Source organism: Psychrobacillus sp. OK028, from assembly GCF_900103605.1.
In the GTDB taxonomy this organism is placed as follows: Bacteria; Bacillota; Bacilli; order Bacillales_A; family Planococcaceae; genus Psychrobacillus.
In genome coordinates this window covers 1-57,671 of sequence record NZ_FNHY01000013.1, presented here as the reverse complement: position 1 = coordinate 57,671, position 57,671 = coordinate 1, and the positions used below count along the sequence as shown (strand labels likewise).

58 protein-coding genes and 1 tRNA gene are annotated in these 57,671 nt (G+C 35.7%); 45 read left to right on the top strand and 14 right to left on the bottom strand.

Annotation, left to right across the window (positions count from 1 at the left end):
- Positions 1–305 precede the first annotated feature (305 nt).
- The 5 genes from BLR36_RS18900 to BLR36_RS17685 all read left to right on the top strand — a co-directional run bounded on the left by BLR36_RS18900 (position 306) and on the right by BLR36_RS17685 (position 3,949).
- Positions 306–470 carry a hypothetical protein gene (locus BLR36_RS18900; protein WP_175454118.1) on the top strand — a complete coding sequence of 55 codons (165 nt, stop codon included), beginning with the start codon at positions 306–308 and terminating at the stop codon, positions 468–470.
- Positions 471–754: 284 nt separating this feature from the next.
- A complete protein-coding gene (locus tag BLR36_RS17705) occupies positions 755–1,180 on the top strand; it encodes a hypothetical protein (RefSeq protein ID WP_093063063.1) in 426 nt (141 codons plus the stop codon).
- Between the two features lie 271 nt (positions 1,181–1,451).
- Positions 1,452–1,763 carry a hypothetical protein gene (locus tag BLR36_RS17700; RefSeq protein ID WP_139185121.1) on the top strand — a complete coding sequence of 104 codons (312 nt, stop codon included), beginning with the start codon at positions 1,452–1,454 and terminating at the stop codon, positions 1,761–1,763.
- A gap of 600 nt (positions 1,764–2,363) precedes the next feature.
- Positions 2,364–2,918, top strand: coding sequence for an RNA polymerase sigma factor (locus BLR36_RS17690; protein WP_093063061.1), 555 nt, complete (start codon positions 2,364–2,366; stop codon positions 2,916–2,918).
- Positions 2,915–3,949, top strand: coding sequence for a DUF4179 domain-containing protein (locus tag BLR36_RS17685; protein WP_093063060.1), 1,035 nt, complete (start codon positions 2,915–2,917; stop codon positions 3,947–3,949). The genes BLR36_RS17690 and BLR36_RS17685 overlap by 4 nt, the downstream gene beginning before the upstream one ends.
- A 479-nt stretch (positions 3,950–4,428) precedes the next feature.
- Here the strand turns inward: BLR36_RS17685 and BLR36_RS17680 are convergent, their stop codons facing one another.
- From BLR36_RS17680 to BLR36_RS17670, 3 genes are all read right to left on the bottom strand, one after another.
- On the bottom strand, positions 4,429–4,641 hold the full coding sequence (locus tag BLR36_RS17680; protein ID WP_093063059.1) for a hypothetical protein: 213 nt from the start codon (positions 4,639–4,641) through the stop codon (positions 4,429–4,431).
- A 12-nt stretch (positions 4,642–4,653) separates the two neighbouring features.
- The gene (locus BLR36_RS17675) at positions 4,654–6,033 is read right to left on the bottom strand and encodes an NAD(P)-binding domain-containing protein (protein WP_093063058.1); all 1,380 of its coding nucleotides are present in this window, start codon (positions 6,031–6,033) and stop codon (positions 4,654–4,656) included.
- An 85-nt stretch (positions 6,034–6,118) separates the two neighbouring features.
- Entirely contained in the window at positions 6,119–6,565 is a 447-nt protein-coding gene (locus BLR36_RS17670) for a MarR family winged helix-turn-helix transcriptional regulator (protein WP_093063057.1), read from the bottom strand.
- 103 nt (positions 6,566–6,668) lie between these two features.
- Here BLR36_RS17670 and BLR36_RS17665 point away from each other — a divergent pair, with 103 nt between their 5' ends.
- The 5 genes from BLR36_RS17665 to BLR36_RS18640 all read left to right on the top strand — a co-directional run bounded on the left by BLR36_RS17665 (position 6,669) and on the right by BLR36_RS18640 (position 11,573).
- Positions 6,669–7,175 (top strand): GNAT family N-acetyltransferase, encoded by a 507-nt coding sequence (locus BLR36_RS17665; RefSeq protein WP_093063056.1) that lies wholly within the window; start codon positions 6,669–6,671, stop codon positions 7,173–7,175.
- A gap of 677 nt (positions 7,176–7,852) precedes the next feature.
- Positions 7,853–8,170, top strand: a complete 318-nt coding sequence (locus BLR36_RS17660; RefSeq protein WP_093063055.1) for a hypothetical protein — start codon at positions 7,853–7,855, stop codon at positions 8,168–8,170.
- A gap of 420 nt (positions 8,171–8,590) precedes the next feature.
- A complete protein-coding gene (locus tag BLR36_RS17655; protein WP_093063054.1) occupies positions 8,591–10,321 on the top strand; it encodes an ATP-dependent nuclease in 1,731 nt (576 codons plus the stop codon).
- Positions 10,322–10,559: 238 nt separating this feature from the next.
- Entirely contained in the window at positions 10,560–10,898 is a 339-nt protein-coding gene (locus tag BLR36_RS17650) for a hypothetical protein (protein WP_254771447.1), read from the top strand.
- Positions 10,899–10,985: 87 nt separating this feature from the next.
- Entirely contained in the window at positions 10,986–11,573 is a 588-nt protein-coding gene (locus BLR36_RS18640; RefSeq protein WP_139185120.1) for a hypothetical protein, read from the top strand.
- 135 nt (positions 11,574–11,708) lie between these two features.
- Here the strand turns inward: BLR36_RS18640 and BLR36_RS17640 are convergent, their stop codons facing one another.
- Positions 11,709–12,128, bottom strand: a complete 420-nt coding sequence (locus BLR36_RS17640; RefSeq protein ID WP_093063053.1) for a hypothetical protein — start codon at positions 12,126–12,128, stop codon at positions 11,709–11,711.
- A 378-nt stretch (positions 12,129–12,506) separates the two neighbouring features.
- On the opposite strand from BLR36_RS17640, the gene BLR36_RS17635 reads away from it, so the two are divergent.
- Both BLR36_RS17635 and BLR36_RS17630 read left to right on the top strand, forming a co-directional pair.
- Entirely contained in the window at positions 12,507–13,019 is a 513-nt protein-coding gene (locus tag BLR36_RS17635; RefSeq protein WP_093063052.1) for an RNA polymerase sigma factor, read from the top strand.
- Positions 13,000–14,016, top strand: coding sequence for an anti sigma factor C-terminal domain-containing protein (locus BLR36_RS17630; RefSeq protein ID WP_093063051.1), 1,017 nt, complete (start codon positions 13,000–13,002; stop codon positions 14,014–14,016). Before BLR36_RS17635 ends, BLR36_RS17630 begins: the two co-directional genes overlap by 20 nt.
- A gap of 643 nt (positions 14,017–14,659) precedes the next feature.
- Here BLR36_RS17630 and BLR36_RS17625 read toward each other — a convergent pair.
- Complete coding sequence (locus BLR36_RS17625) at positions 14,660–15,664, bottom strand: helix-turn-helix domain-containing protein (protein WP_093063050.1); 1,005 nt, start codon at positions 15,662–15,664, stop codon at positions 14,660–14,662.
- Between the two features lie 535 nt (positions 15,665–16,199).
- On the opposite strand from BLR36_RS17625, the gene BLR36_RS17620 reads away from it, so the two are divergent.
- Positions 16,200–17,312 carry a site-specific integrase gene (locus tag BLR36_RS17620; RefSeq protein WP_093063049.1) on the top strand — a complete coding sequence of 371 codons (1,113 nt, stop codon included), beginning with the start codon at positions 16,200–16,202 and terminating at the stop codon, positions 17,310–17,312.
- A gap of 121 nt (positions 17,313–17,433) precedes the next feature.
- Here BLR36_RS17620 and BLR36_RS17615 read toward each other — a convergent pair.
- A tRNA-Val gene (locus tag BLR36_RS17615) sits at positions 17,434–17,506 on the bottom strand.
- Positions 17,507–17,775: 269 nt separating this feature from the next.
- On the bottom strand, positions 17,776–18,039 hold the full coding sequence (locus BLR36_RS17610; RefSeq protein WP_093063048.1) for an excalibur calcium-binding domain-containing protein: 264 nt from the start codon (positions 18,037–18,039) through the stop codon (positions 17,776–17,778).
- A gap of 260 nt (positions 18,040–18,299) precedes the next feature.
- Here BLR36_RS17610 and BLR36_RS17605 point away from each other — a divergent pair, with 260 nt between their 5' ends.
- Positions 18,300–19,355: a nitric oxide synthase oxygenase gene (locus tag BLR36_RS17605; protein ID WP_093063047.1), complete on the top strand. Its 1,056-nt coding sequence runs from the start codon at positions 18,300–18,302 to the stop codon at positions 19,353–19,355.
- 28 nt (positions 19,356–19,383) lie between these two features.
- Here the strand turns inward: BLR36_RS17605 and BLR36_RS17600 are convergent, their stop codons facing one another.
- Complete coding sequence (locus tag BLR36_RS17600; protein ID WP_093063046.1) at positions 19,384–20,598, bottom strand: CynX/NimT family MFS transporter; 1,215 nt, start codon at positions 20,596–20,598, stop codon at positions 19,384–19,386.
- Between the two features lie 196 nt (positions 20,599–20,794).
- Between BLR36_RS17600 and BLR36_RS17595 the strand changes: the two genes are divergently transcribed.
- The 18 genes from BLR36_RS17595 (at position 20,795) to BLR36_RS17515 (ending at position 41,692) form a co-directional block, all read left to right on the top strand.
- Complete coding sequence (locus tag BLR36_RS17595; RefSeq protein WP_093063045.1) at positions 20,795–21,589, top strand: ABC transporter ATP-binding protein; 795 nt, start codon at positions 20,795–20,797, stop codon at positions 21,587–21,589.
- Complete coding sequence (locus BLR36_RS17590; protein WP_093063044.1) at positions 21,582–23,204, top strand: hypothetical protein; 1,623 nt, start codon at positions 21,582–21,584, stop codon at positions 23,202–23,204. Before BLR36_RS17595 ends, BLR36_RS17590 begins: the two co-directional genes overlap by 8 nt.
- Positions 23,205–23,219: 15 nt before the next feature.
- The gene (locus tag BLR36_RS17585; RefSeq protein WP_093063043.1) at positions 23,220–23,795 is read left to right on the top strand and encodes a nucleotidyltransferase family protein; all 576 of its coding nucleotides are present in this window, start codon (positions 23,220–23,222) and stop codon (positions 23,793–23,795) included.
- A 118-nt stretch (positions 23,796–23,913) separates the two neighbouring features.
- Complete coding sequence (cotE, locus tag BLR36_RS17580) at positions 23,914–24,477, top strand: outer spore coat protein CotE (protein ID WP_093063042.1); 564 nt, start codon at positions 23,914–23,916, stop codon at positions 24,475–24,477.
- A gap of 310 nt (positions 24,478–24,787) precedes the next feature.
- A complete protein-coding gene (locus BLR36_RS18635; RefSeq protein ID WP_139185119.1) occupies positions 24,788–24,925 on the top strand; it encodes a YfhE family protein in 138 nt (45 codons plus the stop codon).
- Between the two features lie 156 nt (positions 24,926–25,081).
- Positions 25,082–27,649 (top strand): DNA mismatch repair protein MutS, encoded by a 2,568-nt coding sequence (gene mutS / locus BLR36_RS17575; protein WP_093063041.1) that lies wholly within the window; start codon positions 25,082–25,084, stop codon positions 27,647–27,649.
- Between the two features lie 20 nt (positions 27,650–27,669).
- Complete coding sequence (gene mutL / locus BLR36_RS17570) at positions 27,670–29,478, top strand: DNA mismatch repair endonuclease MutL (RefSeq protein ID WP_093063040.1); 1,809 nt, start codon at positions 27,670–27,672, stop codon at positions 29,476–29,478.
- A 12-nt stretch (positions 29,479–29,490) separates the two neighbouring features.
- A complete protein-coding gene (glpK, locus tag BLR36_RS17565; protein WP_093063039.1) occupies positions 29,491–31,002 on the top strand; it encodes a glycerol kinase GlpK in 1,512 nt (503 codons plus the stop codon).
- A complete protein-coding gene (locus BLR36_RS17560) occupies positions 31,003–32,649 on the top strand; it encodes a glycerol-3-phosphate dehydrogenase/oxidase (RefSeq protein WP_093063038.1) in 1,647 nt (548 codons plus the stop codon). It abuts the gene before it with no gap.
- A gap of 25 nt (positions 32,650–32,674) precedes the next feature.
- A complete protein-coding gene (locus BLR36_RS17555; RefSeq protein WP_093063037.1) occupies positions 32,675–33,571 on the top strand; it encodes an alpha/beta fold hydrolase in 897 nt (298 codons plus the stop codon).
- Positions 33,564–34,484 carry a tRNA (adenosine(37)-N6)-dimethylallyltransferase MiaA gene (gene miaA / locus BLR36_RS17550; RefSeq protein ID WP_093063036.1) on the top strand — a complete coding sequence of 307 codons (921 nt, stop codon included), beginning with the start codon at positions 33,564–33,566 and terminating at the stop codon, positions 34,482–34,484. The genes BLR36_RS17555 and miaA overlap by 8 nt, the downstream gene beginning before the upstream one ends.
- Positions 34,485–34,548: 64 nt before the next feature.
- Positions 34,549–34,770: an RNA chaperone Hfq gene (gene hfq, locus BLR36_RS17545; protein WP_090561914.1), complete on the top strand. Its 222-nt coding sequence runs from the start codon at positions 34,549–34,551 to the stop codon at positions 34,768–34,770.
- A 74-nt stretch (positions 34,771–34,844) separates the two neighbouring features.
- Positions 34,845–35,144, top strand: a complete 300-nt coding sequence (locus BLR36_RS17540) for a rhodanese-like domain-containing protein (RefSeq protein WP_093063035.1) — start codon at positions 34,845–34,847, stop codon at positions 35,142–35,144.
- A gap of 83 nt (positions 35,145–35,227) precedes the next feature.
- A complete protein-coding gene (locus BLR36_RS17535; protein ID WP_093063034.1) occupies positions 35,228–36,478 on the top strand; it encodes a methionine gamma-lyase family protein in 1,251 nt (416 codons plus the stop codon).
- A 137-nt stretch (positions 36,479–36,615) separates the two neighbouring features.
- Entirely contained in the window at positions 36,616–36,999 is a 384-nt protein-coding gene (locus BLR36_RS17530; RefSeq protein ID WP_093063033.1) for a MerR family transcriptional regulator, read from the top strand.
- A 38-nt stretch (positions 37,000–37,037) separates the two neighbouring features.
- The gene (gene glnA / locus BLR36_RS17525) at positions 37,038–38,372 is read left to right on the top strand and encodes a type I glutamate--ammonia ligase (protein ID WP_093063032.1); all 1,335 of its coding nucleotides are present in this window, start codon (positions 37,038–37,040) and stop codon (positions 38,370–38,372) included.
- A gap of 483 nt (positions 38,373–38,855) precedes the next feature.
- On the top strand, positions 38,856–40,064 hold the full coding sequence (locus BLR36_RS17520; RefSeq protein ID WP_093063031.1) for a CaiB/BaiF CoA transferase family protein: 1,209 nt from the start codon (positions 38,856–38,858) through the stop codon (positions 40,062–40,064).
- Positions 40,065–40,096: 32 nt separating this feature from the next.
- Positions 40,097–41,692 carry a long-chain-fatty-acid--CoA ligase gene (locus BLR36_RS17515; protein WP_093063030.1) on the top strand — a complete coding sequence of 532 codons (1,596 nt, stop codon included), beginning with the start codon at positions 40,097–40,099 and terminating at the stop codon, positions 41,690–41,692.
- 125 nt (positions 41,693–41,817) lie between these two features.
- On the opposite strand, the gene BLR36_RS18895 is transcribed toward BLR36_RS17515, so the two are convergent.
- From BLR36_RS18895 to lexA, 3 genes are all read right to left on the bottom strand, one after another.
- Positions 41,818–41,988 (bottom strand): hypothetical protein, encoded by a 171-nt coding sequence (locus BLR36_RS18895; RefSeq protein WP_175454117.1) that lies wholly within the window; start codon positions 41,986–41,988, stop codon positions 41,818–41,820.
- Between the two features lie 176 nt (positions 41,989–42,164).
- The gene (locus tag BLR36_RS18890) at positions 42,165–42,302 is read right to left on the bottom strand and encodes a hypothetical protein (RefSeq protein WP_175454116.1); all 138 of its coding nucleotides are present in this window, start codon (positions 42,300–42,302) and stop codon (positions 42,165–42,167) included.
- A gap of 272 nt (positions 42,303–42,574) precedes the next feature.
- Complete coding sequence (gene lexA / locus BLR36_RS17510) at positions 42,575–43,195, bottom strand: transcriptional repressor LexA (RefSeq protein ID WP_093063029.1); 621 nt, start codon at positions 43,193–43,195, stop codon at positions 42,575–42,577.
- 170 nt (positions 43,196–43,365) lie between these two features.
- Here lexA and BLR36_RS17505 point away from each other — a divergent pair, with 170 nt between their 5' ends.
- The 5 genes from BLR36_RS17505 (at position 43,366) to BLR36_RS17485 (ending at position 47,083) form a co-directional block, all read left to right on the top strand.
- Positions 43,366–43,683 carry a cell division suppressor protein YneA gene (locus BLR36_RS17505; RefSeq protein WP_093063028.1) on the top strand — a complete coding sequence of 106 codons (318 nt, stop codon included), beginning with the start codon at positions 43,366–43,368 and terminating at the stop codon, positions 43,681–43,683.
- Positions 43,680–44,330: a YneB family resolvase-like protein gene (locus BLR36_RS17500; protein ID WP_093063027.1), complete on the top strand. Its 651-nt coding sequence runs from the start codon at positions 43,680–43,682 to the stop codon at positions 44,328–44,330. The genes BLR36_RS17505 and BLR36_RS17500 overlap by 4 nt, the downstream gene beginning before the upstream one ends.
- Positions 44,331–44,392: 62 nt before the next feature.
- Positions 44,393–44,626: a DUF896 domain-containing protein gene (locus BLR36_RS17495; protein ID WP_093063026.1), complete on the top strand. Its 234-nt coding sequence runs from the start codon at positions 44,393–44,395 to the stop codon at positions 44,624–44,626.
- An 86-nt stretch (positions 44,627–44,712) separates the two neighbouring features.
- The gene (gene tkt / locus BLR36_RS17490) at positions 44,713–46,713 is read left to right on the top strand and encodes a transketolase (protein WP_093063025.1); all 2,001 of its coding nucleotides are present in this window, start codon (positions 44,713–44,715) and stop codon (positions 46,711–46,713) included.
- Positions 46,714–46,864: 151 nt separating this feature from the next.
- Positions 46,865–47,083: a YneF family protein gene (locus BLR36_RS17485; RefSeq protein ID WP_093063024.1), complete on the top strand. Its 219-nt coding sequence runs from the start codon at positions 46,865–46,867 to the stop codon at positions 47,081–47,083.
- Positions 47,084–47,107: 24 nt separating this feature from the next.
- Here the strand turns inward: BLR36_RS17485 and BLR36_RS17480 are convergent, their stop codons facing one another.
- Both BLR36_RS17480 and BLR36_RS17475 read right to left on the bottom strand, forming a co-directional pair.
- Positions 47,108–48,037, bottom strand: coding sequence for an alpha/beta hydrolase (locus BLR36_RS17480; RefSeq protein WP_093063023.1), 930 nt, complete (start codon positions 48,035–48,037; stop codon positions 47,108–47,110).
- An 11-nt stretch (positions 48,038–48,048) separates the two neighbouring features.
- Positions 48,049–48,945: a hydroxymethylglutaryl-CoA lyase gene (locus BLR36_RS17475; RefSeq protein WP_175454115.1), complete on the bottom strand. Its 897-nt coding sequence runs from the start codon at positions 48,943–48,945 to the stop codon at positions 48,049–48,051.
- A 106-nt stretch (positions 48,946–49,051) separates the two neighbouring features.
- Here BLR36_RS17475 and BLR36_RS17470 point away from each other — a divergent pair, with 106 nt between their 5' ends.
- Positions 49,052–50,233, top strand: a complete 1,182-nt coding sequence (locus tag BLR36_RS17470) for an acetyl-CoA C-acetyltransferase (RefSeq protein WP_093063022.1) — start codon at positions 49,052–49,054, stop codon at positions 50,231–50,233.
- 16 nt (positions 50,234–50,249) lie between these two features.
- Positions 50,250–50,504 carry a DUF3886 domain-containing protein gene (locus tag BLR36_RS17465; protein ID WP_093063021.1) on the top strand — a complete coding sequence of 85 codons (255 nt, stop codon included), beginning with the start codon at positions 50,250–50,252 and terminating at the stop codon, positions 50,502–50,504.
- A 252-nt stretch (positions 50,505–50,756) separates the two neighbouring features.
- Here BLR36_RS17465 and BLR36_RS17455 read toward each other — a convergent pair whose 3' ends face one another.
- Positions 50,757–51,659, bottom strand: coding sequence for an aldo/keto reductase (locus BLR36_RS17455; RefSeq protein WP_093063019.1), 903 nt, complete (start codon positions 51,657–51,659; stop codon positions 50,757–50,759).
- 88 nt (positions 51,660–51,747) lie between these two features.
- On the opposite strand from BLR36_RS17455, the gene BLR36_RS17450 reads away from it, so the two are divergent.
- From BLR36_RS17450 to BLR36_RS17425, 6 genes are all read left to right on the top strand, one after another.
- Positions 51,748–52,296 carry an NUDIX hydrolase gene (locus BLR36_RS17450; protein WP_093063018.1) on the top strand — a complete coding sequence of 183 codons (549 nt, stop codon included), beginning with the start codon at positions 51,748–51,750 and terminating at the stop codon, positions 52,294–52,296.
- A 50-nt stretch (positions 52,297–52,346) separates the two neighbouring features.
- Positions 52,347–52,814 (top strand): hypothetical protein, encoded by a 468-nt coding sequence (locus tag BLR36_RS17445; protein WP_093063017.1) that lies wholly within the window; start codon positions 52,347–52,349, stop codon positions 52,812–52,814.
- A gap of 85 nt (positions 52,815–52,899) precedes the next feature.
- A complete protein-coding gene (locus BLR36_RS17440) occupies positions 52,900–53,343 on the top strand; it encodes a ferric iron uptake transcriptional regulator (RefSeq protein ID WP_093063016.1) in 444 nt (147 codons plus the stop codon).
- A gap of 64 nt (positions 53,344–53,407) precedes the next feature.
- Positions 53,408–54,307 carry a site-specific tyrosine recombinase XerD gene (gene xerD / locus BLR36_RS17435; protein ID WP_371326746.1) on the top strand — a complete coding sequence of 300 codons (900 nt, stop codon included), beginning with the start codon at positions 53,408–53,410 and terminating at the stop codon, positions 54,305–54,307.
- A 73-nt stretch (positions 54,308–54,380) separates the two neighbouring features.
- A complete protein-coding gene (deoB, locus tag BLR36_RS17430) occupies positions 54,381–55,559 on the top strand; it encodes a phosphopentomutase (RefSeq protein WP_093063015.1) in 1,179 nt (392 codons plus the stop codon).
- A 32-nt stretch (positions 55,560–55,591) separates the two neighbouring features.
- Positions 55,592–56,896, top strand: a complete 1,305-nt coding sequence (locus tag BLR36_RS17425; RefSeq protein ID WP_093063014.1) for a pyrimidine-nucleoside phosphorylase — start codon at positions 55,592–55,594, stop codon at positions 56,894–56,896.
- Positions 56,897–57,671 lie beyond the last annotated feature (775 nt).

Genomic DNA, 57,671 nt, shown 5'->3' with positions numbered 1-57,671 from the left:
TTGGGGTATGAAGTACCTATAATTAAACTTATTGTATTTAAGGGGAGGTTAGGTGAAAACGAAGACAGCGAAAAGGTTTGTTAATGAAATTTTGATTAACGTACTTTTTTACATATGATATAAATACAGGGAGATTTTTTACAGTAACTGAAATTTAAGGTGTTGAAGAGAAGGCTACTATAAAAGTGCGGCTTTTCTTATGGATTATTGAAGTTGATAACTTCCAGGTAACTTTGTGTTTAGAGAAATATGTCAAAGGGTAAACATTCTTTAGAACTACCAAAACATTTAAAGGAGGAACTAACATGGCAGATTGGAAAAAGAAATTATTGGCTAGTGGACTGGCAGGCGGGTTAGTGCTTGCTGGAGTGGCTGGTTGTGGCGATGGAGTTGACCAGGATAATGGCGTTGATGATGGTGAAGAGATGGATGATGTAGATGATGAAAATAAAAATGAAGAAGAAGAATAAGTGAACAAGTATTTTCATCAAAATAAGGATAAATACCACAAACGTCGAGAAATCTTTCTCGAACTACAAACTATTTAGCTTTTTGATAATTTCGAAGAATCGTTGTTGGTCATTCAAATTCTATTAAACAAAAATCCAACTGTTTAAACCTCTTATTCTTAAGAGGTTTTTTTACATAGCATGGTTCAACTCTACAAAAATCTTTCTTCAACTAACGTGGCAGGTTAGTATAAGAAGAACTTTTAGATATAGTATATAAAAATCAGTGAAAAGGAGGTAGTAAAATGATATACCAACTGTATTTTTGTATACCTAGTCAATATGAAGAAATTGATTATTGGGTTCCTTTAATGAATTATTTTTTATCACAATCGGATACCATAGAAATCCATTGTTGGAATGAAGAAGAAGTTGTTGTCGAGGAAACAAAATCAATGCTTAAGGGATCGTTTGAAATAATCATGAAAAACAACATCACTATTTTTAAGGGGAAAAAAGCACTAGATGTTGTAAAACATTTATTATCTAACAATGTAAATATTGAGGGAAAGATAAAATGGTTCTCTATTTTTTTGAGTAAAAATTCCAACACTATTTTTCATTCCGAACATTGGGGTATGGAATTTTTTGCACCAAATGTTAACGAAAAAGATATAGCGTTCATTAAATCGGTAGTGCCTACTGAAACGAACTTTAATCAGTATAAATAGGGAGATAAATTTCTTCAACTAATAAGCGTTGAAAATAAATATAAAGAGTAGCTCAGTTCAATGAACTGAGCGTTTTTTGCCTATGTTAAAGGTGAAGGTTATTTTTTCGCATTATGGTATTAGACCTTTTACTATGATTCCGTAATTTCAGTATTGTAAATCTCATATTAATGGTGTAAAATTACACTAATTGATGCAAATTGTTAATTCTAGAGGCGTATTATGATTTGAATCATGAATATATATGCTGAAAAAAATGGGAGATATGGAAATGATAAAATGGAATATTTTTATAATTAGTATTCTAGTTTTCGCGACTATACTAGGTATGTTTACTCAAGAACTTTTCTATTATACTACGGATGTACTAGAGTATTCATTCACGTTTGGGAAGTATGCTGTAATTCTTGCAACTGTGTTTAGCTGGCTTTTATATATTGTTGCACCACTATTAGCTTATTTTTTCGCTAAGAAAGGAAGAATTAAAAAAAGTCACTTTTGGGTATATTTAATATTAACTGTCATTGTTGGTTCTTTGGTTTCATTATGGTCACTTTTTGTTCTAGGAATGTCTGGCTTTTAATGGGTATAACTTTTCACTAATGGGTGCTTTAGTCAAAAAGAGCAACGTCAATTTGACGTTGCTCTTTTATATTTAATAGTATTTTTGATAATACTCTTTCCTTAGTCTTCCGCTTAATTGAGCGTAAATTCTAGTCGTTTTCGTTTCACTCTTCTCATGACCCATTAAACTTTGTATGACTTCTAGTAGCAAAGACTGTAGCCCTCTATTCGCTTCTCAGCCTCTAGTCCATGCTTTTGATAGTAACAAGTCTATTCCCATTAAAAAAGTAATTTTAAAAGGATTATTGCCAATTTAATAGAATTATAGATATAGGGTGTTTTTTTACTAACGCGGCAGTTTAGTTCAATAAGCGTAAAAATAAATACAAGGTATTAGCCAAGTTCATTGAACTTGGTTATTTATTTGAAATCAACATACTTCATGAATTATAGACCTAAATATTTGGAAAAAAAGGTTTAATAAAAAACTGCTTTTTATTAAACCTTACTTGAGTTATAAATTTATTTAATTCCTTTTCCATTTTTTTTTTTCAAATAGTGCATCCTAAACAGCCACCCTGTCGCCTAAAAGGTAGAAACAAAAAAGGGGGTTTTCCTCATGGAACAGAAAATACTGATGACACGAATACGGAACGGTGAGGATGAAGCATTTGCTCAACTAGTAAACCCCTTGATTGAAAAGGGGTACAGGACCAGTTTTAGTATTCTCAAGTCGAAGGAACTCGCAGAAGAAGTTGTCCAAACTGCGGTGATCGAGGCATACCGAAATATTATGAGTGGAAAGGAAATCATCTATTTCAACACCTGGTTTTATAAATTGGTCTCTTACCGCTCAATCGATGCTTGGAGAAAGAATGACCGCCTTAAGGAATCACCGCTTGAGATCGATGTAGTGACAGACAAACGAGGCGTAGTAGAAAGCGTACTAAAAGAGGAAACCGACAACGAGATTAAAAAGGGCATATTATCCCTTGATAATAGTGACTACCAGATTATCCTCATCCTCTACTATTACCAAGAGCAAGCAATTCAAGAAATATCAGATTTGCTAGGACTGAAAAGTTCCACGGTCAAATCACATCTTCGCAGAGCGAGGAATGCCCTGAAAAAAAGGTTGATCGAAAATCAGTTTATAGAGGTGAATTCACAATGAAGATTGATGAATCGTTGAAGAAAGAAATCGAAGAAGAGATGGAAAAAATCAAGGCACCACCTTCCATATACGAATTTGCTAAAAACATTAAGGAAGAGTCGGAAAAAAGAATGGATTTTGAAAAATCTGCAGGAAGAAAAAGAGGTTGGAGGAAATCCCAGTTTGTAGTTGCAGCTGTTATCAGCCTTGTCGTTTTAATGGGTTCTGTATTCCTGAATCCAGCTATGGCGGAAGTAATATCAAAAATCCCATACGTAGGACAAATATTCCATAAACCGATACAGGTAGTAATTTCAGAAACTTTGGAGAAAGAGGGGTATAAACTAGCAGGTATTGGCATGGGCATGTGGGAACAGAAGGCAATCTTTGACATAGGGCTGGAGGGTACGGAAGAATACGTCAAGCAAGAAGAGGACAAAGTTATAAAAATATTGACGGAGACCTTGGAAAAGAGAGGGTATGATAACTACGAGTTAATGGTTTCTGACACGAATGAAGCATCTTCCGAGCTAAAAGAGATCGGAAAACAAAGGGAGGAACTAAGCGAAAAGTTGATGTCGGACTTGCAGGGTGCTGGATATTCGATTATGAATGTTAACGCTCATAGCCCTGTAGTCGAAGTGTACATTCCAATTGCCGATGAAGCTATGAAAGTAGAAATCTACAAGGCCGCGATTGAACTTTTGAAAACAAACAGTACACCGAAACAAGTACAGATCATAACTCAGGACGTTTCGGAACAGGAACTTGAGAATCAGTGGATGCCCGTCATGAAGAGCATTGAAGAAGAGTTTTTTCTAAAAAAAGAGTATCAGGTAGCTGACATTAGATATTCCTACAAGACTGAAAAAGTATCTATTACCATCATGACGAACATGAAATCATCGGATGCAAAGACTAAAGAGACGGTAACCAAAATCCGAAAAGAAATTACTGAGTTCCTGGATAGCGAAGAAGTAAAAATAGAGACGAACAATCAGAAATATGAGCTAATTGTGCAAGATAAGAACGGAAATGATTTTCCCTTTTAAAGAACAACAAATTATATTACTATCCTTAATTATTTAATAAAAAGTGTGTGAAGATGCCCTTTTCGCTTTTATTTTCTAATGATCTGCTTATTAGAACGTATACTTTAGAATAGTTCAAATGCAAAAAACAGCGTTCAACTGTAAGAGCGCTGTCTTTTGCTGTTTCATACAAATGCTAAATGGCTTTACATTTCACCTTATAGCTTATCTCCAATTAAAGGATTTCAATTATTTAGGACCATTTATGAATTGGTAAGAGCAAATTTGTATAGTATAGTATCATTGGGTGTGTAAGAGGTTACATAACTGTACTGTTAGTTATTGTTTTTCTTTTTATAGAAGTATATAGAATGTCAATAAGTATTAAATTAATGCAATAGCAAAGTTCTCTATTAAAATAATTGAAATGAAAACAACACTGTTCATCTGTCCAGTGTTGTTTTATGTTCATAATGAAATTTATATATTTTAACATTACATTAGCTAGGCATCTTTCTGTTTTTTAAAATCTCAATGGCCTGCAAGAAATTAATATAACTGTCTTTTCCGTAAATATCTTTATTCCTCTTAAAAAAGTTGTTAGTGATGAAGTTTTTTGCTTGTTCTATAGTATAAGATTTAGCTGCCATAACCAACTTTAAATAAGCAATGAAATATTCTCTAGATAAATTTGCGCCATTATTTACAGTCAAGTGTCTTCACCTTTAACACTTAGTTGCTTCGGCTTCGCAACATGATTGTACAAAGCTTTGTGAAGATAAATTTGAACTACATACACCAGTTTCAGGTAGATCAAGCTCCACCTTTTTAGCTGATTCAAAATCACCTGAAAGATGGGCAACAATAGATCTAACTTGTTCATAACCAGTGGCCATTAAGAATGTTGGAGCGCGACCATAACTTTTCATTCCTACTATATAGAAGTCTTTTTCTGGCTGTCTTAATATCTCTTCTCCATGAGGTCGAACAGTACCGCAACTGTGAAGATTCGGGTCAATTAATGGAGCAAGTGCTACCACGCTATCTGTAGTAAAATCTATACTCAGTCTTATTTCTGTAATAAATGAAAAGTCTGGACGGTTGCCTGTATTTGCGATGATCTCATCAACATGAGAAATTGTTACTTCATTGCCTTCTGATTCCCCAGTGATAGCGATTCCATCGTTTGTTTTAATGAATTGGTGAATAAAAAATGGAGTATAGACTTTTACTTGACCAACATCAACTAATTGATGAATACGAATCCCCAACTTTCCTCTTGCTTCAAGAGAGTCTTTATCTTCTCCACCGTAAGCATCTTTTACGTTTTTCTTTCGCATAATCCATATAATTTCCACATCATCATTTAACTGTGATAATTCCAAAATCGTGTTTATGGCTGAATGACCGCCACCTACAACAGCAACTCTTTTGCCTTTGTATTTATTCTTATGGTCCCCTTTAACATCTGGAATACCATAATATATATATTGTTTTAATTCTTTCTCTTCTTTTGTCCAAACATTGTCAGCATTTATCGGATTTGGATGTGACCAAGTTCCTGTAGCATCTATAACTGCCCTTGCTTCTATTCTTTTAGACCTACCATGTTGTTCAAGATAAATAACAAAAGGGGATTTTTCCCGATTATCAGTCTTCATTTTATCTAAGCCTTTTTTGCTTATCGAAACAACTTTTGTATTCAGTAAAAGATAAGGTTTTATTTCCGGTAAATTTGCTAAAGGCTTCAAATACTCATTAACCAATTCACTTCCTAATGGAAGCTGATCTAAATCAGGTGCATTCCATCCTTGATTTTCTAGAATTTTTTTAGCGATCTTATCGATATTGTATTGCCATGGTGAAAATAACCGCACATGTCCCCAGCTTAGAATATTACTTCCAACACTTGCACCTGACTCGACTATTATAAAACGTTCACCGATATTAGCTAAATGGGCAGCCGTCGCTAAACCTATAGGTCCAGCACCAATAATCGCTATTGGTAATTCCTTGTTTAAAGATGTTTCTAAACTAACATTTATTTTTGCAGCAGGTTCACAACATCCACCAGTGTTAACTTGTTTCAGTTCAATATTGTTCATTTTTTCATACCTCCATAAAATAATATGTTCAAATTAATTGCAATTTGCAAGTAATATCTAATTTTTTAAGCAAGACTTAACTTGCTTAAAGTAAAGGTGTACAACAAACACTTGATTTAGACATTGCTTGATTAAGTAATTTAATAGAACGAATAACTGTTTCTTTCTCAAATTCGTTCATATGCGAGAATACTTCCTCTAAGTAAGCATTCATCGATTCGTCAATGGTAGTAGCTACAAATTTACCTTGTAATGTAAGGGATAAAAGATAAACCCGTTTGTCAGCTGAGGAAGGCGTTTTCTTTACTAATTCCATTTTAACGAGCGTCTGAATTTGCCGACTAAAAGTAGTTATGTCCATTGCTATAGCTTCTGCAATTTGTTGCATCGATGGCGCTATTTGTTTATCTATTTCATAAAGAATGTGACTTTGTACCGGTGAAATATCCACGGTTCCAACTGAACAACAATTTTTATTAAGAAGTCCAAATCTGCGAGTAAGTACTTGAAATAGTTCACGTTTGTTTTCCATGTTTTCACCTCTTATATAATATATACAATAATTACTTGCAAAGTGCAACAATTAACTTTAAAATTTCATTAAATACCACTCACTTTCACATGGAGGAATAAGCATGAATTTATTAATTAGAAATGCTAAAAAAGAGGATTGGGATGAAATTAAGTATATTTATGAAGCTGGCATTTCCACGGGTATAGCTACTTTTGAAACCCAAGCTCCCTCTACCTATGAACAATGGATTTTTAAAGCCCATCCTAAATGTACTCTAATTGCACATGGCGAAAATAAAATATTAGGTTGGTGCAAAATTACTCCGATATCAGATCGTTTGGCTTATGCGGGTGTTGGTGAAGTTAGTATCTATGTCCATCCCAAAGCACAAGGGGAAGGAGTCGGCTATATACTCTTAAAAAATTTGATTACTATTTCGGAAGTGCAAGGATTTTGGACTTTACAGGCATCAATTTTTCCTGAAAATAATAGTAGTATTTGTTTGCATAAGAAAAATGGTTTTAGAGAAGTAGGATTTAGAGAAAAAATAGGGAAGTTAAATGGTATATGGAGAGATAATGTTTTGTTAGAAAGAAGGAATTCATTAGGATTAGGTATACAGCTTTGAAAACAAAACGGAATAACCAAGAAATTAAACAATCCCGTATTCGGAGAGATATGTTTGATTTGAATAAACCGATATGAAACTCCAGGAGACCAACCCACTGTTAAATTTCCACTACCCTCTATTTAATGCATCGTCTAGAGAACCCGTGGGGTCCAAGAAGGAGAGAGATTATATGGAAAACGAATAGGACAAAGTTATAGGCGTTCTTTCCAAAATTAAATTTTTTTAAATCCAAATAACCAACCGGTAACCATAAGTGATGAAGCTGATGATGTAGGAACCGTTTTTTAGTCTCTTCACGTCCCAGCTTATGCACTAAAATGTTTCTGAGGAGAGTTAACAAGAGAAAAGTCTGCAAACATTGATATATCAACGTTTACAGACTTAAAGTAATGATGGTCCCGACTGGTCTCGAACCAGCGACCCCCACCTTGTCGAGGTGATTTTAGGTATTTTTTTATTTTTAGATAGTATAGGTAATACCTACATTATTTGAAAAACGTTGATTTATCAAGGATTATATAAAAATGAAATATTATAGGTAAGACCTAATAAATCGAATGGCACCCTTTTGGCACCACTATATAGGCACAATTAAGGCACCTAGTAAAAGTCCTCTAAAGGTTGATATGACAAGCTTCTAAAAAAATATCGATTGATAAAAGAGGAGAGGTATAATGAATTACCATGATAAAGGACGATATCTAAATTACTTGTTAAAACAAATACAGCAGGAAAAATACATTATCGAAAAAGATTCTCAGGAAGTATCCAATTTGATTGATGAACTTATTGAGGAGTTAAAAGAGATTAAAAGGGGTAGTGAAGAGATTTCAAGTGGAGTTATTACTCATCATTCTTATGCAACTGTTCAAGATGAACTGCATAAGATGTTTTTCCGACTACAGGAAATTAATTTTAGAAAGCAAAATATTAGAAACTATAAGAATGAGATTTTTAGTATAAATAGCTTTTTTGTAGAAGATTGGGAATAATTAACTTGGAGCAGCTTGTACCGACTATTATATATGTAATAGTCGGTTTTATTTTGAGAGATATAGTTACTAAATTATATTTTTATTATCTACGAAGATTGCTACAGCCGAATTGTATAGCCCAAACTCTTAAGAAACTAGATCTAGAGCACACATATTATAAGAGTTTCTGCTGATGGGTTTAGTTTGGGGGGATGGTAGCCTCCGCATTACTGTTAGCATTTAATCTGATTTTTTGATTTAATCCCTCTTATAAGAATGGGGTCTTCCTTCAAATGATACATTTCACATGTTTTGTGAATTAAGTTACTTTGAACTATATTTTTAGCAAAAGGTGGTTTTTTATATCGAAAATGGTTATAATAATTTTGTATAATTTTGTCTATTCAAATAAGCATTTTCAGGGGAGGAAGAAGGATATTGGAGCAAGAGAATCAAAGACCCAGACTTCAAAAGTTGTTTATTAAGAATTTTAGAGCTATTGGTTCACAACAAGTAGAAATAGAGTTAGATGACATAGTTGTTTTAGTTGGTCCAAATAATGCAGGGAAAAGTTCAATATTAAGAGCATATGAAATTGTTATGAGTGATGGTTCTAAGAAATGTGAGTTAACATTAGATGATTTTCCTCATGGGAAAATATCCCCTGAAAATCTGCCTGAGATAATACTAGAAACAGTAGTTTATGAGAATTTACCGGCAGAAAAATGGATTGATAAAACCACAGGTGAAAACGTAGTTAGAGAGAGATGGAAATGGGATACGGTAGGAAAGCCAAAAAGAAGTGGCTGGAATGTAAATGAGCAAAACTGGGACATACAGGTTCCTTGGGGAGCTGCAAATGTTGCAAATTCCAGAAGGCCATTACCACACAAGGTAGATGCATTCTCAGATCCTGAAGAACAAACGGTTGCTATTACTAAATTATTGACAACAATTATTACAAATAGAGTAAAATCTTTAACTGTCAATAATGGAGAAGAACAAGCAGAACTGACCGAGTTTGGAAAGTTAATGGAACAAGTAAAAGATATTCAAAATAAAATATTTGATGAATCAAAAGATGAAATCGAGAAAGCCGAAGACGGAATCTCGGATATAATTAAAGAAATCTTTCCAGATTACAAAATTAAGTTTGATGTTAGACCTGAAGATGATCTTGATAAGAGCATAAATTTATTTAAAGCAGGTTCAAAGCTTCTTATGGGTCCAACAACAGGTTATCAGAGTACAATAGACAGACAAGGAAGTGGGGCAAGAAGAACACTCTTATGGGCTGCGCTACGATATCTATCTGAAACTGCTTCTAACAATGAGAGACCTAATGTTTTGTTACTTGATGAACCAGAGCTTTGCTTACATCCTAATGCTGTAAGAGAATCCTGTCGGGTTCTTTATGAATTACCTTTAAAAAGTAATTGGCAGGTAATGGTTACGACTCACTCCCCCGCATTTGTGGACATTTCAAAAGATAATACGACAATTGTAAGAGTGGAGAGAGAATTATCTGGACAAATTAAAGGAACAACGTTGTTTCGACCTGAAAGAGCTAAATTAGACGAGAACGATAGAAAACTTTTAAAGTTGTTAAATATATGTGATCCGTATGTTGCAGAATTTTTCTTTGGTGGGCGTTCTATTATTGTCGAAGGAGACACTGAGTATACAGCTTTTAAATATATAATTGCTAATTATCCTGAGGAATTTAAAGATGTTCATATTATTAGAGCAAGAGGAAAAGCAACGATTGTTTCTCTAGTGAAAATATTGAATCATTTTGGTACAAGTTACTCAGTTCTTCATGATAGCGATTATCCAAAATTAGTTTCTGGGAATAAAAATCCTGCATGGACTACAAATCAAAAAATATTGGATGCTGTTTCTGAACATGTCGACCCTACAAAAGTAAGATTGATAGCTTCTCTAAAAAACTTCGAATTTGCATTTTTAACAAACGAAGTCTCTAGTGAAAAACCATATAACGCTTTACTGGAGATAAGTGAAAATCTAGAATTAGCTATAAAAGTAAAATCATTATTATCTGCCTTAATTGACCACACTGCTCCTATTCCATTAGGTTGCCTAGAATGGGGTAATATAGAAGATTTACATAGCTACTATAGTGAATTAGCTAGCCCTAGTTCTATATAATAAAAACTGGATTCATATTTATATGGGTCCAGTTTTTTTAATAACTAAAAAATTGGCTATGTTAAAGGTAAAGGTTGATTTTTCGTAAAATGGTATTATGAATTTTGCCTGCATTTAAAAAATTTGTGAAAAAATGTACTTAAACTAACGGTGCAGGTTAGTTGAACAAGAAAAATCGAAACTTAAAGGGTTTTCAACCGTAATAATTAATATAAAGGGATAGAATAGGGGGACTTATATGATTTTCGTCATTTTAGTCTTATATGGAATTATAGCGGGAGTTTTCATTTCAAAGAAAAAGATGAATATGTCTCAAGCTACAATACCAATGATTGCTTTCGCAATTCTTTCAAGTGTTGCTTTGGGTCAAAACTATACAGAAAGTTTAATACCTGAAGCTAACGATGGGATAGCAATTTCAAATTTCTTAGCTAAATTTTTATTACCAGATGACTATTGGACAAAAGAAATGTTTTTATCTAGATTTGAATTATATCTTGGTATTTCTATCGCATTAATTATTTTATATTTTATATTTTTAATTGTTGAGAAAATAAAAGTGAATGTTAAATCATAAGGCTTATTGTGTTAACGGGTGCTTTACTTCAATAAGAATAAAGTCTTATCACAAGGAAATACTACTTAAAATTAGGTAGGTGATTAGATGAAAAAAATATCAGTAATTTTTTTACTATTGCTATTAAGTCTTACAACAGTGTTTTATGTAAATTGGGAAAGTTCAACAAAAGCAAAGTTTGCAGAGACAAATGAAAACACAGTATTAGCGACATTATCTGCTAGAGTAACAACAACTTTTGAAGAACATGGTAAACCAATTAGTAACTCTCGAATTATTGTAATAAATTCATTAGGTGAGATAATCGGAACAGAATTAACAAATTCTGATGGCGAAGCAAAAATACCTGTTTCAGTTCACAAGGACCCTAGGTTCCTAATGAAAGACATGGGGGAAGTTACTGTAATAGCAGTTGCAAATGGGTATAACGAGCATATTAACTTCAGTGTTCCAATAAATGAATTTAGCGATAATACAGGAAGTGTTTCAATTCCTCTTTGGAAAATAGACCCTAACAGACGAAATGAACCCCAATTTATCCACGGAAGTTTTCATCGTTTAACTGTTTTTGAAATGCTTGATTATTATGCAAAAAAAATAGGGTTAAAGAGACAAAATATCAAAGAAGATTCTATATTACCAGCTCCTTGGGGACCTGAATTGAGTCCGCAGTGAATAATGTTTCGAACAGTTTCTAATTTAACTAACGAGGTGCTCTACTTCAAGAAGGAGTAAAGCTTTTTTCTTATACAACTAAAGCGGCTGGTTAGTTTAAGAAGTACATAATAAAAAGACCACTAAGTGGTCTTTTTATTGGGGAATATCTAAAGTTTTTAGTAACCCATCCATTTCTGGTTTAATGGTAAAAAAATGAGGCTTTTTTTCATCATCAAATATGAGTAAATAAGGCTTTTCATTTTCGGGAATAATAATAATAACTTCATCAATCAAAGTATTTACCCATTTATTTTCTAATCGAAGAGATGGTGATAAGGGGATTTTAACTATATAACCTTTGTCAGGAATGGGGTTGAATTTTTTAACAATATTATCAATTTCTTTAATAATTTTTTTAGTCTCTAATTGTATTTTAGGATTTGTTGGGATTGTTATCATCTTGTTTTTTTCAATATCAAGAATTTCAATTTCCGTAATGCTTTGTGCACTTACTATAAGTAGATTAAATAAGAAAAGTATAGGAATTGACGAAAACAAAATTTTGCGAATCACATTTATCACCTCAAAATTAGTCTTACCAAAGATAATTTTGTTATACCTTATGCTTCTTCAACTAACGGGTGCTTTACTTCAACAGGATTAATGCTTGTTCTTATTATTCAAGTAACGGGGCAGTTTAGTAGAATTAGTACGTTCAACAGAAATTAAAAATACTCTATTTTGTTATTGGCTGATGAAACGGAAATGAATAATATGAAATCATTAAATGAAATTAGACCAATTTTGATCTATGTAATTGCATATGGTTGATTGGTTTTTTTCAATTCATAAAATAAATTTAAAAAGTTGTATACTTTTTTACCTTACAATTGTTATATAGGTGAGTGATTACTACGAAATAAAAATGGATATCCAAAAGTTGGTGAAGTTTTGAAAAATGAATGGGAACAACTACTCCTTGCTCATGCAAAAATCGTATTTAAATATTTAATGAAAATCGGAGCTAGAAAAGAAGACGCCGAAGATATTACCCAAGAGACAATTATAAAAACGATTGAATGTCTTCAGCAAATCGAACCTGAGAAAATGCGAGCGTGGATGTTTAAAGTAGCCATTCATCGATACTATTCTCTATATAACAAAAATAAAACGTTTGTTCATTTAAGTGAAGAAGATTTAGAAAGTCTAAAGCCTGCCATTGAACATGTAGAGTTAAATCTAATAACAAAAGAAATGGCGAGCGAAATGGTAGATGCATTGCAAGAACTTCAACCAACTTTTCAACAACTTCTCATTTTAAAGTACTATATGGATTTTTCATATAAAGAAATCAGTGAGATTTTAACTATGAAAGAAGCCACTGTAAAAACCTATTTACAGCGTGCTCGCAACACCTTTAAAAAGATTTGGGAGGAAAAGATAGATGGACAATGGAAGAAATAATGACTTATTTGACGTGAAAAAAATGGAAAAAACGATCAAGAAAGCAAAAAGAAGAGCGAGTTGGAAAACGATTTTGATTACAATTGCAGTTCTAGTTATTGTGATAATCGTTGGGGCAATAGCAAATCGTTCGATTGTGTATCGATTAGAAGCCCCCATTCAAATTTCTGCAACAGAATTTCACGATATTTCTGCACCGAATGAATATATTGGAAAGCTTGAACGTTATCATGGGATTTTAGGTGGGGAAAATCGATATACAACTTATAAAATTATTGAAGGGAAAGTCGTTTATACTGGAGAAGAAAGATACGGATTTGGACTTTTTCGTAATGAAAATTTAAACCGTATTGGAATTGAGTCGCCAATCCTAATTGGGAGAAGTTATTCTGAAGAGGATTTACAAAATCAACGTTATAACGAATTTGGTCAACGTGAAATGGTTTTTTTCTATCCGTTTCTTGAATATAAAAACTACCGACAAGATCTAAGTTTGTTAGATGATATTGGGGAAGAAAAAATGATGGAAGTGGCATTGTCTTTCAATCAAGGCTATTCATTTGAAGAGGTACAGAATATGATAGCAGATGAAGTGACACTATCTTGGCTCTGGGTGGATGATGTCAATGATGAGAAAGATAGCTTCCAATTTAAACAGATTAACGATAACAATGAAGTGATTGGATATACTAATTTAGTTCGCTCTGAAGAGACTGTCTATGGACTCTCCTTAATAGATGAAAATGGGGGTATTAAAGAAGAACCCGTTCTTGGTTTTATTTCATCTATTGAGTCGGGACAACAATACAATGCACGATGGCAAGGTGAGTTTCGTCGATTATTTACGATATTGAGTGGGGAAGATGAGCAGCTAACAGAAGAGGATATACAATTTTTTGGTGCCGTCGTTACTGGTAATGCTGAAACATTATCACGATTAAAAGATTTACCATTCATTAAAGCATCTTCCGTTGGAGTAATTACAGATAAGTATTAATAATAAGCGAGTATCTACAAGATAAAATTATCAAAAATAATGTTAAAGGTAATTTCTAATTAAATTTCGAACTATTCTTCTTCAACTAACGGGTGCTTTAGTAAAAAAACGGACATCAAAATATAATGAGCTTGGAGATACATTTCCCAGCTCATTTTTTATCTGCATTTTAAATCAACCCTTACCTTTAACATAGCCCCCAAAATTTAAACTCAGCTAGACTGTATGTAAATATATCTACAAAAACGCACCAGGGGGGGCATATGTTTCGTATTGGTGCATTAAACTAATTTATCCGCAACACGCATCACTATAGAATTGTTAGATAGAAAGAGAAGCTAAGTATATTACCATTAAGTTAACATAAACCTAGTAGCTATAAATTTAGGTTTAGAATTTTACTTATCTATTAACCCTTTCTCCTATTTGGAGAAAGAAGAGGTCTTATAGTAATCCTTTTTATATTAAAACTTTTATTATTATTCCTTTTATTATTAGTAGACTTCTTTCAGCATATACCGTGTTTGATAAATAACTCTCCCCAAACATATTGCTGACTGTAGGGTGGACTAATATATATATATGGTTAGGCAAATAAATGCCTAATTAAAAAGCTCTCCTTCAATAGGAGAGCTATTAATATTTAAGACAAATACTCGTTGTCCGTTAATTGATTCAATATTTTATTGGTAATAAATTTTCCTCTAATAAGGCATTTTTGATTCTCATCCAAGCTATCACCAAAAGCATTTACATAATTGGTTGCTTTTTTATTCAATCGAGTCCATTCTGACGCAAATATGTCAGTTTGGTTCTTTGTAGTATCGACGACTACCATTGGCTCCTCAAACAAAGGATATCCAAATTTCTCTTCAATTATATTGACTCTTTGCATTATCTTGGGGCTAATTTCGAATAAAGGAACTACATTATTCTCCTCAGTGTTTTTATATGGTATTTTTTCTTCAAATAGTTCAATAAAATGTTTATCCCATAATATGTCTATAGAAAAATCAGTTTTGTTTTCTATATGTTCGGATAACCTGTCACAATACGTAATGTAAAGATTAGGGCAATCTCTGTCTTCGGGATTATCAGCCAATTGTTGAAGAAAGGTGCTATACATATCTATGGCAACATCTTCTTTACTTTTTTTAGGCTCAATAAAATCTAAAACAGCACCGTATAGGTCCTCATAAGAAATCTTATTTCTGTAGATTTCTAAAATTTTATTAACACAGTAATGAGTAGCTTCACTCATTATGATGTATGGATTATAATAAAGATTTTTTAACCAATAGTGATTTGTCCCTAAATCACCTCCTTTTTTATCCCAATAAATAAATTGTTTTTTCTTTAATGATTTTAGTGCATTTTTTATAGAAGTAGTGCTTTTTTTACCTAAGTGGAAGGTTAAATATTTATGTCCAGCAAAAGCGTAATTCTTCTCTCCCATTAGTGACATTAGGTCTAGTAACACCCTAACTTCTAAATCGGATAGCCTAAAACACCTTACTATCTTTTGTGGAGCAATCACATACCCTTTGTTTGATGCCAATAACATTTTTTGTTCTAGTGCTATATCTGTTAGTTTTTCAGATATTGATTTGTTGCGCCAACCTCTGTTGCTTTCTTGAAAAAGATTCATTTAATTTCACCTCGTATATTATTAAGCCTTGGAATATAAATTCCTCGAGCTCATTATCTATATACGTTTTCTAAAACTATAAGTTAAATGATTGCGCAACACTTTTGTGGGTAAATATCTCAGAGATGAAATGACACCCCCGTTCAAAAGAAGAGAGAAGGTTGATTTCATAGGCACTGGGGGGGCATAATCTCTAAAAGATTTTTTATTGTTTTTTTTATTATACAAAATATAAATTATTTGCTTGCTTTATTAATGCTATATTGATAAAATAATTGCTTTTTAATAAAAATAAACTAATTTTGTATCTTTTGTATTTGAGCTGTTTTCTTAAAGTACAGAGTTTATGTTTTACTAACAAATTTAGAATTTTCTTAACTTAATTACTCTTTAGTAATAGCGTATATAGCATCTGTAACAAAAAAAGAGAAGAGGTTAAGGAAATGATTGTCATAATTAGTTGTCTTTGCTACAGTCTTTATATAGAAGCTTGTCATACCTTTAGAGGACATCTTTCAAAAGGAGGATGTCACCTATGGGACAAATAAAGAAAAAGGGGTCTAGTTGGTACTACGTTGCTGAAGTAGGTAAAGATCCACTCACTGGTAGAAGGAAACGTAAGAAGGAGAGCTTTAAAACAAAGAAAGAAGCTGAAAAGGCTTTAGCGTTAATTGAAGCGGAGGTTTACAAAGGAGTTTACCTGGAACCATCTAACACCTATTTTAAAGACTACTTATATGACTGGTTTAAAATTAAAAAGAACAGTGTTGGTATTCAAACAGCTGAAGTCTATAGTGGCTATATTAAAAATAGAATCATCCCTCCACTAGGACATATAATGCTATCCAGGTTAACTCCTATGCTCTTACAAGGCTATGTTAATGATCTTAAAGAGAATGGACTAGCCAGTGGAACTATTAAGAAGATTTATACCATTATTAAAGGGGCATTGGACCATGCAGTAAATATGGGATTGCTTGTTTCAAATCCAATTACAAAGGTGCAATTACCTAAAGATGATAAGAAAGAAATGACTGTGTGGAATATTAATGAGGTAAAGACATTTTTAAAGATGGCTAGAAATGACCGTCTTTATATCGCCTTTCATCTTGCCATTACAACGGGCATGCGGCGGGGTGAAATTTTAGGGCTACGCTGGAAAGACGTAGAACTTGATAAATGTATGCTGTCAGTTCGTCAAACACTTAGTAAGGACGGAAAGCAGTTTTTAAATGGGGCTAAAACGGATTCAAGTATTCGTAGTATAAAGCTTTCAGAAGAGACGATTACTGTTCTTAGAAAACACAAGGCGATTATCGCAAAGGAAAAATTACAAAGTGGTCCCGAGTACAATAACTATGATTTAGTGGTTTGTACATTAAAGGGTACTCCTATGAACCCAGCGAACTTAAAAAGGACCTTTACTAGGCTGATTAAAGGAGCTAAGTTACCACGTATTCGTTTTCATGACCTAAGGCATACCCATGCAACTATGCTTTTGTCTCAGGGAATACATGCAAAAGTAGTATCTGAACGTTTAGGACATAGTAACATTAAAATAACGTTAGACACATACTCACATGTCTTACCTAATATGCAAGAGGAAGCTGCTAATCAAATTGATGCTTTACTAAAAGAATCAAATTAACTGTACTACGGCACCAAAATGGCACCAATTGCATTTCTCATGGTATTTTAGGTATTTGATTTAAAAAGAGAAAAAGCCACAAACCCTTATGAATCAAGGTTTGCGGCTTATATCTAATAGATGGTCCCGACTGGTCTCGAACCAGCGACCCCCACCTTGTCGAGGTGGTGCTCTCCCAACTGAGCTACAAGACCGATTTAATAAAAACCTGAACTCTTAGCGCATCAATGTTCCTAATCATAAATATACTATAAGAAAGAATGCTAGTATATACCTAAAAGTGCTACTTTGATGATTTAATTGGATTTAATTAAAAAAGAATTGTAAATAATAATAACCTTGATTTGCTATATGCCTTTCAAGGTTATTTTATATATATCTTTATTAGTATAAAGTAGGGTAAGTGAAATACATTAATATTTTATTATCTATAAAAACCTCAACTAAAATTACTCTTTAATTTTTATTTCTCACATGCAATGCCATCTTTATCCCGATCGCTTTTTATGTTGGCCTCATAAATTTCCTTTGAAACAAATGGAGTATATTTTGTTTTTCCACCTTTATTTTTAATATTTGCAGCTTTAGCCACTCCACCTTTATATGTTTTATTTAACTCTGTGCAGTTTGCAAATTTCTTTGCTGCAGCATCTGTCGTTGTTGGTGAAATCGTAGTAACACCTAACAGTAATGTTGCTGAAAGTAAAATTACTGAAATCCGTCTCATGGTAAATCCCCCTATAGTTTTATGTGAAAATCTTGCTAAATAGTTTGTTTTCCACTAGTTGGTTTTTATATTAAGAGTAAGAAAACAAAATATTAAACATTATCCATATTTTAACATAACTCAGTTTAATCCGTATATAGCGATTGTTCTAATACGAATATTTTTACTGTCATAAATTCCTCACATCTTTCTTAGTTCTGACACTTGTCTGGATTGCCTTCATTCTACTAAGATGAAGAGATAGGGGAGGTGCGACGATTATGTTAATGGAAGCACAAAATTTTATTCGTCTTTTTTATAATGAAACTGGTAAAACGGAATTTGATATGCATATGCGATTAAGGGAAATAGAAAATCAGATTAGTATAGGAGGTACCTATGAACATACTACCGAGGAGTTAGAATTTGGTGCCAAGGTGGCCTGGCGAAATAGCAATAAATGCATCGGGCGATTATTTTGGCAAAGCCTTACTGTTTTTGATAAACGAAATTTACATACCGAGGAAGCTGTATTTGAAGCACTACTTGAACACATGCAGTTTGCGACAAACGAAGGTCGTATCAGACCTACTATTACGATTTTTTCACAAAAGGACATACGCATTTGGAATCATCAGCTAATCCGATATGCCGGCTATGAAACAGAAGATTGGGTTATTGGAGATTCTGATTCTATTGATTTTACGAAAAAATGTGAGGAACTTGGATGGAGAGGGAAGAGAACTCATTTTGATGTGCTGCCACTCGTTATTCAGGTAAAGGATCATCCTCCGAAATTATACGATATTCCGGAGCAGTATATATTAGAGGTACCAATTCGTCATCCTGAATATGAATGGTTTCAGGATTTACAGCTAAAATGGTATGCTGTTCCGATGATTTCTAACATGAAATTAGAAATTGGAGGCATCACTTACGCTGCTGCTCCTTTTAATGGATGGTATATGGGTACAGAAATTGGTGCACGCAATCTGGCGGATGAATATCGCTACAATATGCTTCCTTCTGTTGCAAGATATATGGGGTTAAATACGAAATCTAGTGCCTCACTTTGGAAAGACCGAGCATTATTAGAACTAAATGCAGCTGTATTGTATTCCTATAAAAAAGATGGTGTCAGTATTGTAGATCATCATACAGCAGCGCAGCAATTTAAAAAATTTGAAGAAATTGAAAAGGATGCAGGTCGTGACGTCACTGGTAATTGGACGTGGCTTATCCCGCCAATGTCACCAGCTACCACGCATATCTTCCATAAGCCATATAATAATGAAAAAGTAACACCAAATTATTTCTATCAACCATCACCGTACTAAAAAAGAAGCATGATTTCATGCTTCTTTTTTACATATCTTCTAGTAAGACTTCCTCGGAAACAAATCGATCTCTTCCCGCATGCATTCCAGCTAAGAATAGAAGAACAACTGTAACCATAAATAGAATCATCGGAATATGCCAGCTGCCCGTTTCATCGTGGATAAATCCAAAGAATACTGGACCAACTGCTGCGAGTAAATACCCAATTGACTGAGCGACCCCCGATAAATCAGCCGCTTCCATTGGAGTGCGAGAACGAAGGGAGAAAAACATCATTACAAGTCCGAAAGAAGCCCCTCCACCTAAGCCAAGTGCAATCATCCAAAGTAATGAAAGGGATATGTCTCCATACAATAATCCAGTGAAACCGATTAGATAAAAAATCGTAAATAACAAAACAAGTATTCGTTGATCCTTAAATCTACCTGCAAGAATCGGGATAAGAAAAGTCATCGGAAGCTGTGCGAATTGCATAATAGACAACATCCATCCAGACTTTTCAGCTTCCATTCCTTGTGTTTGTAGTATTTCGGGAATCCATGCTGCTGTTGTATAAAAAATAAGTGATTGCAGACCCATACACAAAGTGATAGACCAAGTTAAAGGCGATTTTAATATAGACTTAGCTTTTATCGCATTAGTTTTAGGAACTGAGACAACTATTTGTTTTTTCTTGATCTGAGGTAACCAAATGATACACGCGATTATCGCAAGAATTGCCCAAAAACCGAGTGCACCTTGCCACCCATACATAGTACCATTTGTTATTGGATAGCTGATACCAGCACCAATTCCAGCAGATAAGTTCATCGAAACGGTAAATAATCCAGTCATGAGCCCAAGCTGTAAAGGAAATTTCAGCTTGATGAAACTTGGGACTAATACATTACCAAAAGCAATTGCAACTCCTATTAAAGCTGTTCCTAATAGCATGAAGAATGATGTTCCGAGTGAGCGAATAACAATTCCTATTGCCAACAATAGAATAGCCAGAAATAGGGTCATTTCCATCCCAAAGCGTCGAGCAATCTTTGGGACAAAAGGGGAGACAATCGCAAATGCTAAGAGTGGAATTGTTGTGATAAATCCTGCTAACACATTTGAAATTTCCAAACCATCTCGTATATACGAAATGATTGGCCCTACGGCAGTAAGCGGTGCTCTTAGAGTAGTGGATATGAAGATAATTCCTATAACTAGTAAAGCAATTGTACTTTTATTTTTTTCTTGGGTAGTTAACAAATGAGCTCTCTCCTTACGAGATGATGTAGTCCAACTTTAGAAAATGCTACACCCAATGTCCTCGAAGTTCAAGAGATAGATGTAGAAAGATATTTCTCCAAATGAAAATTATGGAATAACGAGACTATTGGTATGATAAAATATAAATGTAAATATTTAGAACTTGAGAGTGATTTATACATAGGGGGAAATTCAAATGAGCGCAAAGAAAGTGTTGTCATTGATAGGTGTTTCTAAAAGCTTTGGAAATAAACAAGTGCTAAATGGGATCAATCTAGATGTATATGAAGGACAAATTATTGGATATATCGGGCCAAATGGAGCAGGGAAAAGCACAACAGTGAAATTGATGCTTGGTCTAATTGATGGCTATACTGGCCTTATAGAAATCTTTGGGGAAAATATTATCAAAGGTGATTATTCCTATAAAAAGCGAATTGGCTATGTGCCTGAAACGGCGGAGCTTTATGAAAATTTAACCGCTTTCGAATATCTAACTTTCACAGGGGAGCTTTACGGATTAAGTAGTGGGGAAGCAGAGCAAAAGGCATTCGGTTTGATGCAGGAATTTGGTTTAGAAGCGGTATTTCACCAACGAATTTCCTCTTTTTCCAAAGGGATGAAGCAGAAGGTATTAATCATTTCGAGTTTGTTACATGACCCGGATTTATTGTTTTTCGATGAACCGCTATCTGGTTTAGATGCGAACAGTGTGATGGTTATTAAAGAGATACTTGCAAAACTTGCAGAACAAGGGAAGACCATTTTTTATTCTTCTCATATTATGGATGTCGTAGAGAAAATCAGTAACCGAATTGTATTATTAGTTAATGGTCAAGTAGTGGCAGATGGAACTTTTGAAGAACTGAAAATGCAAAACGAGGAAGGATCTTTAGAAGGCATCTTCAATCAGTTGACTGGTTTTAACGAGCATGTGGAAATTGCGGATAGGTTTGTGAATTTAGTTCGTGGAGGCAGTGACTATGAATAATTTTGCGTCACTTAGAGTTCTGGATCGTTTTAAACCTGTCTATCAAAAGTTAAATATAGACTATGATGTGATGCGAAAAATTATACAGTTAAAGCTGACGATGGATAGTAGAAGGATGCCAGCAATCTTTAGCGGTTCAAATATTAAAAAGGAAGGAAACCAGTTTCTTAAATCCTTATGGATGTACGGGTTATTTGGAATCCTCTTTTTAGTTCCTTTTCTTTTTTTAGGTAATGAATTTTTATTCTCGCTTACTATCATGTTTAGCTCCTTGTTTATCATTTTAATGACGTCGATGGTTTCGGATTTTTCTGCTGTTCTGCTAGATATACGGGATAAAAATATACTTCACCCCAAACCTATTAGTGAAAAGACATTAAATGCAGCAAAGATTACACATATAATGATTTATATGGTTCTTTTAACTGGTTCGTTTGTAACTATCCCGCTTATTGTAAGTGTGTTTAAGTTTGGTATTATCTTTGCACTCTTGTTTTTCATAGAAATATTATTAGTTAGTAGTTTGGCAGTAGTGTTGACTGCCTTTGTGTATCTATTTATCCTTCGTTTCTTTAGTGGTGAAATGCTAAAGGATATTATTAACTATGTGCAAATTTTCTTAGCCATTGGAATGGCGGTAAGTTATCAATTAGTGGGACGCGTGTTTCAAATAGTTAATATTGAAATTTCGTACACTTTTGCCTGGTGGCATACGTTACTACCCCCATTTTGGTTTGCAGCTCCTTTTGAATTGGTCTTAAATAGAGATTATTCCTTGTATATAATTATACTATCCTTTCTTGCAATTCTAGCTCCAATCGTTGCGATCATGATTTATATTCGTCTTATGCCAACTTTTGAGAGAAATCTATCTAAATTACAAAGTGATACAAATAGAACGAAAAAGCGAAACCATATGGTACAGGGAATTTGGGCAAGAATTTTATGCAGAACTAAAGAGGAGCGCACCTTTTACAAGTTTGCTTCCCTTATGCTAAAAGAAGAAAGGGAATTAAAGCTAAAAATATTTCCCATACTAGGTTTTTCGATTATTTTTCCATTTATCTTTTTATTCAATTCGTTAAGTTCTGGTTCCTTTGAGGAAATGAAAATTGGAAGTTCTTATATGGTCATATATTTTTCGCTAATTATGATTCCATCCGTTGTTCAAATGTTGGAGTACTCTGGTAATTATAAAGGACAATGGATTTTTTACGCAGCTCCTATTAAAAATAAATCAATTGTATATAGTGCAACACTAAAGGCAAGCATTGTGAATTATTTTATTCCTATTTTAACGTTGCTAAGTGTCATATTTTTTTGGATATTTTCTTTCCGAATTTTTCTGGACTTAGTCGTCGTGCTGTTAGCTGCAATTATGTTAACGCTAGTATCTTATGGGATTTTTAGTAAGGGGAAATTCCCTTTTATTAGCTCGCATGAGCATACACAAACTAATGCGTTTTTTAAAGTATTCGGTAGCATGCTCATGGTAGGATTAATGGCAGCAATACATGCCGTGGCTTTAATCATTCCTTATGGTTTGCCGGTATATGCCGTTATATTGTTAATAAGTATTTTGATAGGTTGGAGATTAATGTTCTCGAGAGGATAAGGAGAAGTGGGGTAAGTGGATATACAAACAAAAGAAGATATAAAATCTTTAATACTTGAAGATAAATGGATGATAGATATATTAAAAGCAGCTCAACAATTAAATCTTCCAGACTGGTGGATATGTGCAGGATTTGTCCGCTCTAAAATTTGGGATACAATACATGGATATTTAGAAAGAACCCCTTTAGAGGATATCGATGTTATTTATTTTAATCCAGAAAATATAGAAGTGTCAGAGGAGAAAAAGTGGGAGAATCATTTACAGAGCTTGATGCCGAATATCCCGTGGTCAGTAAAAAACCAAGCCAGAATGCATAAGATAAATAATCTGCCTCCATATAAATCCTCAGTGGAGGGGATAGCCAATTTTCCTGAAACTGTGACGTCTGTCGGGGTGAAACTGGATGAACAGAATGAGATTGTACTCGTAGCCCCGCACGGTTTAACCGACCTCTTGCGAATGACCGTAAATCCAATTCCTCGTTTTGCAACAAATAAAGATCTGTTAGCAGTTTATGAGCAACGTATTCAGAGAAAAAACTGGCAGTCTAGATGGCCAAATATAAGAATAGGTAGCACCAAGAAGTGACAAAAATCGCAATAGTTATTATTTCTTCCTCTAAAGTCTACACAACTTTTGTAACTATATGAACCGATTGGGCGATGGGCGCATATGATGTTATGACTTGATTACAAGGAGGAAGAAAATGAAACACTTGCGCCATATCGTGACGAAAGCTGTTGTTGCTAAAGGAAAAAAGAGAACGGAATCCTGTGAAGTTCTTCGCCCGCCAAATACACCATCTAGTATTTTAGGATGCTGGGTTATTAATCACACATGTTCGTCTAAAAAACACGGTAGATACGTAGAGATAACTGGAAAATTTGATATAAACGTTTGGTATGCACATCATGACCATTCTAAAACGTCCGTTTTTACAGAAACGATCAATTATAAGGATCGTATCAAACTACATTACCGCGATAAAGATACTACTGGGGAAGAAGTACATGTTCGTGTACTACAGCAACCAAATTGTACAGAGGCAATTATCATTTCAGGAGGTACGCAATTCCAGGTAACCGTAGAAAGAGAGATACTAGTTGAAGTTGTAGGGGAAACAACTATATGCATTCAAGTACATGAAGCAGAATTTGAAGAAGAATGGGCATATGGGGAAGAAAGCTCATCTAGTTCATCTAGCTCGTCATCCAGTTCTTCGGGATCCATTGGTTCTTCCAAAGAAGCAGAAGATTCTTCGTCACTTTAAAAAGCCGGCTATTACTTCCGGCTTTTTTTTTTGGTCTAAAAACAATTAAAAGATGATTTTTATAATTGAATTAATTAGATAGTCTTGAGGATTGGAGCGGAAGGCGGCGACTCTAGCGGGAACAGCGCGAGCTGAAAGCCCCGAAGGAACGCAGAGACGAGGAGATTGAAGCCGTGCCCGCGGAAATCAACGTTGTTGGATTTCACTTTTTAATATGCCTTTATGAAATTTATTCTATTATATAACAAATTGAATATCTCTCGTTATACAGGAAAAACTAATAAAGATAAAAACGAGAGGAGTGTTCACCATGAAGGAACGTAAGCAACCCCATGAGAAGTTCAATACAAAAGATAATGGATTGACTTCAATGCAGGAAGTTATATATCCAAAAGATTTCAAACGTGCTGACAAGGAAACATTTAATAAAAATCAAATTAAAAAGTAAATATAAAATGCACCCTGAATTAGGTCACCTATTCAGAGTGCATTTTATTTTCCTTAAATAGAATCCCATTGCGCTATCTAAATAAGGTCATCTGCCTCTTTTCTCATTGTTTTTTTGTTATAATCATTATATTAGTAAGAAGAGAGAAGGATTTAAATGACTACACAAACTCCAATGATGCAACAATACTTAAAAATTAAAAAAGACTACATAGATGCATTTCTATTTTTTCGTTTAGGTGATTTTTATGAATTATTTCATGAAGATGCTATTAAAGCAGCTGCGATCTTAGAAATTACGCTGACAAGTAGGAAGGATGGTATTCCGATGTGTGGAGTACCTCATCATTCTGCCCAAGGGTATATAGAAACACTTATTAGCAAGGGCTACAAAGTCGCTATTTGCGAGCAAGTAGAGGATCCAAAAGTTGCAAAGGGTGTAGTTAAAAGAGAGGTTGTTCGTCTCGTTACGCCTGGTACTATAATAGAAGGAAAAGCTATGCAAACGAAGTCAAATTATTTTATTGCTTCCGCTGATTTGCTTGCTACAAATGAAGTCGCTTTTGCTTATTTAGATGTATCAACGGGTGATGGCTTTACGACTATTTTAACTGGCGACGAAAAAGAGGTAGTACAGGAATTGCTTGCGATTCAGGCAAAAGAACTGATTGTCAGTGAACAAATGTATGTGTTGATCAATGATTTATCTGCCATTCACGACTTTACTGTTTCCATCGAAAAAGATGAGTTATCAGATGATGAGATTCACAAGTACGTTCCGAATCATCCTGATAAAACGCATCAAACAGTGAAACGGCTATTACAGTACATTCAAAAAACGCAAAAACAATCCCTATTACATATTCAGCCTTTCACCTTTCAACAAAGAGAAACCTTTTTAGCGATGGACTATCATTCTAAAAGAAATTTAGAACTTATTTCATCTATTCGAAGCGGGGACCAAAAAGGGACATTATTATGGTTACTGGATGAAACAGTAACTGCAATGGGCGGACGAAAGTTAAAACAATGGATTCATCAGCCTCTTGCAAACAAACTATCCATCGAGGCTCGACAAGAAATAGTAACAAGTTTTCTGAATGACTTTATGCTTCGTGAAGAGATTAAAGAAGCTTTTAAGGAAGTGTATGACTTAGAACGGCTTGTAGGTAGAATTGGATTTGGTAGTGCTGGCGGAAGAGACCTTGCCCAGCTAAGACTATCACTTTCGAAGGTACCTATAATAAAACAGCTACTCAATTCCTCACAAGATCAAGTGTTGCAAAAACTTGGAACTGCTTTAGAGGATTGTGAAGACATTTGGAGAAAGTTACAAGAAGCAATTAGTGAAAACCCTCCAATTTCTGTTAAAGACGGTGGTGTGATTAAAAACGGTTACCATGAAAGATTGGACCAGCTTCGTGATGCATCAGTTAACGGAAAAAAATGGATTGCAGAACTTGAACAAAGGGAAAGAGAAATTACAGGTGCTAAAAACTTAAAAATAGGCTATAACCGAATTTTTGGTTACTATATCGAGCTAACAAAATCGAATATCCATTTAGCAGATGAGTCTAGATATGTTCGTAAACAAACGCTAGCGAACGCAGAACGATATATTACGGATGAACTGAAAGAAAAGGAATCCCTTATTTTATCAGCAGAAGATGAAAGTCAAGTGCTAGAATATGAATTATTTACACAAGTTAGAGAAGACATTAAGTCTTATATCCCGCTTGTTCAAAAATTAGCAAAACAAATAAGTGAGCTAGATGTATTTATTTCATTTGCTCAAGTTGCTGAAAACCACCGTTTGACAAAGCCTATTTTCCATGATTCTAATGCCATGATTATTAAAGAGGGTAGACATCCAGTTGTGGAGAAAATGATGAACAATCAGTTGTATGTACCAAACGATTGTGTACTTACAGAAGATATTAATATGCTTCTAATTACTGGCCCTAATATGTCCGGTAAAAGTACTTTTATGCGACAAATAGCGATCACAACTGTAATGGCACAAATTGGGTGCTATGTACCTGCTGAATCTGCGAAGCTACCAATAGTCGATAAAATATTTACACGAATTGGTGCAGCAGATGATTTGGCGGGCGGCCAGAGTACATTCATGATTGAAATGATGGAATCACAGCATGCGATTATGAATGCTACAAGTAAAAGCTTGCTTTTATTTGATGAAATTGGACGTGGTACCTCCACTTATGATGGTATGAGTTTGGCTCAGGCGATGATGGAATATATTCATGAAAATATAGGGGCAAATACGCTGTTCTCTACACATTATCATGAGCTAACGGATTTAGAGGATTCGCTACCGAAGCTTCGAAATGTACATGTTGCAGCAACTGAAAAAGATGGCAAAGTTGTCTTTTTACACAAGCTTAAAGATGGTCCAGCGGATAAGAGCTATGGTATCCATGTTGCAGAGCTAGCCCAATTGCCTGAACAAATTATTACGAGAGCACGTGAAATTTTGGAGACTTTCGAGCATCAGGATGAGAAGGAAGATAATGCTGTAAACGTGAGTGAAACACAATTATCGTTCTTTGATGATCAACCTAAGGTACAGAAAGAACCAATTGTTGTCCAAGAAAACGAGTCATCAGAAAAAATAATGAAGAAGTTAAAGAAAGTCAATATATCAGGTACAACTCCATTAGAAGCATTGCAGCTATTATACGAGCTGCAAAAAGAGATAGAATAACCCAAAAGTAGGTGGATAAAGTGGGACAAATAATATTAATGGACGAACTGTTATCCAACAAAATTGCAGCAGGTGAAGTGGTGGAACGGCCAGCTTCTGTTGTGAAAGAATTGGTAGAAAATGCAATAGATGCGGAAAGCACTTCGATTGAAATTACACTAGAAGAAGCCGGGCTGTCTAAAATTCAAGTAACTGATAATGGAAAAGGAATGGACGAGGAGGATGCGATCAAATCCTTCTCTAGACATGCGACTTCAAAAATCACTACGGAGCATGATCTTTTCAGAATACGTTCATTAGGTTTTAGAGGAGAGGCGCTTGCAAGTATTGCCTCCGTATCGAAAATTAGCCTCTGGACATCAAATGGTGAAAATATTGGGACAAAAGTAGAGCTAGAAGGTGGAAGGGTATTATCCAATACCCCTGGCCCGATACGAAGAGGAACTGATATTGTCGTAAGCCAGCTATTTTATAATACGCCAGCTCGGTTAAAATATTTGAAAACGATTCAAACAGAGTTAGGTCATACCATTGACTTGATAAACCGTTTAGCCATTAGTTATCCAAGTATTGCGTTTAAGCTAACACATAATCAGCAAACCATTGTGCAGACAAGTGGAAGAGGCGACCTTAAACAAGTTTTGGCTTCCATTTATGGAATCTCTAACGTGAAAAAAATGGTAGCCTTCGATAAGGAAACATCTGATTTTCATATATCGGGTTTTGGAACATTACCGGAAATAACAAGAGCATCGAAAAATTATATTACTGTTTTAGTGAATGGTCGTTGGGTTAAACACTACGGGATAAATAATGCAATAGTTGATGCATACCATACTTTGTTGCCGATAGGTAGATATCCGATTGTCGTCTTAAATATTGAAATGGATCCAATACTAACGGACGTCAATGTTCATCCTGCTAAGCATCAAATACGACTTAGTAAAGAAAAAGAACTGATGGAAATGATTCGTTTAACAATCCGTTCGATCATGCATCGTGTGCAGAAACCACCAGAAATTATAGATAAACCAGTTATTAAGAAGCAGCCAAGTGTGCAGTTTGATTTCTTTAAACAAACTTATGAGCCAGTTCAAAAGGATCCCATTACATCAATCAATAATGTTGAGACAATCGAACCAACTCATAAACCACTTGAAGAACAGCCTAGTATCGTATATGAAGAGGTAGAGTTATTGACGGATTTCGATACGCAATCCACCGAAAATGTGGAGAATAAAAAGCCATTTCCTGATTTACATGTGGTAGGTCAAATACATGGTACTTATATTGTTGCTCAAAGTGATGATGGGTTTTATTTAATAGACCAGCATGCTGCTCAGGAACGTATAAAGTACGAGTTTTACAAGGAGAAGATAGGGGAGGTTAATGCAAATGAACGACAATCGCTTTTGCTTCCATTGACTTTTCACTATTCTTTAGACGAGGCTTACCGTATAAAAGAGTCTATACATGAATTAAATGAGGTAGGAATATTTTTAGAGGAGTTTGGTACTTCTAGCTTTGTTGTAAGAGATTACCCTACATGGTTTCCTAAAGACCAAGAGACGAAGATAATTGAAGGTCTAATCGAACAGGTATTGAATAACCGTAAAACAGATATTAAAAAACTTAGAGAAGATGCTGCTATTATGATGAGCTGTAAGCTTTCTATTAAAGCAAATCATTATTTAACGATGAACGATATGGAGCAGCTGTTAGAAAGCTTAAAAAATGCACAGCATCCTCTAACCTGTCCACATGGTAGACCAGTAATCGTACATTTTTCGACTTATGAGATTGAGAAAATGTTTAAACGAGTTATGTAGGAGGAAACGGAAATGGGTAAATTTATTTTATCGATCGACCAAGGAACGACTAGCTCTAGAGCAATACTTTTTGATAAGCTCGGTAATATTGTTCACTCTGCTCAACGAGAATTTAAACAATATTTTCCTAAATCAGGATGGGTGGAGCATGATGCGAAAGAAATTTGGGGCTCCGTATTATCTGTGCTGGCAGCAGTTCTGACGGAAAGTGGAAACCAACCCGAGGATGTCCATGCTATTGGGATTACGAACCAAAGAGAAACCACAGTCGTGTGGAATAAACATACAGGAAAGCCTGTGTATAATGCGATTGTTTGGCAGTCCAGACAAACTCAATCAATTATTGATGAACTTAAAAAAGATGATTTGCAATTATTCTTTCAAGAGAAAACTGGCCTGAAATTAGACCCGTACTTTTCTGCAACTAAAGTAAAGTGGATATTGGATAACGTTGATGGTGCGAAAGAGCAAGCAGAAGCCGGTGATCTCCTGTTTGGAACGATTGATACGTGGTTAATATGGAAGCTTTCCAATGGAAAGGTTCATGTGACGGATTATTCCAATGCTTCTAGGACGATGCTTTACAATATATATGAACAAAAGTGGGATGAAGAGATTTGTGAGAAACTTTCTATTCCAATGCAAATGCTACCAAAAGTAGCATCATCATCTGAAATATACGCAAAAACCGATCCATCTGTTTTCTTTGGGAAGGAAATAGATATTGCCGGGGCAGCGGGTGACCAACAGGCTGCACTATTTGGGCAATGCTGTTTTGAGAAAGGTATGGCTAAAAACACGTATGGTACCGGGTGCTTTATGCTATTAAATACTGGAGAAGAGGCGGTTGCTTCTCCGTCTGGTTTATTAACGACTATTGCATGGGGTATAGATGGTAAAGTTACCTATGCGTTAGAGGGAAGTATTTTCGTTGCTGGCTCTGCGATTCAGTGGCTTCGTGATGGACTGCGTATGATAAAGAGTGCTCCTGAATCAGAGGGGTATGCAAAAAAAGTTGAATCTACAGAAGGTGTCTATTTTGTACCTGCTTTTGTTGGACTTGGAACGCCTTATTGGGATTCCGAAGCGAAGGGTTCAATTTTTGGATTAACAAGAGGAACGACAAAAGAGCATTTCATCCGTGCCACAATAGAATCCCTTGCTTATCAAACAAAAGACGTTCTTGAAACGATGGAAAAAGATTCTGGGGTAGATGTAGAGACATTAAGAGTAGATGGTGGAGCGGTAAGTAATGAATTTCTAATGCAGTTCCAAAGCGATCTATTAAATTTGCCCGTAGAACTAGCCAAGCTTAACGAAACAACAGCCTTAGGAGCTGCTTTCTTAGCGGGTTTAGCTACTGGCTTCTGGAAGGATTCACAAGAATTATCCAACTTGCGTGAAAGTCAAAAGCGATATGAGCCAAAAATGGAAATTGCGAAAAGTGATCAACTATATAAAGGTTGGAAAAAAGCAGTCGAAGCAACACGTATTTTCAAACTTTCAGACGAAGAGGTGGAATAATTGAAGTCTTCTGTAGAACGTGAGCAAATAGTAAATACACTAAATTATTTTGAATTCGACGTGCTCGTAATAGGTGGAGGTATCACCGGTGCGGGAATTGCACTTGATGCTGTAACCCGTGGAATGTCTGTCGCTTTAGTGGATATGCAGGATTTTGCTGCAGGAACTTCAAGTCGTTCCACGAAGCTTGTGCATGGTGGTTTGCGATATTTAAAGCAACTCGAAGTGAAAATGGTTGCGGATGTCGGGAGAGAAAGAGAAATTGTGTATGAAAATGCAGTTCATGTGACTGAACCAATATGGATGTTACTTCCGTTTCATAAAAAGGGTACATTTGGACCTCTTACTACATCTGCTGGCTTGAAGATGTATGACTTTTTAGCTGGTGTGAAGAAGAATGAAAGAAGACTAATGCTTTCTGACAAAGAGACACTTGAAAAAGAACCGCTTTTAAAAAGCAAAGGTTTACTAGGAGGGGGATACTACGTTGAATACCAAACAGACGATGCCCGACTAACGATTGAAGTTCTCAAAAAAGCAATGGAAAAAGGGGCGGTATGCTTAAACTACGCTAAAGCACGTTCCTTTATTTATGGCGATGATAATCAGGTAATGGGAGCAGAGGTTGTGGATACAATAAGTAATAAACGAATTTCCATACATGCCAAAAAAGTAGTCAATGCTACTGGACCCTGGGTGGATGGAGTTCGTGCTTTAGATGCCCTTGAAAACAATAAAAAACTCAAGCTCACAAAGGGTGTGCATATTGTTATCGATCAATCGGTTTTTCCACTTAAGCAGGCTGTCTATTTTGATACACCGGATAAGAGAATGATTTTTGCGATCCCGCGAGATGGGAAAACTTATGTAGGAACAACGGATACATTCTTTGAGGGTGATATTCAGCACCCTGTAGCCACTCCGGAAGATGTAAATTATCTAATCCAGGCGATCCATTCAATGTTTCCTTTAGTTCATGTTACTGCTGCCCAAGTAGAGTCCACTTGGGCGGGTGTTCGTCCATTAATATATGAGGACGGAAAAGATCCATCAGAAATTTCTCGAAAAGATGAGATTTGGCAGTCAGAAGCAGGTTTATTTACAATTGCTGGAGGTAAACTAACAGGGTATCGCAAAATGGCTGAAACTATTGTAGATAGAATTTCCAAACAGCTAGGGGATGAAAAATACGGACCGTGTGTGACAAAGCATTTAACCTTATCTGGTGGAGATATTGGAGGGTCTAAACAATGGGATGCATTTCTTAATCAGAAAGAACAAATGGCACTCGCTTACGGACTTTCTACATTAGAAGGAAGAAAGCTGGCTAAACGGTATGGAACGAATGTCGATAAAATTTTTCAATATGCACAAATCCTATCAACAACCTCGTCTAGCTTACCCTTAGCTTTACTTGCTCAAATTTATTACGCAGTACATGAAGAAATGGCCTATTCTCCTGTCGATGTTTTAGTAAGAAGAACAGGTATGCTTTATTTTGATATACAGCATTTTAAAGAATATAAAGATGAAATAGTAAATCTGATGAAGCAACTACTCCAATACTCTGATGTACAAACAACTACATTTAAAAACCAACTTGATATACTTTTGATAGAAGCTACATTAAACGAAAGTAGGGATTAAGCTGAAAACTATCTTAGAAGGCAAAATGTCAGATGAGCATTTGATTCATATCGTTAAATTTTCTCCAGATACACCACCGATTGGTCATGTACATCTTCTCCATGGCATGGAAGAGCATATCAGTCGTTATGAAGATTTCGCTACCTTTTTAATGTCTAAAGGATTTGTCGTTACTGGCCACGATCACCGTGGGCATGGTTTGACAGCTGAAAAAAATGGGCAATTTGGATATTTTGCAGATAAGTTAGGATTTGAACGAGTTACCGAGGATGTACGTGAAGTTTTACTTCATGTACGTGAAAATTTAGGAGATAGTCCGCTAATTTTGTTTGGACACAGCATGGGTTCATTCGTTGCACGTAGATATATGCAGAAGTATAGTGATTCTTTGAACGAAGTCGTCCTTTCTGGAACTACCTTTAGTCCAGGAGTAATGGGAGGAGCGGGTAAACTTATCAGTAAATTTACCTCTGCAGTTAAAAGTCCCAAGGCCAAAGCTACGTTGATAAATAACATGACTTTTGGTGGGTTCAATAAACAAATATCAAATCCAAAAACACCTTTTGACTGGCTTTCAACAGATGAAAAAGAAGTTCAAAAATATATAGATGATCCACATTGTGGGATAATCCCAACAAATCTATTCTTTATAGACCTCTTTGACGGTTTAAAAATAATTCACCAAACTAAAAAAAACAATCATATAAAAAAAGATTTACCCGTTTTAGTAATTAGTGGCGCCAAGGATCCTGTCGGTAAACAAGGGAAAGACATCTTCAAAGTCGCAAATGGTCTTAAAAGTGTTGGCATGACCAATGTAACTGTTCATTTAGTACAGGATGCGAGACACGAAATTCTAAACGAGGTCAACAAGCTTCAAACATATGAAATAATTGCAAATTGGATGATAGATAATGCATAAAACAGCAAACGTAATTGCGATAGTCGGACCGACGGCTGTTGGGAAAACAGCTTTAAGTATTCAATTGGCTAAAGCGTTTAATGGCGAAATTATTAATGGAGACTCCATGCAGGTATATCGAGAACTCCATATTGGAACGGCAAAGATTACACAAGAGGAAACGGAAGGAATTCCTCATCACTTACTAGATATTAAAGATCCAACTGAAGGCTTTTCCGTTGCGGAATATCAAAAACTCGTGCGAGGTAAAATTGAAGAAATCACATCAAGAGGCAAACTTCCGATTATCGTTGGAGGAACTGGGCTTTATATTCAATCTGTTTTGTATGACTTTAGATTTACGGAACAACCGAATCGTGATGAAAATAGACTTGCGGAATTAGAAAGAATGACTCCTGATAGTTTATTTGAACGGTTGAATTCGTTGGATCCAGAGGCCGCAAAGGATATTCATCCTAATAATGTGCAGCGTGTGATTCGCGCGATTGAACGAGTAGAGCTTACGGGGAAACAAAAGAATGATATAGAACAAAACCAAGGCCAAGAAGAAGTCTATCACCATTATATTATTGGCTTGTCCATTGATCGTGAGCAGTTATACGATCGCATCAATCACCGAGTAGACATTATGCTAGAAAAAGGGCTTATAGAGGAAGTAAAAACACTTTATAGTAAGGGTATCCGAAATGTCCAATCAATCCAAGCAATTGGCTATAAGGAATTATATGCCTACTTGGATGGAGATGTTTCCTTTGAAGACGCAATTGATCAACTAAAGCAAAACTCTCGAAGGTATGCAAAAAGACAGTTAACGTACTTTAGAAACAAAATGGACATTCATTGGTATAATCCGTTTACTGAAACTGAAAGAATAATTAAAGAAATTAATGAATTTATGCAGGAAAATGAATAATTAAAGCGAATATTAACAACGTAGTATGTTTTTAACATGCAAATTGTATAATGGGGGTATTGGGATGAAACCTATGAATATTCAAGATTTATATTTAAATCAGCTGAGAAAAAACGATATTTTCGTAACCGTATTTTTATTGAATGGTTTTCAGTTAAAGGGGCTAGTGAAGTCATACGATAACTTCACCGTCCTTTTCGAATCGGATGGTAAACAACAGTTGATCTATAAACATGCAATTTCAACATTTGCTCCTTCTAAACCAGTAAAACTAACTGAAGAATAATATGGAATGTTTGACAGATGGAAACGCTCCTATTATGATTTTATAGAATATACGCAGGAAGTGGAGAGTTTAATATGAATGTTATTACAACAGAGCAGCTATTACAAAAATTAGACGCTGGTGAAGAAATCAGTATCATCGATGTACGTGAAAGTGAAGAAGTAGCTAATGGCATGATCCCTGGAGCAAAGCATATTGCATTAGGTCAAATTGAGAGCAGTATGGAACAGCTTGATAAATCAGTCCCTCATTACATAGTATGTAAAGCAGGTGGCCGTAGTGCAATGGCCTGTGAAATTCTAGAGGAAAATGGCTATGACGTAACGAATATTGCTGGTGGTATGATGGACTGGAACGGCGAGGTACAGTTTTAACTTTATTCAACATAGACAAAGGGCTAATTTCAATTTTGAGATTAGTCTTTTCTATTTGTAATTTGAAATTAGGAGAATATAACATGACATTTACAACAACATTATCAAAAGAAATATTGGAGCTTGCTGAACAGGTTGAAACTAAAATAGCATATCACCATAAACTTGTTGAAAAAATTGCTTTTTTAAATCAGCAAAAAGTAATTCAAGCGTTTAAGGAACATGGAGTTAGCGACCATCATTTTCATCCGTCATTTGGATATGGCTATGATGATGAAGGTCGAGATACATTAGAAAAAGTATACGCAACGACATTTGGATCAGAGTCAGCGCTAGTACGTCCTCAAATTATTTCCGGTACGCATGCGATTTCTACTAGTTTGTTTGGGGTACTAAGACCAAATGATGAATTACTTTATATAACGGGTAAACCTTATGATACGTTGCAGTCGATTGTTAGTGGGGGAGAGAATGATACAGGGTCGCTTGCAGACTTCGGTATTACATATAAACATGTAGAATTATTGGAAAATGGGGACATCAATTGGGACGCGGTAAAAAAGGTTGTGAATAGCAGCACGAAAGTAATTGCCATCCAACGTTCAAAGGGCTACGCAGTACGTCCTTCCTTTACAATTGAACAGATCAAACAAATGGTTATAGAAATTAGAAGTATTAAAGAGGATGCCATTATTTTTGTAGACAATTGCTATGGTGAATTTGTAGAAGAGTTGGAGCCGACGGATGTAGGGGTAGATTTAATGGCTGGTTCACTGATCAAAAATCCTGGCGGTGGTCTTGCTAAAATAGGAGGATATATTGCAGGGAAAGAGGAATTTGTCACAAAATGTGCTTACCGAATGACTTCTCCGGGTATAGGAGCAGAGGCGGGAGCTTCTTTAAACGCATTGATGGATATGTACCAAGGATTTTTTCTTGCTCCCCATGTTGTATCCCAGGCAGTAAAGGGTGCTATTTTTACTTCAGCTCTATTGGAGCAGGTTGGTATGACTACAGAGCCGCACTATACGGAAACTCGCACAGATTTAATCCAATCGGTATCGTTCCAAACAGCCGGTCAAATGATTCAATTTTGCCAGGCGATACAAATGCATTCCCCGGTTAATGCACGGTTCATGCCTGAACCAGCATATATGCCAGGTTATGAGGACGATGTTATTATGGCCGCTGGAACATTCGTACAAGGATCGAGTATGGAACTAACAGCTGATGGACCAATCCGTCCTCCTTATACAGCTTTTATCCAAGGTGGGTTAACGTATGAACACGTGAAATATGCCATTTTAGGAGCAGTTCAAACCATAAAACAATAAAAATAGATAAAACCATTTCTGTGTCATAAGAAATGGTTTTGTTTAATCTAAAACTGTTGTTAGGTTTCCTTACATAGCCTTGACATGTTAGTTAACATGACATATACTAAATGTATAACCTACGAGGGGGTGCAGTAATGGAAAAGGAATGGAGACGTTCGATGCCATTACTTTCAATGAATATCGTTATGCAGCTGACTGGATTGACAGCTAGGCAAATCCGTTACTATGAAGAGCAAGAACTGGTTCACCCTGCACGAACTGAAGGTAAGCAGCGCATGTTTTCGCTAGATGATATTGATATATTGTTGGAGATCAAGGATTTATTGAAAACAGGTGTTAATATCGCAGGAATTAAACAAATCTTTGAGTTAAAAAAGAGTCCTGTGGTTACAAAAGATGTTCGAAAAGTGATTTCGGACATAGAATTACGAGCAATTGTAAAAGAAGAGATGAAATTAGCTCAAAGACATCAGCGAGCTTCTTTGCGACAAGGGGACCTATCTCGGTTCTATCGCTAATCGAGGTTCAAATATAAAATTATTAGGAGAGTGGAAAAATGGGTAAGTATACTAAAGAAGATATCAAAAAGTTCGTGACTGAACACGAGGTGAATTTTATTCGTCTTCAATTTACAGACATACTAGGAACTATTAAAAACGTTGAAATTCCAGTTAGTCAGCTCGATAAAGCTCTCGATAACAAAATGATGTTCGACGGTTCTTCTATTGAAGGATTTGTACGAATTGAAGAATCAGATATGTACTTAGTTCCTGATTTAAATACATGGGTAGTTTTCCCTTGGATTACGGGTAAAGGAAAAGTGGCTCGACTGATCTGTGATGTAAATAAAGCAGATGGAACACCATTTGAAGGGGATCCGCGTAATAACTTAAAACGTATTTTAAAAGAAATGGAAGAGTTAGCCTTTACAAGCTTTAACTTAGGACCTGAACCTGAATTCTTCTTATTCAAATTAGATGCAGGAGGCGAGCCGACACTTGAACTGAATGACCATGGTGGTTACTTTGACTTAGCACCAATGGATTTAGGGGAAAACTGTCGTCGTGATATCGTACTAGAATTAGAAGAAATGGGCTTTGAAATTGAAGCATCTCACCATGAGGTAGCTCCAGGTCAACATGAGATTGACTTTAAATATGCAGATGCAGTAACAGCATGTGATAATATCCAAACATTTAAACTAGTTGTTAAAACGATAGCTCGTAAGCACGGCTTGCATGCGACATTTATGCCGAAACCACTGTTTGGTGTGAGTGGTTCAGGAATGCACTTTAATGTTTCTTTGTTTAAAGGAAAAGATAATGCATTTTATGATAAATCAACGGAGCTTGGTTTAAGTGAAACAGCTATGCAATTTATGGCTGGCGTACTAAAGCATGTGCAAAACTTTACCGCTATTACAAATCCATTAGTAAACTCATACAAACGCCTAGTACCAGGATACGAAGCTCCTTGTTACGTTGCGTGGTCTGGACAAAACAGAAGCCCGTTAATCCGTATACCTTCATCAAGAGGCGTAAGTACACGCATTGAAGTTCGCTCAGTTGACCCAGCAGCCAATCCATACCTTGCGATGGCAGTAATTCTACAAGCTGGTTTAGATGGTATTAAAAACAAATTAACACCACCACCAGCAGTGGACCGCAATATCTACGTAATGACAGAAGAAGAACGTATCGAAAACGGTATTCATAACCTTCCGCCGACTTTACACGCTGCATTACTAGAATTAGGGAAGAGTGAAACTATTCGCGGTGCACTAGGAGAACATATTTATGCAAACTTTGTAGAAGCTAAAGAAATTGAATGGGATATGTTCCGTACAGCTGTACATCCGTGGGAACGTGAGCAGTATTTGAAAATGTATTAAGAAAGATTTGAAGGGGTTTGTTGATTAATATTATGGGTTGTTTAATGGGAAGAATTTCTGCAAAAATATCCATACCCCATTTTTACCCCGAAAAGATAGTGAAAAAATACCATTTAGAAACATCGTTCAGTCGTAAGTCGACTGATTCGGTGTTTTTCTTTTTTATTTTATTTGATACATTTGCAAATACATCTGCAGGTATTCGATAACTACTATGAACTTATTTGTAAGTGTGAGAAAGAAAGATAGGCATGTCATTTGAATCCATAAATTTAGCATCATCATCTTCATGTTGTCTCCCTTGTGGAGGTAAACCAAAAGCAGGAATTAAGACTGGGAGAAATTCTGCTTCCATTTTGACTTACAAGAAGCTTCTAAGTTGATTAGTGCACATTGTACAAACATTAATTGAAAGTACAAGATGTTTTCGTTACAATGATATATGTCAGAATAATTTAAAAATTAGGAATGAAGGGGGAAAAAATGGGGATCTTAAGAGGTTTGAAAATATTAGATTTTTCTACTTTGTTGCCTGGTCCATTTGCAACGATGATGCTCGCTGATATGGGAGCAGAAGTGTTGAAAATAGAAGCACCAAATCGAGAGGATTTCTTAAAATATGATGGCGTAATGGACGGAGAAGTATCAGCTACTTTTGCTCACTTAAATCGATCTAAGCGTTCATTGGCACTAGATTTAAAACTGCCAGAATCGATAGAAATCGTCTACCAATTAATAAAAGATTATGATATTGTCGTAGAACAATTCCGACCAGGTGTAATGGATAAACTGGGAATTGGATATGAAAAGCTAAAAGAAATAAATCCAGCTATTATTTTCTGCTCTATTACTGGTTATGGACAAACAGGTCCTCTTCGCAATCAGGCTGGTCATGATATTAACTATTTATCTTTAGCAGGTGTTTCCAGTTATTCTTTCCGAAAAGGTCAGACGCCTGTGCCTGCTGGTGTACAAGTAGCGGATCTTGCAGGAGGTTCGATGCCAGCTGTCATTGGAATATTAGCTGCTGTGTATAATCGACAAAAAACTGGAGAAGGTCAGCATATTGATATTAGTTTGACGGATGTATCGTTTTCGTTAAATGCTTTGTACGGACCTAGTTTTTTAGTTGGCGGAATCGAACCGACTGCTGAATCTTTACTTTTAAATGGTGGCTCTTTTTATGATTATTATGAAACGAGAGACAATCGTTATATATCTGTAGGCAGCCTGGAACCTCAGTTTCAAAAAATGCTTTGTGAATTACTTGGGGATCCTGCTTTGTTCAAACTTAGTAGTAGTGAGAATCGAGCGGATCACTTAGCGTTTAAAGAAAAGCTCATAAAAACTTTTAAAGAAAAGACATTAGAAGAATGGAATAGTATTCTTAAAAATGGATTTAATGGCTGTGTGGAACCGGTATTAAATTTTTCAGAGGCTGTAGAACATCCACATATAAAGGCAAGAGAGCTAGTGGTTTCTGTACCAAAATATGATGAAGGAATACAAAAGCAAATAGCTTTTCCTATTAAGTTTTCAACACAACCAGGCGAGTACCGTTTTGCGGGGGTGCAAACGGGAACACATACCAATGAAATCCTAGAAGAACTTGGTTTAGATAGTGAGATGATTAAATCGCTTATAGAAAAAGGCATTTTCGGTTCGATTAAGCAAATAGAAAGCTCAATATAACAAATTAGTCTACTAAAGGGGAGTTGGATAGAATGTTTGCTGCATTAACACCATTGGATTGGAAAAGAAGAGCGATTAAATATTATCCACAAAAAGTAGCAGTTATTGACGGAGAAAAACAGTTTACATATAAAGAATTTGGACAACGTGCTGACAAGTTATCTGCCGCACTATTAAAAGCTGGTATTCAAAAAGGCGATCATGTCGCAGTTATGCTACCTAACACTCATTATATGCTAGAAAGCTTTTATGGAATTTGCCAAATAGGGGCTGTACTGGTACCTCTAAACTACCGACTGAATGCAGAGGATCTGGAGTATATCATAAAGCATAGTGACTCCAAAATGCTGATAGTGGATGAAGAATTTACTAGACCTATTGAGGAAATTGGGGATCGTTTACCTTTTGATCAAGTAATCGTTGTTTCTGTTGAAGGGGAAACGAATTCATTGAACGGTATAGATTATGAAACATTTATCGAACAAGATTCTGAAGATGTTACTTTACCTAAAACGGAAATTGATGAAAATCAGCTTCTGACATTGAATTATACGAGTGGTACGACATCTAAACCTAAGGGTGTCATGCTAACGCATCGTGGAAACTACATGAATGCAGCCAATTTCATGTATCATTTAAGTGTAAAGCATGATGATGTATATCTTCATACTTTACCAATGTTCCATGCTAATGGTTGGGGTGGTGTATGGGCGATTACAGCGGCTGGCGCAACGCATGTTTGCTTAAGAAAAGTTGATCCACCACTTATTTTGAATTTATTTACAGAACATCAAATATCCTTATTATGTGGTGCGCCGACAGTGGTTAATATGTTGGTGAATGAACCATCGAGTAAAGAAATGAAAATTACTACAAATCCTCGAATGGCAACTGCAGGAGCCCCTCCAGCAGCTGCACTTATTGCGAAAGCACAAGCAATTCTAGGATTAAATATGATTCACGTGTATGGATTGACTGAAACTTCACCTTTCATTCTATATAATGAATGGAAAAATGAATTCGATGCGAAATCACCTGATGAACAAGCTACAATTAAAGCGAGACAAGGAATTGAACTTGCTTTTAATGGGGAAACGAAAGTAGTTAACCAAGAAGATGGACAAGAAGTTGCATGGAATGGGAAAGAACTTGGTGAAATTATCACTCGTGGAAATGTAGTCATGGATGGATATTACAAGGATCCAGAAAGAACAGCTGAAGCAATTAAAGACGGTTGGTTCTACACAGGAGACTTAGCTGTAACATATCCTGATGGTTATATCGAAATCCAAGATAGAATAAAAGATATGATTATCTCTGGAGGAGAAAACATTTCTTCCACAGAAATTGAAGGTGTACTATATAAACATCCCGATATTTTAGAGGCTGCAGTTATTGCTATACCTGATGATAAGTGGGGAGAAGTTCCGAAGGCAATTATCGTGCTTCATGAAGGAAGCACAGTTACAGAAAAAGAAGTAATCGACTACTGTCGTTCGAACATGTCCCATTTCAAAGCGCCAAAATCGATTGAATTTGTAGAGGCGTTACCAAAAACAGCTACAGGTAAACTACAAAAATTCCGTTTACGCGAGATGTACTGGAATGGCCCTAAAAAAGTAAATTAACTTATAAACTCACTCAGGTGGTTTCTCCGGAGTGAGTTTTAATATTCAAGGCCCTATATGCAAGCTTTCAACGCTTTTTGTATATAGTTAGATCGTTTGTCGTTTTGGGATAGGGGAGACGTCTCTTATTTTGTTTCAAATGAAACATCTGACGAATAATCGGCATCGAAAAGTAATATCGCTTCAGTGAGAAGATTGATATCAATTAGTATTTGCTCTTTTATATGTTTAAAGGGACATTTATAGTAATCGTCTATTAATCGATTTAGTTCTTTGTAAATTAATGCAATAGGCAAAAATACTCCCCCTTATGATCTATAATACCTGTTTTTATATTATGTAACAAAACAACTTTAATTGGAAGTATTTTTGGTGTTAATTTTAGAGGATTATTATAAACGGCATGGAGAAAGTTGACTAGGTATAAAAAGATCACTTGATTAATAACCAAGTGATCTTTCATAGTTTATCTCTAGCTTACTTTTTCAATAATTCTTAGTGCATCCTTCAATAGGTTAATATCGATTAATATTTGTTCCTTCAGTTGGAAGTTATTACATCTATAATAGTCATTTATGAGTTTTTTAAGTTCTTCTATAATTATTTTCATAGGTTACGACTCCTTTGTAGTTATGTATCACCCATAAATAAGTATGTAATTTAACCTATGTAAGCTTATAAAAATAATACCCACATTTTGTTATTTTTAAACTATTTAGATGTTATTTTAGAATTTAAATTATTACAAAACAAAACCCCTCAACCATAAAGGTAAAGGGGTTTTTCGATGATTTCAGCGAAAATGTCCACTTTTCGTTGAAATATGATATCGGCTCTTCGTTATTTTAAGTAAATTTAAGTAGATTGTCAAGTCTGTATAGACTATTGAATATTGCGATAAACTCCTACTACTTTTCCAAGAATGCTAACGGAGTTTACGATGATTGGTTCCATGGAGGAATTTTCAGGTTGTAAACGGAAATATGATTTTTCCTTAAAGAACCGCTTCACTGTCGCCTCATCCTCATCGGTCATTGCTACGACAATATCACCATTATTTGCTGATTGCTGTTGTTTTACAACGACATAGTCACCATTTAATATTCCTGCTTCAATCATACTATTACCCATAATTTCTAACATAAATAAATTATCATCCGATGTACCAAAAGTTTCTGGCAGCGGGAAAAATTCTTCGATATTTTCAATTGCCGTAATAGGCAAACCAGCAGTAACTTTACCAACAAGTGGCACATGAACTACGTTTTGTTTTTCAGCCATGCTTCCTAAACTATCAAGAATCTCAATGGCACGTGGTTTAGTTGGATCTCTTCTAATTAAACCTTTACTTTCTAATCGAGCTAAGTGCCCGTGAACAGTAGAACTTGATGCTAATCCCACAGCCTCTCCTATTTCTCGAACGGATGGTGGATATCCTTTTTTGCGTACTTCTTCTTTTATAAAAGCTAGAATGTCTTCCTGCCTTTTAGATGCTTTCTTCATTTGTTCACCTCTTTAAGAGTAATTACTATCCTTTTCTATCTTATTAATAGTATAACAGGCTACGAACATTAATGCAAACATAGGTTCTAATTAGTATTGACAAAAACAAACGTTCGCATTATTATTAAAATATACATTACGAACACATATTCTATTAGGGGGTATTTTTAATGACCTGGATAAAAGAAAACTATTTTCTATCATTTTTTGTTGCTGGAAGTATTGCTTTTATAATGTTTATAATAATCTCGAAATCTTTTTCGACAGATGAGAGCCTACATATTAATATAGAGCAAGGTGATTCTTTATGGGAGTTAGCGCAGGAGTACGGAGTTAATGAAGATAAAAAAGTATGGATCGATAAGGTAATAGCGATGAATAACTTGAAAGATGGTCATATTAAAGCGGGAGAGATGCTTAAAATTCCAGCCGATGAAAAAAGTTACCATTTCGATAATGAAACGGAGTTAGCAGGCGATACAAAATGAAATCAGTTATCTATTGTCGTGTGAGCACTGAAAAAGAGTCTCAAGAGACTTCTTTAAAAAGACAGGAAGAGGAACTGTTAGAATTTGCAAAACAAAAAAGTTATGAAGTGGCAAAAGTATTCATTGATCAACATAGTGGTTATGATGTTGAGCGTGAAGGCTTATTAGAGTTACTTGACTATATAAAAGAAAATGATATAAAAGCTGTATTTGTTCAAGATGAAACTCGAATTGGTAGAGGTAATGGAAGAATGGCAGTTCTACATCTACTCCAAAAAACAAATACCTCTGTGTATACTTTACAAGATAAAGGGGTCATTAATTTAAATGAAATGGACTCTATGCTTCTTGAAATATTAGCGCTTGTGGAGGAATATCAAAGGAAATTACATAATGCTAAGATAAGACGAGGGATGAAAAAGGCTGTTTCCAAAGGATACCGACCAGAAAAAAATTTAAAGACAAAAGGCAATCCTGAAGGAAGGGAAAGAATAGATGTTCCTGTAGAAGAGGTAGTTAGACTACGAAATGCAGGTCTTACCTATGAGGAGATTTCGAGCACTTTAAAAGGATTAGGATTTAGCATTAGTAAAGCCACCGTCCATCGACGTTATATTGAGTATATAGAAGCACATGGAGTGAAATGACTTGCACTCTGTGTGTTTTTTCCTTACCTTTATATAAAGAGAAAGTGAAAGGATGCGTTAAAATGTTAAGTAAAGAAAAATTAGCAAGAATTAGCGAGTTGTCTAAAAAATCTAAAACAACAGGACTTTCTATTGAAGAAGCAAAAGAACAAAGCTCTTTACGTAAAGAATACTTGGAAACTTTCCGCTCTACAATGAGAGATACTATAGAAAGTGTAAAAATAATTGACCCTGCTGGAAATGATGTAACCCCTGTAAAGGTTCAAGAAGCAAAGAAAGGGAAGTTTCTGAATTAATTAATCATTTCAGAAACCATTGATAATACAGACATTCTTGTCTAAACTAGAAATATAGAAAAAATTTGTTTGAGAGGATGTCATTCATGTCATTACAATCCGATTTATTAGCAATTAATACGGTTCGAACTTTGTCTATTGATGCAATCGATAAAGCAAATTCTGGTCACCCTGGATTACCAATGGGGGCTGCACCAATGGCTTACACTTTATGGACAAAGCATTTACGTCATAATCCAAATAATCCAACATGGTTTAATCGCGACCGTTTTGTCTTATCTGCAGGTCATGGTTCTATGCTTTTATATAGTCTACTTCACCTTGGTGGCTATGATTTACCTATGGAAGAGATTAAGAACTTTAGACAATGGGATTCTAAAACACCTGGACATCCTGAATTCGGTCACACTGCAGGAGTAGAAGCAACTACTGGCCCACTTGGTCAAGGAATTGGGATGGCAGTAGGTATGGCGATGGCTGAGGCACACTTAGCTGCTACGTACAATAAAGAAAACCACTCTATTATTGATCATTATACTTATGCATTATGCGGAGATGGAGATTTAATGGAAGGTGTAGCTGCAGAAGCAATTTCTCTTGCCGGACATCTTCAATTGGATAAATTGATTGTATTATATGATAGTAATGATATTTCTTTAGATGGTGATTTAGGTAAATCATTCTCAGAAAATGTAGAAAAACGATTTGATTCATATGGTTGGAACTATATTCTTGTAAAAGACGGAAACAATATCGAAGAAATTTCAAATGCTATTGATAAAGCGAAGTCTCAAAATGATAAACCAACACTTATTGAAGTTAAAACTGTTATCGGATTTGGTTCTCCTAACCGTTCTGGTAAGTCAGATGCTCATGGTATGCCTTTAGGAAAAGACGAAACTCTTTTAGCCAAAGCTGAATATAAATGGTTATACGAAGAGGACTTCTACGTTCCTGAAGAGGTTTATGATACATTTAGACAAGCTTCTGAACGTTTAGGTGTTCAAGAAGAGGCATCTTGGAATGAGAAACTAAATGCGTATGAGTCCGAATTCCCTGAGTTAGCTTCAACGCTAAAAACAGCAATTTCTGGAGAATTACCTGAAAACTTTGCGGATGCATTGAAAACGTACGAAACTGGTACTTCTCATGCTACACGTTCTGCATCTGGAGAAGCAATTAATGCAATTGCTCAAAACTTACCTTCATTCTTTGGTGGTAGTGCCGATTTAGCGGGGTCCAATAAAACTACGATGAAGAATGTTGGAGATTTTTCAGCAGAAAATTATGCTGGAAAAAACATTTGGTTTGGTGTACGTGAATTTGCTATGGGTACTGCTTTAAATGGTATGGCTTTACACGGAGGACTAAATGTATTTGGTGGTACATTCTTCGTATTTAGTGACTATGTTCGCCCAGCAATTCGTTTATCTGCATTAATGGGACTTCCTGTTACGTATGTATTTACACATGACAGTATCGCTGTTGGGGAAGATGGTCCAACGCATGAGCCAGTAGAACACTTAGCTTCTTTACGAGCAATGCCTGGTTTATCTGTAATCCGTCCAGCAGATGCAAATGAAACTGCAGAAGCTTGGAAACTAGCGGTTTCATCTAAAAATATTCCGACGGTTCTAGTGCTTTCTAGACAAAACCTTCCAACACTTGAAAACTCCGTGGAGCTGGCTAAAGAAGGAGTTTCAAAAGGAGCTTATGTTGTAGCGCCTAATGAAAAAGCGGAAGCAATCCTGCTTGCAACTGGTTCAGAAGTGAGTCTTGCAGTTGAAGCGCAACAAGCACTTGCTAAAGAGGGAATAGAAGTTTCTGTAGTTTCTATGCCGTCATGGGATCTATTTGAAAAACAAGATGCAGCATATAAAAATGCTGTATTACCATCTCATTTAACAAAGCGTCTAGCAATCGAAATGGGTGCGTCATTAGGTTGGCACCGTTATGTTGGATTTGAAGGGGACGTAATTGCTATTGATAAATTCGGTGCAAGTGCTCCTGGTGAAATTGTTATGAAAGAATATGGTTTCTCTGTAGAGAATGTTGTTTCTAAAATGAAAGACTTACTCCAAAAATAAGAATATTAATAAAAGCAATTCAAATACTTATAAACATTTAGTATTTGAATTGCTTTTTTATTCGAATTTATATAGAATGCAAAAAGAATCTATAGTATAATTTTTAATGGTGTCTTGTACACGTAGATAAGAACATGAAGGAGGAGAAAATATGCAAACATGGATTTGGATTGTTATTATAATCGTTGCGTTAATTGCTGGTGCGGCAATTGGTTTCTTTGCAGCACGTCAATATATGATGAAGTACTTAAAAGAAAACCCACCTATTAATGAACAAATGCTACGTATGATGATGGCACAAATGGGTCGTAAGCCTTCTGAAAAACAAGTTAAACAAATGATGAATCAAATGAATAAAATGCAAAAATAAAAAAGCACTCTGCTGAGTGCTTTTTTATTTATTTAACAAACCATTTTCTTGTAGAAAATCTGCAACAACTTGCTCATATTCTTTACTATTTTCATTGAACGATTTAGCATGTTCACCTATATCAAATAATTTTAATGTTTTTGGACCCAGCTTTTTTTCATATAAATCTTCAGTCATTTTAGGAAGTATAAAATCATCTTGTAAACTATGGATAAATAAGACAGGTTTTTCAATTTTGTCAATCATATCAATTGGTGAAACGAGATTTAACGTATATCCATCACGCAGTTTTAAAAACAAATTCGCAAATCGTATCGCCAGACTCGATCGGAGAGGAGTTGTCTGTGTCATTATGTGATAAACTTGCTGCTCAAAATCTGAAAATGCACAATCCGAAATATAAAAATTAGCATCATCAATTATAGAACCAGCATATAGAAGTGTGGTGGCTGCACCCATAGATTCTCCATGAATACCTAAAACTGCGTCATTTCCCGCTCTATCTCTTACTGCTTCAACAACTGATTGTAAATCTATTTTTTCATAAAATCCAAAGCTAGTTGTTTTGCCACCGGAATCACCATGTCTACGATGATCGTAGACAACACTGTTAAATCCAAGACGTTCAAACATACGAACAAAACGTAGCGAGTTGATTTTGTTTTCGGTGACTCCATGGCAAATAACGACATAATTATTTGTTTCTAGAGGCTCGATAAAAATGGCTTTTAAAGAATAGCCATTTTTAGATTCAATCCATTGTTCTGTTTTATTTACTGCGTTAAACCATGCTTCATCTAATCTCTTTGAGGTAATTTCGCGGTTTAAGATAAAATCATTTTCTTTTTTCTTCATATACATCAACCTATTAGTTACAAAAAAACCAAAGAACGTAGCGATAGCTGTCAAAATACTAGTAAAAATACTCGTCCAAATAATTACTCGTTTCTTCATTTGATCAACCCCTACTTACTTTTAAATAGATTATACATACCAGTGTCTATTGGTCTAGACACATAAGGTTCAATTACTTCTACTGCTTTAAGCAGTGAATCAAGGTTAATATTCGTCCGTATACCCATTTGATGTAGCATATTCACAACATCCTCAGTTGCTACATTTCCTGTAGCTCCTGGAGCAAAAGGACATCCACCTAGTCCACCAGTAGAAGCGTCGAACCGATCAATTCCTGCTTGAAGGCTTGCGAGTATATTGGCTATACCCATTTTTCGAGTGTCATGAAAATGAGCGGTAATGAGAGTAGCGGGGAATTCGTTCTTCAACATCTTGAATAATTCATAGCTTTCCTGTGGGTTAGCCATTCCATTTGTATCTGCTACGCTTAGTTCGTTCACACCCCATGAAACGAACTCTTTGCATAGTGCTATTGTGTCTGATGGATCTATTTTACCCTCATAAGGACAATAGAAAGCAGTGGAAATACAGGCACGTACAAAATGACCTTCTTGTAATAGTTTTTCCACAATTGGCATGAGTTCATCCATACTTTCTTTCGTGGTTTTATTAATATTTTTTTTATTAAAACTGTTAGAAACGCCTACAAATACTGCAAAATTCTGTGCGCCAGATTGTGTGGCTAATTCGACGCCTTTTTTATTTGGTGTTAATACTATTTGTCTACCCATTTTTTTCACTTGGGTAACTATTACATTTGCATCTTTCATTTGTGGCACCCATTTTGGTGAAACGAATGAAGTTAACTCCATTTCCTCTATTCCTGCATGCTGCAGTTTTTCGATATAGGCTAGTTTCACTTCGGTTGGTACTTCATTTTTTTCATTTTGTAAGCCATCTCTTGGACCTACCTCGATAATTGTCACTTTATTTGGTAAACTAAACATAATCATCCCTCCCTCTTTATTGTAAAGAAAGGATGGTTAAACAAGCAAATTTAAATTTTGCTTCTTTAAAATTAGTTTAATACAGGGGAAACAAGGAGGAAATCAAGTGACAAATGAAGTTGTGATCGTAAGTGCAGTAAGAACAGCAATAGGTTCTTTCCAAGGGGCTTTAAAGGATGTTCCTGCTACTAAACTAGGTGCTATTGTAATTGAAAAGGCATTAGAAAAAGCAGGGGTTTCTAAAGATGCTGTGGACGAAGTAATAATGGGGAATGTACTTCAAGCAGGTTTAGGTCAAAATCCGGCAAGACAAGCTTCTATTCAAGCTGGGTTGCCACAATCTGTTTCAGCGTTAACGATTAATAAAGTCTGTGGTTCTGGCTTAAAAGCAATTCATCTTGCAACGCAAGCGATTATTGCAGGGGATGCAGATATTATTGTTGCAGGTGGTATGGAAAACATGAGCCAATCACCTTATTTATTGAAAAATGCTAGAGATGGCTTCCGTATGGGCGACCAAAAAGTAGTGGATAGTATGATTTCAGATGGATTATGGTGTGCTTTTAATGATTATCATATGGGTGTAACAGCTGAAAATCTATGCGATCAATATAATATTACTAGAGAAGAACAAGATAAATTTTCCGCACGTTCGCAGAGCCGAGCTGCAAAAGCGATAGAAGAAGGTAAGTTTGTTGACGAAATTGTACCCGTAGAAATTCCGCAAAGAAAAGGGGAGCCTATTGTCTTTTCACAGGACGAATATCCTAAGAAAGGGTCTACGGAAGAAAAGTTAGCAGGGTTACGTCCTGCATTTAAAAAAGACGGCTCAGTAACTGCTGGTAACGCTTCAGGGATTAATGATGGAGCAGCAGCAGTAGTGGTTATGTCTAAAGTAAAAGCGGATGAACTTGGACTTAAACCGCTTGCAACAGTTGTAGCAAATGCTTCTGCAGGAGTGGATCCGAGCATCATGGGAATTGGACCTGTGGAAGCTGTGAAAAAAGTATTAAACAAATCTCAACTCACGTTAGCTGATATCGAGTTGATCGAAGCCAATGAAGCTTTTGCAGCACAATCGATTGCTGTAGATAGAGAGTTGAGCTTTAATCATGATATACTAAACGTAAATGGTGGAGCGATAGCATTAGGTCATCCTATTGGAGCAAGTGGTGCCCGTATATTTGTTTCTTTACTTCATGAAATGGAGAAGAGAGATGCTAAGACAGGTCTTGCTACACTTTGTATCGGCGGAGGTCAAGGAGTCGCGACTATAGTTAAACGTTAAAAAAGAAGGTGAACAAATGGCTAAGAAAAAACAAAAGCAACAACAGGTAAAACCTGTTAAGCAAGTGGAAGAAGGAAATTCCTTATCAGATCAACTTTCTACTGACATCCTAGCTAAACTAAAAGAAACGAAGCAACAATTAGTAACCGCTGAACAGCAAAAGGAAGAAGAAAGACAAGCACAACTAGCTTTCGAAAAGAAAGAAAAAGAAAAAAACAAATCGTTTGAAGAATTATTAGATGAGTATGGCTTCGGAGGTTCGAAGTTTTAGTCTAAAGAAAACCTATTTGCTTTTCGCAAATAGGTTTTTTGGTGGAAAAAATATCCTATTCCAACTAACGCGTCGTTTTTTCCAACTAAAGCACACAAAGTTCCAACTAGGCTCGTCATTATTCCAACTAAACGCCCCAATATTCCAACTAACCTAAAGAGAGCATTCTCCGCTTCTTCAAAAGAACGTAGTAACATGAAAAATAGCCAGTCGTGAACTAAATCACGGATGGCTATTCGAGTTAAAGACATGTTAAATTCGATGTTCCATGTAAATCTCTCTTTTTGTCAACTCACTTGCTTTTTGTAATATACTTTCCGGCACTTGCATTTTGTATGCCTTAATAGATTCCAATAACTGCTTCTCATTACTTGCACCGAGAATAATGGAACCAGTTACTTTCTGCTGTAATACATAATGTTGAGCAATAGAACTTAAGGGAGCATCTAATGCATCCAACTCTTTAATAACTTCAAGTAATTCCTGCTGAGTATAACTTAAATACTCATCTGTTTTATTTGCACGAGTTAATCCTTCGGCAGTTAATAATCCTTTTGCTAACGTGCCTCTACTTAGTAGGGTAGTTGAATTATTTTCTAATAAGGAAAGCCATTCTTCCGGTCTTCTGTCTAGTAAACTATATTGCATCATCACAGAAACGGCATTGCTTTTGCGTAAAAATCGATCGATGACGTTAGGGCGAATAGAGGAGATACCGTACGCGCGTATAAGTCCTTCTTTTTTCAACGATTCCATTGTATCTATAACTTCGTCCACATCATCTTCCATCGTGCCACCGTGGAGCTGATATACATCTATATAATCAGTTTGGAGACGCTTTAATGATGCATGTACGGCCTCTATAATCCATTTCTTTGACGGGTCCCAGGACCAACTATTCCCAGATTTGTTTATCCGATTTCCAACTTTTGTTGCTAATATAATATTTTGCCGATCGCTCTTGAGTGCATTACCAACAATCTTCTCATTTTCGCCATTCTCATATAAATCTGCTGTATCAAAATAGGTTATACCGTTTTCTAATGCCACTTGAATAATATTATCGGCATCTGCTTGATCAGTTGGAAGTGACATGCAGCCCAATCCAATTTCTGAAACGTATATTTCACTTTTACCTAATTGTCTTTTCTTCAAGTTTCATCACGTCCTTTTCTACATGGTACAATGTCAAATAGATAGATTCAACTAAAGAGCATAGATACTAATGAGAGGATGATTCGTCATGAAAAAGTTCGAAGAAAAAACAATTCAAACAGAGGTTAAATTTAACGGAAGAATAATAACACTACAGGTAGATGAAGTAGAACTACCAAATGGTAAAACTAGCAATAGAGAAATTGTAAAACATCCTGGTGCAGTAGCGGTGATTGCGGTAACTAAAGACAAGAAAATAATTTTAGTAGAACAATATAGAAAAGCGTTAGAACGGTCTATTATTGAAATTCCTGCAGGAAAAATAGAAGTTGGAGAAGCTCCTGAAATAACTGCTCTACGTGAATTAGAGGAAGAGACAGGCTATACAACGGAAAATCTAGAGTACATTCAATCATTTGCCACATCTCCCGGATTTGCTGATGAGATTATCCATCTCTATTTTGCAGAGAATATTAATAAGATGGACTCACCAGTTGGATTAGATGAAGATGAGTTTGTCGAGTTATTGCATGTGAGCCTTTCCGAAATGGAAGTTATGGTGAAGAAACAACAAATCTATGATGCTAAAACTGCGTTTGCATATATTTGGTTAAAAGATTATTGGAAAGAAGCATGATTTAAGTTAGTACAAGCATATGATGAAAGTAGATAGGGGGGTGTTCCAATTTGAACCAGACTTATACTATTTTCATCTCATTATGTGTACTTGTAGTAAGCTTTGTTGGAGGTTTAATATTATTTGAACAAAGTACGGTAGAACAGCAGCAATGGATTATAAATCTCTTGGATGCACGCGTTCTATTAGTAGAGAAACCTACTTTATTAGAAACGATTTTTCCTCATCTCATGTTTGCCATTGTGTTTTTTTTGTTTTATCAGCATCGGTTTTTACGAAAACTAATTTTAGTTATTTGTGCATTTAAAATTACATTCTATGGATATTGTTCGAGTTACTTGTTGCAAACGCAGGAATCTACTTTTCCTTATGTATTCTGGTGGTTTCCATTTCAGCTAATTTATTGTATCTTGTTGTTAGCATTAGCCAATCGTATTAATATTTTTTCGCTATCCTTCTATATAATTGTTATAATTATAGAGTTCATCTTAATACCATTTATATTATTTAATAATTAGTTCTTTTTGATACTTATTATTATGTGAATCTCTTGTAATGAGAATTCAATTATTGGTATAATGGATTCAAGTAAGGAGGCGTCGTATGGAAAGCCGTATTGATCGTATAAAAAAACAATTATCTGGTGCGAGCTATAAACTGACGCCACAGCGAGAAGCGACAGTCCGAGTTTTGCTTGAAAATGAAGAGGATCATTTAAGTGCAGAAGATGTGTTTTTACTAGTTAGAGAGAAATCACCTGATATAGGACTTGCAACTGTTTATAGAACGCTAGAGTTATTAAACGAATTGAATGTAGTAGATAAAATTCAATTTGGTGATGGCGTTTCTCGCTATGATTTAAGACAAGAAGGCGCAGCGCATTTTCACCACCATCTAGTTTGTATCGAATGTGGTGCTGTAGATGAAATTCAAGAAGATTTGTTAGAAGATGTGGAAGCGATAGTTGAGAAAAAGTGGAACTTTAGAATTAAAGACCATCGTCTAACATTTCATGGTATTTGTTACCGTTGCCAAGAGGATAAGTAAACAAAAAGGATAGCTTACTAGCTATCCTTTTTTTAATCATTGTTTGATAAAAGGAGTGAAGAGTTTGAAGAATGTATTGCTACATTTAGAGGATTATATGCACTTTTTACAGATAGAGCGACAATTAGCAATTAATACGTTGACGTCCTATAAAAAAGATTTAACAGATTATATTCACCATATATTTGAAGTTCAGCAACTACATAACTTAAATGAGGTAGAGCGCACACATATTGTTCTTTATCTTCGAAATTTAAAAGAGAAAGGGAAGTCAGCTCGAACGATTTCTCGGCATATTTCCTCTATTCGTTCCTTTCATCAGTTTCTGTTAAGAGAAAAGGTGGCGGACACAGATCCATCTGTTCATTTGGATTTACCTCAATTAGAACAAAAACTACCGACATATCTATCTGTCGAAGAATTGAATAATCTATTAAATAGTATTGATATATCCAAACCCCAGGGCCAAAGAGATTTAGCTATGTTTGAGCTTATGTATGCTAGCGGCATGAGAATTAGTGAATGTTTAAACTTAAATCTAGAGGATATTCATTTATCCATGGGATTTGTTCGGGTTTTTGGTAAGGGTGGAAAGGAACGAATCGTGCCATTAGGTGGTTCTGCCATAAGAGCTTGCACAGAATATATAGAAAATGCAAGACCTACATTGCTGAAGTCTGAAAAAACCGATGCAATTTTTATTAACCAACGTGGTAAGCGACTGACGAGACAGGGAATATGGAAGTTGCTAAATAAGCATGCTACAATAGCGGGAATCTCAAAAGAAATTACACCTCACGTGCTAAGACATTCTTTTGCTACACATTTGATTGAAAATGGAGCCGATTTGCGAGCTGTCCAAGAGATGCTTGGCCACTCGGATATTTCTACGACACAGATTTATACCCATGTGAGTAAAAGTCGATTAAAGGATGTTTATAAACAATTTCATCCTAGAGCGTAAATTGTCAGAGGTCTGACCTGTACTTTTATATTATTTTTGGTAAACTAGAAGAAAACAGTAGGAGGGTTATAATATGAATGAATTTAAGCGCATACATGTAATTGTAATGGATTCTGTTGGAATAGGGGAAGCGCCAGATGCTGCTGCTTTCGGGGATGTAGGGTCACATACTATTGGGCATATTGCAGAAAAAATGAATGGACTACATATGCCGCATATGGAACAACTAGGTCTTGGTAATATCGATACTATCCAAGGGATTAATAACGTTGCAGCACCTACCGCGTACTTTGGCAAGATGCAGGAAGCCTCTGTTGGTAAGGATACGATGACAGGGCACTGGGAAATAATGGGATTGAATATTGATAAACCATTTAAAGTATATCCAAATGGATTCCCTGATGAGCTAATCTCTCAAATAGAAGAAAAAACTGGACGCAAAGTAATAGGTAACAAACCAGCTAGTGGAACTGAAATATTAGATGAGCTTGGCGAAGAACATATGAAAACTGGTGCAATTATCGTTTATACATCAGCGGACCCTGTGTTGCAGATTGCTGCACATGAAGAAGTTATTCCACTGGAAGAATTGTATCGCATTTGTGAAATTGCTCGTGAGTTAACTTTGTCGGAGGAATTCTTAGTAGGCCGTATAATTGCTCGTCCATTTATCGGTGAACCAGGTAAATTTGTTCGCACTTCTAATCGCCATGACTATGCATTAAAGCCTTTTGGTCGCACAGCGATGAACGAACTGAGTGATGCAGGACTAGATGTAATAGCAATCGGTAAAATACACGATATTTTTAATGGTGAAGGTATTACTTCTACAGAAAGAACAAAAGATAATATGGATGGAATGGATAAATTCATTGCAACATTGGACAGAGATTTCAAAGGTATCAGCTTCTTAAATTTAGTTGATTTTGATGCGTTATTTGGTCACCGTCGCGATCCGTTAGGCTATGGTAAAGCTTTAGAAGAATTCGATGTACGTTTAAAAGAGGCGCTTCCAAAGTTAACCGAAGAAGATTTATTGATTATCACGGCGGATCACGGAAATGATCCAACAATGCCTGGGACAGATCATACGCGTGAATATGTTCCGTTAATCGTATACTCACCAAAATTTAAGGAAATAAAAGAGTTACCACTTCGCAACACTTTTGCGGACATTGGTGCAACAATCAGTGAAAACTTTGGTGTTGCAACAACTGAATTTGGCGAAAGTTTCTTATCTTTATTAAAATAAAAACAAATCCTACAGAAGGAAGTGTAAGTACGATGAGAATGATTGATATTATTGAAAAGAAAAGAGAAGGTAATGCTCTTACAAAAGAAGAAATTGAATTTTTCATCGAGGGGTATACTAACGGTTCTATTCCAGATTATCAAATGAGTTCACTGTTAATGGCAATTTTCTTTCAAAATATGACAGATGAAGAAAGAGCAGATTTAACAATGGCCATGGTTAATTCGGGTGAAACAATTGATCTTTCTGCAATCGAAGGTGTGAAAGTCGATAAGCATTCCACAGGTGGAGTTGGTGATACGACTACATTAGTTTTGGGTCCGTTAGTTGCTGCATGTGGAGTCCCAGTTGCGAAGATGAGTGGCAGAGGACTTGGACATACTGGCGGTACAATCGACAAGTTGGAAGCAATTGAAGGTTTCCATGTAGAGCTAACATCTGAACAGTTTGTTAAGCAAGTGAATGAGTTAAAAGTAGCGGTAATCGGTCAGAGTGGTAACCTAACGCCTGCCGATAAAAAGTTATATGCATTACGCGACGTTACTGGTACTGTTAATAGTATTCCACTAATAGCGAGCTCCATTATGAGTAAGAAAATTGCTGCTGGAGCCGGTGCGATAGTGTTAGATGTTAAAACTGGTGACGGGGCATTTATGAAAACAACGGATGATGCAAGAGAGCTTGCACAGGCTATGGTTCGTATTGGGAATAATGTAGGCAGAAAAACGATGGCTATTATTTCAGATATGAGTCAACCTCTTGGTAGAGCAATAGGGAATTCACTAGAAATAGTGGAAGCTATTGATACGCTAAAGGGAAATGGTCCTGAAGATCTGACAGAGCTTTGTTTGACGCTTGGAAGTCAAATGGTTGTAGTTGGAGAAAAAGCGGAAACTCTAGAAGAAGCAAGAGAAATGCTACTTGCTGTGATAGAAGATGGATCTGCTTTAGAAATCTTCAAGCAATTCATCAAATGGCAAGGTGGTAACGAGAAAATCGTAGATGATGTTTCATTACTTCCTCAGGCAGCATACAAAATGGAAGTTCCAGCATCCCAAGATGGTTTTATTACCTTTATGGAAGCAGATGAAATTGGTACTGCGGCAATGCTACTAGGAGCAGGAAGAGCAACGAAAGAATCAGAAATAGATTTAGCAGTTGGTATAGTGCTCAACAAAAAAGTGGGAGACTCGGTTAGCAAAGGAGATTCACTTGCTACGATCTATTCAAATAGAGAAGATGTACAGGAAGTTATGGATAAATTAACACAGTTTATCGATATAGAAGCTACTAAAAAAGAGGCACCACCATTAATTTATGAAGTAATAACTGCGTAAAATGAAGGAGTACTATGACTACGGTCATGGTACTTTTTTTGAAGTAAGTGAAAACTTGTTTTAATGGCTTGTAAGAATGAATAATCTGATTTCCGTTACATAATGGACGTTTTTCGTGTGGTGAGCGATGAGCTATCACCGTCGCATCCGCGCCGCTGTTGTAGCTCATCTGTCTCACTCATCTTCCTGATGTCTCCACCCTCCACTACACGAAAAGATTTGTCATAGCTTATGGCTAAGATAAAAAATGGATTAATTTTTAGTGATTTACTCAAATTACTTCTCTTCTTTTCTGAATTAAAAAATGCTATCCAAAGATAAATGAAGAAAGCAGAATTTAATTTATAATTAATACTATTAGGTTAGAGAAAGACTGTTTGTTTTCGTGATAGTGTCTGTAGCTTTCCTATATAAAGAGTTTATTGTTGATTGTAGCGCAGGTCAGCGACACCAGTGGGACAGCGCTAGGGAGAGACTACAGGGTCGAACATGTCCACGGAAAGCGTCAGACCGGAGTGAAAATCACGGCATATCTAAGTTTTTATTCTTAAAGGACCGAGTGTTTTTTGCCCGGTTTTTCTAATTCGACTTTTTTGAAGGAGTAGTTTTTAGTTTACTCTCTCTCAATCGCAGGATACTCTCGTCCACTTCGGAATACTCTTGCTCCAGGTTAACTTACTGATAGTGTATAAAAGTTTGTGTAAGGCTTTTTTTGGACAAAAATAAAAAGGCAAAGTACCCTCAAGTTATCGACTAAAACAACTTTAAAAGGAGA

Bases quoted from the DNA above. Each gene is read 5' to 3' on its own strand.
- BLR36_RS17485 (WP_093063024.1), top strand. From the start codon at position 46,865: ATGCAAACATGGATTTGGATTGTTATTATAATCGTTGCGTTAATTGCT.
- BLR36_RS18635 (WP_139185119.1), top strand. From the start codon at position 24,788: ATGAAGGAACGTAAGCAACCCCATGAGAAGTTCAATACAAAAGATAAT.
- tkt (WP_093063025.1), top strand. From the start codon at position 44,713: ATGTCATTACAATCCGATTTATTAGCAATTAATACGGTTCGAACTTTG.
- BLR36_RS18900 (WP_175454118.1), top strand. From the start codon at position 306: ATGGCAGATTGGAAAAAGAAATTATTGGCTAGTGGACTGGCAGGCGGG.
- lexA (WP_093063029.1), bottom strand. From the start codon at position 43,195: ATGAAGAAAGCATCTAAAAGGCAGGAAGACATTCTAGCTTTTATAAAA.
- BLR36_RS17555 (WP_093063037.1), top strand. From the start codon at position 32,675: ATGTCAGATGAGCATTTGATTCATATCGTTAAATTTTCTCCAGATACA.
- BLR36_RS17660 (WP_093063055.1), top strand. From the start codon at position 7,853: ATGAATTACCATGATAAAGGACGATATCTAAATTACTTGTTAAAACAA.
- BLR36_RS17530 (WP_093063033.1), top strand. From the start codon at position 36,616: ATGGAAAAGGAATGGAGACGTTCGATGCCATTACTTTCAATGAATATC.
- BLR36_RS17675 (WP_093063058.1), bottom strand. From the start codon at position 6,033: ATGAACAATATTGAACTGAAACAAGTTAACACTGGTGGATGTTGTGAA.
- BLR36_RS17515 (WP_093063030.1), top strand. From the start codon at position 40,097: ATGTTTGCTGCATTAACACCATTGGATTGGAAAAGAAGAGCGATTAAA.
- BLR36_RS17665 (WP_093063056.1), top strand. From the start codon at position 6,669: ATGAATTTATTAATTAGAAATGCTAAAAAAGAGGATTGGGATGAAATT.
- BLR36_RS17465 (WP_093063021.1), top strand. From the start codon at position 50,250: ATGGCTAAGAAAAAACAAAAGCAACAACAGGTAAAACCTGTTAAGCAA.
- BLR36_RS17705 (WP_093063063.1), top strand. From the start codon at position 755: ATGATATACCAACTGTATTTTTGTATACCTAGTCAATATGAAGAAATT.
- BLR36_RS17670 (WP_093063057.1), bottom strand. From the start codon at position 6,565: ATGGAAAACAAACGTGAACTATTTCAAGTACTTACTCGCAGATTTGGA.
- BLR36_RS17480 (WP_093063023.1), bottom strand. From the start codon at position 48,037: ATGAAGAAACGAGTAATTATTTGGACGAGTATTTTTACTAGTATTTTG.
- BLR36_RS17630 (WP_093063051.1), top strand. From the start codon at position 13,000: ATGGACAATGGAAGAAATAATGACTTATTTGACGTGAAAAAAATGGAA.
- miaA (WP_093063036.1), top strand. From the start codon at position 33,564: ATGCATAAAACAGCAAACGTAATTGCGATAGTCGGACCGACGGCTGTT.
- BLR36_RS17450 (WP_093063018.1), top strand. From the start codon at position 51,748: ATGAAAAAGTTCGAAGAAAAAACAATTCAAACAGAGGTTAAATTTAAC.
- BLR36_RS17540 (WP_093063035.1), top strand. From the start codon at position 34,845: ATGAATGTTATTACAACAGAGCAGCTATTACAAAAATTAGACGCTGGT.
- BLR36_RS17440 (WP_093063016.1), top strand. From the start codon at position 52,900: ATGGAAAGCCGTATTGATCGTATAAAAAAACAATTATCTGGTGCGAGC.
- BLR36_RS17610 (WP_093063048.1), bottom strand. From the start codon at position 18,039: ATGAGACGGATTTCAGTAATTTTACTTTCAGCAACATTACTGTTAGGT.
- mutS (WP_093063041.1), top strand. From the start codon at position 25,082: ATGACTACACAAACTCCAATGATGCAACAATACTTAAAAATTAAAAAA.
- BLR36_RS17505 (WP_093063028.1), top strand. From the start codon at position 43,366: ATGACCTGGATAAAAGAAAACTATTTTCTATCATTTTTTGTTGCTGGA.
- glnA (WP_093063032.1), top strand. From the start codon at position 37,038: ATGGGTAAGTATACTAAAGAAGATATCAAAAAGTTCGTGACTGAACAC.
- BLR36_RS17425 (WP_093063014.1), top strand. From the start codon at position 55,592: ATGAGAATGATTGATATTATTGAAAAGAAAAGAGAAGGTAATGCTCTT.
- BLR36_RS17590 (WP_093063044.1), top strand. From the start codon at position 21,582: ATGAATAATTTTGCGTCACTTAGAGTTCTGGATCGTTTTAAACCTGTC.
- BLR36_RS18640 (WP_139185120.1), top strand. From the start codon at position 10,986: ATGAAAAAAATATCAGTAATTTTTTTACTATTGCTATTAAGTCTTACA.
- BLR36_RS17700 (WP_139185121.1), top strand. From the start codon at position 1,452: ATGATAAAATGGAATATTTTTATAATTAGTATTCTAGTTTTCGCGACT.
- BLR36_RS17605 (WP_093063047.1), top strand. From the start codon at position 18,300: ATGTTAATGGAAGCACAAAATTTTATTCGTCTTTTTTATAATGAAACT.
- BLR36_RS17685 (WP_093063060.1), top strand. From the start codon at position 2,915: ATGAAGATTGATGAATCGTTGAAGAAAGAAATCGAAGAAGAGATGGAA.
- BLR36_RS17625 (WP_093063050.1), bottom strand. From the start codon at position 15,664: ATGAATCTTTTTCAAGAAAGCAACAGAGGTTGGCGCAACAAATCAATA.
- BLR36_RS17595 (WP_093063045.1), top strand. From the start codon at position 20,795: ATGAGCGCAAAGAAAGTGTTGTCATTGATAGGTGTTTCTAAAAGCTTT.
- glpK (WP_093063039.1), top strand. From the start codon at position 29,491: ATGGGTAAATTTATTTTATCGATCGACCAAGGAACGACTAGCTCTAGA.
- deoB (WP_093063015.1), top strand. From the start codon at position 54,381: ATGAATGAATTTAAGCGCATACATGTAATTGTAATGGATTCTGTTGGA.
- BLR36_RS17535 (WP_093063034.1), top strand. From the start codon at position 35,228: ATGACATTTACAACAACATTATCAAAAGAAATATTGGAGCTTGCTGAA.
- BLR36_RS17690 (WP_093063061.1), top strand. From the start codon at position 2,364: ATGGAACAGAAAATACTGATGACACGAATACGGAACGGTGAGGATGAA.
- BLR36_RS17620 (WP_093063049.1), top strand. From the start codon at position 16,200: ATGGGACAAATAAAGAAAAAGGGGTCTAGTTGGTACTACGTTGCTGAA.
- cotE (WP_093063042.1), top strand. From the start codon at position 23,914: ATGAAACACTTGCGCCATATCGTGACGAAAGCTGTTGTTGCTAAAGGA.
- BLR36_RS18890 (WP_175454116.1), bottom strand. From the start codon at position 42,302: ATGAAAATAATTATAGAAGAACTTAAAAAACTCATAAATGACTATTAT.
- BLR36_RS17475 (WP_175454115.1), bottom strand. From the start codon at position 48,945: ATGTTTAGTTTACCAAATAAAGTGACAATTATCGAGGTAGGTCCAAGA.
- hfq (WP_090561914.1), top strand. From the start codon at position 34,549: ATGAAACCTATGAATATTCAAGATTTATATTTAAATCAGCTGAGAAAA.
- BLR36_RS17650 (WP_254771447.1), top strand. From the start codon at position 10,560: ATGATTTTCGTCATTTTAGTCTTATATGGAATTATAGCGGGAGTTTTC.
- BLR36_RS17500 (WP_093063027.1), top strand. From the start codon at position 43,680: ATGAAATCAGTTATCTATTGTCGTGTGAGCACTGAAAAAGAGTCTCAA.
- BLR36_RS17495 (WP_093063026.1), top strand. From the start codon at position 44,393: ATGTTAAGTAAAGAAAAATTAGCAAGAATTAGCGAGTTGTCTAAAAAA.
- BLR36_RS17520 (WP_093063031.1), top strand. From the start codon at position 38,856: ATGGGGATCTTAAGAGGTTTGAAAATATTAGATTTTTCTACTTTGTTG.